The sequence below is a fragment of the Streptomyces prunicolor NBRC 13075 genome (genome assembly GCF_000367365.1).
Taxonomy (GTDB): Bacteria; Actinomycetota; Actinomycetes; order Streptomycetales; family Streptomycetaceae; genus Streptomyces; species Streptomyces prunicolor.
This window is the reverse complement of sequence record NZ_BARF01000122.1, coordinates 1-42,860: the sequence shown is the minus strand read 5'-3', so window position 1 is coordinate 42,860 and position 42,860 is coordinate 1. Positions and strand designations below refer to the sequence as shown.

Genomic DNA, 42,860 nt, shown 5'->3' with positions numbered 1-42,860 from the left:
GGAGTCGGAGTGCGCTCCAACGCAAATACGTCTCGGTCCGGAATTCGGAATGCTGGAGGCCCGGGATAAGAAGTCTTCATGGGCCGACGCTGCGGCGATCACCCGATCTGGCGCCCAGTTCGACCGACCACACCCATCGACCGGTATATCGACCGGTATGCGGAAGCCTTCTCAGAGACAGGAGCGGCAGCGGGGTGACCCTACCGCCCAACGGTCACCAGTCCACCGATCCCAAGCCGGCTCAAGGAGTTCATCAACTCGACGGGTGACCTGAGGCAAGCAGGGGCGAAGCTCGCCAAGTAGTGAACCGGTCAGGTCGCCTGAGCGGGTCGCTCGAGTAGGTCACCATCTGTCCTATATGGCCTCTAGTCTGCGGGTTGTGCAGAACCACGAGGACGGCGTCTCGATCCTTGTCCCCGCGAGCCCGGCCGAGCTGGAGGCGTGGCTCGAAGAGCATCACGGGGAGAAGGCCGCGCTCTGGGTGAAGATCGCCAAGAGGCATACCGGCATCTCGTCGCTCACCTGGGAAGAGATGGTCGACACGGTGCTCTGCTTTGGCTGGATCGACGGTCAGCGGCGAGGCTTCGACGACTCGTACTTTCTGCAGCGCACGACACCCCGCCGCCCCCGCTCCGCCTGGTCGCAGGTGAACGTCGACAAGGCCGAGGCCCTGATCACGGCAGGCCGGATGCGCCCCCGCGGCCTGGCCGAGGTCGAGGCGGCGCGGGCGGACGGCCGCTGGGAGACGGCATACGCCTCGCAGAAGAACGCCACCGCACCACCGGATCTCGTCGAAGCCCTCGACGCGAACCCCGCAGCGCGGGTGTTCTACGACACGCTCGGCAAGTCCGACCAGTTCGCCCTGTACCTCGGTCTGGTCACCGCCCGCACCGAGAAGACGCGGCTGGCCCGCTTGGAGCGGATGGTGGCGTCGATGGCAAGGTCCGAGCGGCCATCATGATCGACCGCTCGGTCAACGCGCAGATCAAGGGCGTCAGGGCCCTCGAAGGCTTATAGGGAGCCCCAAGAAGGCGCTGCGGGAAATTCACCCAAGCCCAATCACCCCGAAAGGCAATAAGGAAACACGATGACCAATTCTGGCGATTTCCCCAAGCCCACCCTTGTTCCGGTCAACGGCGTGGAACTCGAAGTCTTCGAAGCAGGACGAGAAAACAAGGGAAAGCCCATTGTGCTCTGCCACGGCTGGCCTGAGCACGCGTACTCCTGGCGTCATCTGATGCCCGTCCTCGCCGAAGCCGGCTACCACGTCATCGCACCGAACCAGCGGGGTTACGGCAACTCGTCCCGCCCGGCCGAAGTGACCGACTACGACATCGAGCGCCTGTCGGGCGACCTCGTCGCGCTCCTCGACCACTACGGATACGAAGACGCCACCTTCGTCGGCCATGACTGGGGTGCGTTCGTCGTCTGGGGACTGACCCTGCTGCACCCCAACCGTGTGAACAAGGTGATCAACCTGTCCTTGCCTTACCAGGTGCGCGGTGAAACGCCGTGGATCGAGGTCATGGAACAGTTCCTCGGCGGCGACTTCTACTTCGTCCACTTCAATCGACAGCCGGGCGTCGCGGACGCCGTGTTCGATGCGAACACAAGCCGGTTTCTCCGCAGCCTCTACCGGAAGAACGTTCCCCCGGCGCCCCCTGAGCCGGGCATGGCGTTTATCAACCTCGCCCTGGCGGAAGCACCGCTCGGTGAGCCTGTCATGAGCGACAGCGACCTGGCCGTCTACATCTCCGGGTTCGAAACGTCGGGATTCACGGGCGGCATCAACTGGTACCGGAACCTCGACCGCAACTGGCACCAGCTGGCGGACGTGGACCCGATCATCCAGCAGCCCGCCCTCATGATCTACGGCGACCGGGACCCCTTCGGCCCGAGGTCCGAAACCCTGACAGAGTTCGTGCCCAACGTGGAAGTTGTCGGCCTGGACTGCGGGCACTGGATCCAGGAGGAAATGCCTGAGCAAACAAACCAGCTGATCACCAAATGGCTGGAGCAGCAGGATGCCATCATCTGAGAAGGCCTCCGCCCAAAGGGCAAGTTCATCGCCCGGCTGACGTGTTAGGCCTCGCCTGCCAGGTCGGTCGTCTCCAGGTACACCTCGGCCAGTACCTGCAACTCCGAGCCCTCCGCGGCGACTTGCTCGCCCGGGTGCAGGCGGCCCGCCAGGTCGTCCGGGCGACCTGGGATCGTCACCGTGCGCGCCGACTGCTCCCCCGCCGACGTCAGCCATCCCCCGGCGAGTTGTACGCCTGCTGGAGCAGGAGCTTGTCCTCCGCCGCGGTGGCGCCGGTGCCGATGCCCTGCGCGGCGAACGCGAAGTCCGCCTCCTGGTACGGCAGTCCGGGCATGCACCAGGTGATGAAGCTGGACTTGGCCGGCGGGACGCTGCCGTCGCCGCCGGTGAGCACGTTGTACATCTGGTCGCGGAACGTCCGCCCCAGATCCCCCAGTTGGTATCCCATGACCCCGTCCTGCCCGGGTCATATGACACGCATACGGCAACTTGCGACCCTTCACCCGGATAAGTGAGCCTCGCGCGAGTGAGGCGACTTCGACGAGGCTCAGGCTGCGGCCTCGATGTTCCGCATGACGGAGGCCAGGGAGTCGTAGTAGTTCGTCGCGGTCGCGTACCCCGCGTCCGCGACCGCCCGCGCGAAGGCGTACGGGTCGTCGGTGTGCTCGAACGCGGGGGCGTAACGGGCGTTGTTCCGCAGGTGGTTGCCGTGGGCCGTGAAGGACTCCTCGGGGGTCGCGTACACCCGGAACCAGTCCCGGACGACGTACAGGTACTTGCCGTCGGGGCGCCGGGTCACGGAGATGACCTCCGGGAACTGCACGTCGGGGCGGTCCAACACCTCCTGGGTCCTGAGGAGTTGGCGGGTCTCCGGTGGGTCGGTCGCCTTCGATTTGATGCCGAAGAAGTTGTTGCCGGGGGCTGCCGCGCCCCAGCCGGACTCCAACGCCGCCTGGCCGAGCGTGACCAGCGCTGGGACTCCGGTCGCCGTTTCGCCGGCGGTGGCGAACTCGCCGTAGGAGAGCCGGAATTGGGACGCCTTGGACGAGCCGCCGCCCCCGGTCGGTGGGGCCGTGGCCGCGTTCGACCAGATCGCGTCGTAGGGGCCGGTCAGGCCGGGCCACTGGTCGGCGGTGGTGAGCGGGTAGCCGTCCTCCTGTTTCTTGGTGTGCCAGTCGATGGCCACGTACTCGGTGCCCTTGAAGAGGTACGCGCGTCCGTTGCCGGGGTTGAGTGCGCCGTCGATGCCCTCGCCGATCCAGTCGGCGGTGACGCCCGTCCAGCCGTCGGCGATCGGCTTGGGGTAACCGGGGTCCTGGCGGTCGGCGGCGATGTCGTAGCGGACGTACTGCGGGCCGGAGAAGAAGTAGAGCTTTCCGTCGGACCAGTTCATGACCGCGTCGACGGTGTCGAAGGAGAGACCGGTCCAGTTCTCGCGGGTGGTGAGCGGGTAGCCGTCGTCGACGGTCTGGGTGGCGAACGGGATGCGGACGTACTCCGTGCCCCGGAAGACGTACAGGTGGGCCTGGCCCAGGTCGACCGCCGCGTCGACGCCCTCCTCCCAGCCGGACGGCAACCCGCTCCAGGCCGCGCCGAGTTGCCAGTCCTGGGCCGGGTCGGCCGCGTCCGCGTCGATGTCGTACGTGGACACGGTGGCCCCGACGGTGAAGTACGCCCTGTCCACACTCATGCCGGGATGCATGCTCCGGCGGTGCGGTTCTTATGGCGTGACACGGGGTCCCGTTCGAGTGAATCAAGGGGTGATCCACGTGGCGTCAGCGAGGTGGCATGCCGTTTCCAGTGATCGTTTAGGCGTTGATCGGCCCGACGCGCCCGGTTTCCGGCGCGTCATCCAGAGATCTTTGGGAGTAGTCATGCGTATGCGCTCTGCCCTGACCACGTCCGTCCTCGCCGTCGGCATCCTGCTCGGTGGCGCCGGTGCCGCCCTCGCCCACGACAACGGCCCGTTCCCCCACGACGACGGCGCGCTCGTCCAGGGCACCGGTTCCCAGGGCTCCGGGCACGTCGACAACACGATGTTCGCCGGTGTCATCGACCACGTCGGCCCCGTCTACTCCTCGACCACCAAGACGGACCACGACTGGGACCGTGGCACGTTCGAGGGCATCTTCGGTTTCTGACACCACCCCGTGATGGTGTGAAGGGGGCGGCCGACCTTTGTCGGCCGCCCCCTTCTCGTTGCGTCAGATCAATGGCCGTACATCGCGTGCCTCCCTCAACGCCCGTCCCCACCACACCAGTTGGTCCAGCATCGCCTTCGCCGCCGCGTCCGGGGCCGTGGGGTCCTTGAGGCGGCCGTCGTCGTCGAAGGACGCGCCCGCGTTGTGGAAGGAGACGGTGTCGCGGACCGTCATGGCGTGGAGTTCGGCGAAGACCTGGCGCAGGTGTTCCACCGCGCGCAGGCCGCCCGCGAGGCCTCCGTAGGAGACGAGGGCGACGGGCTTGGCGCGCCACTCGGTGAAGTGCCAGTCGATCAGGTTCTTGAGGCCGGCCGGGTAGGAGTGGTTGTACTCGGGGGTGAGGACGACGAAGGCGTCCGCGGAGGCGAGTTTCGGGGTGATGGCGGCGAGTGCGGTCGTCGCCTCCGGGGTCGGGGCGAGGGTCGTGGGCAGGTGGCCGGTATCGGCCACGTCGACGACCTGCAGGGTGAGGTCGGGGTGGTCGCGGACGTGGGTGAGGAGCCAGTCGGCGACGACCGGGCCGAAGCGGCCGTGGCGGTTGCTGCCGATGACGACGGTCACGGTCAGGGGGTGTGCGGGAGTGGTCTCGGTGTCCATGCCGGTCAGCCTGTTACCTCAACCATTCTTGAGGTCAAGTCACCCATTCCTGAGGTCGGGCCTGACCGGTCGTCACCCGTTCACCCGCGCGGCGTGCGCTCTTCGGGTACTCGTTCGGGGCGGGGCCGCCGTACCCCTATGACCTGCTGAAACAGCAAGCTGACGGGCCGCCGCGGCCGCTTCCTGACACCCATTCACCACACTTCTGACGCACGTTCAGGAAGCGGGCTCGGCCCGGTGCCACTTTCCTCGGAAGGGCAGCCAACCACAGCTCGGAGGAGCACCGATGCGTCGTACCGCCCGTCTGCTGACCGGCACCGCGCTCGTCGTCGCCGCCGCGGGTCTCGCGACCGCGCCGGCGTACGGCGGCGAGAGCGCCGGCCTGGAGGTGTTCCCGTCGAACGCCGTGCCGGGCGGCGACGTCACGGTGAACACGGCGGCGTGCGGCGACGACGGTACGGCCGCCGGTGATGCCAGCGCGGTGGGCGCCGGCACGTTCACGCTGGCGCCGAGTGCGCACGAGGGCGATGCGATCGGGCAGTTCAAGGTGCCGCCGAGTGCGCAGCCGGGGACGTACGAGATCGTCGCGAAGTGCGCGGACGGCAAGCAGGTCAGCGGCGATCTGATGGTGACGCTGGCCTCGATGCGGCAGCAGGTGCAGCCGCGCGGAAGTGTGAAGACGGGGGTCGGTGGCGCCTTGGGCCCCGACCCCGTGCAGACCGCGGCCGGTGTGGCGGCTCTCGCCGTCGCCGCCGCGGGCGGTACCTGGCTCCTGCATCGCCGGGCGAGAGGCGACAGGTTCTGACGGACACCCTCCGCTGTCCGTCCGCCGGTACCGCAAGTCCCCTCCCCCTCCGGGTCCGACGCCCCTCGTGACCCGGAGGGGGGCGCGGGGCCAGTTACTGGAGAGGGGTTGATTCCTCATGCGCCGTCGTAGCTACGGCAACACCGCGACCGGGGCCAACACCGCGATAGGGGTCGTGACCGTGGTCGCCCTGTGCGCGGGCGCGTGGCTGTTGACCAGCGGTTCCGGTACGAACGCGCCGCCGCAGCCGTCCGCCGCCGAGGCGCGGCCCGATCCGGTCGCCGGGCGCACCGCGGCGCGTGCGCTGCCGCCGTCGCCGCCGGACCGCATCCGTATCCCGGCCATCCATGTGAACGCCCCGCTGATGGGCCTCAAGCTGACGAGCACCGGCAGCCTGGACGTGCCCCCGGCCGCGAAGAAGAACCTCGCCGGTTGGTACGAGGCCGGGACGACCCCCGGTGAGAGCGGTACGGCGATCGTCGCGGGGCATGTCGACAACGCGGATGGCCCCGCCGTCTTCTATGACCTCGGCGCCCTGAAGAAGGGCAACGCGATTGAACTGGACCGGTTGGACGGGAGCGTCGCGCTGTTCACGGTGGACGCGGTCGAGGTGTATCAGGCGAGCAGGTTTCCCGATCAGAAGGTGTACGGGGCTGCGCGGCGGCCCGAGCTGAGGGTGATCACGTGTGGGGGCGGGTATTCGCGGGCGACGGGGTATCAGGGGAATGTGGTGGTGTTCGCGCACTTGAGTGGTAGCCGGTAAGGCCAACTAACCTGCGGGTGCTGAGCGTTGGGCTGCCTTCATGCCAGCCACTGCTGGTACGCCAGGTTCGCCACCAGCCCGAACACCACCGTCAGCAGGACGACCCGTACGAAACCGCTGCCCTGCTTCAGTGCCGTGTGCGCGCCCAGCATGCCGCCCGCGAGGTTGAACACCGCCATCAGCGCCGCGAGTTGCCACAGGACGGTGCCCTGCCAGGCGAACATCGCCAGGGCGCCCGCGTTGGTGCAGCAGTTGACGATCTTCGCGGTGGCCGAGGCGGTCACCAGGTCGAGGTGGAGCACGGCGGTGAGCGCGAGGACCAGGAACGTACCCGTGCCGGGGCCGACGAGCCCGTCGTAGAAACCGATGCCCAGGCCCGCGAGGCCGATCGCCGCGAGGATCTGGCGGCGGGTGGCCGGGCCGGGGGTGGGTGCCGTGCCGAAGGCCGGGCGGAGGATGACGAAGGTGGCGACCGCGAGCAGCACGACCATGATCACCGGCTTGAGTACGTCGGTGCTCATGCCGGCCGCGAAGAAGGCGCCGGCGGAGCTGCCCGCCAGCGCCGCGAGGCCGATGCGTACGGTGAGGCCGACGTTCACGGGCGCCTTGCGGGCGTACGTCACCGCCGCGCCGGACGTTCCGACGATCGCTACGGCCTTGTTGGTGCCGAGTGCGGTGGCGGCCGGGGTGCCGGCGGGCAGGCCGAGCAGGAGTACCGGGAGCAGGAGGAGTCCGCCGCCGCCCACCACGGCGTCGATCCAACCGGCCGCGAGGGCGGTGAGACAGAGGACGGCGACCATGGTCAGCGGTATGTCGGGCATGATCATGACCTTATGGACGGGGTGCGTGTGCCGTCCATGTATTTGAGGGGGTGGTGAGCTTCGGTGAGCTTCAGCGGCCGGTTTCGAGGGTTCGGTTCGGTTGACCCCACCGACCCGGGGTCGTCCCGGCCTCACACCCCTCCCCCGGCGCGCACCCCGAACCCTCACACCCCCCGCGCGCTCCCGCTGAGGGCAGCGTTCCTCGCGGGAAACAGGTGGGATGCGGTCGGGTAACACCGGCGTCGCAGGCTCCTGGGCATGACCTCGAATCCGCGTGGGGTGCCCACCGTGCCCACCATCGTGCTCGTCGGCCACGGCATGGTCGGTCAGCGCTTCCTCGAAGCGCTCGCCGAGCGCGGCCTGACCGCCACGCACCGTGTGGTCGTGCTGTGCGAGGAACCGCGTCCGGCCTACGACCGCGTCCAGCTCACCTCGTACTTCTCGGGCCGCACACCCGAGGAACTCTCGCTCACGGACGCGGAGTTCATCAGCGACCACGGGATCGAGCTGTACGTCGGCGATCCGGCCGAGACCATCGATCGCGCGGCGAGGACCGTAACCGCCCGCTCCGGTCTGACCGTTGAGTACGACACGCTCGTCCTCGCCACCGGCTCGTATCCGTTCGTGCCGCCCGTTCCGGGCAAGGACTCCGACGGCTGTTTCGTCTACCGCACGATCGAGGATCTGCTCGCGATCGAGGCGTACGCCAGGTCGCGGGCGACGACGGGTGCCGTGGTCGGTGGTGGGCTGCTCGGTCTTGAGGCCGCCGGTGCGCTCAAGGGGCTCGGACTGGCCACGCACATCGTGGAGTTCGCGCCTCGGTTGATGCCGGTGCAGGTCGACGAGGGCGGGGGCGCGGCCCTGCTGCGCACCATCGAGGGCATGGGCCTGACCGTCCACACGGGCACCGGTACGCAGGAGATCCTCGCCGACGCGGACGGCGCCGTCACCGGCATGAAGCTGTCCGACGGTTCCCAACTCGCCACGGACATCGTGGTGTTCAGCGCCGGTGTCCGCCCCCGCGACCAACTCGCCCGCGACTGCGGTCTGTCGGTCGGTGAGCGCGGTGGCATCGCGGTCGACGAGCAGTGCCGTACGGTCGCCGACCCGCACGTGTTCGCGATCGGCGAGTGCGCGCTGGCTGCGGACGGCCGGGTGTACGGGTTGGTGGCGCCCGGTTACGAGCAGGCGGAGACCGCCGCCGCGACCATCGCGCGGGACGAATCCGCCTTCACCGGCGCCGACTTGTCGACCAAGCTGAAGCTGCTCGGCGTGGACGTGGCGTCCTTCGGCGACGCGCACGGTGCCACCGCGGACTGTCTCGACGTCGTCTACTCCGACGCGCGGGCGGGGACGTACAAGAAGCTGGTGATCGGGCGGGGCGGCGAGTTGCTCGGCGGGATCCTGGTCGGTGACGCGGACGCGTACGGCACGCTGCGCGCGTTCACCGGGTCCGTACCGCCCGTCTCCCCCGAGCAGTTGGTGCTCCCGGCCGGTTCCGGGGGCGCCGTCCAGCTCGGGCCGTCCGCGCTGCCCGACGCCGCGGTCATCTGCTCGTGCCACAACGTCAGCAAGGGCGCGATCCGCGATGCGGTCACCGACCACTCCTGCACGAGCGTGCCCGAGGTGAAGAAGTGCACCAAGGCCGGTACGGGCTGCGGGAGTTGCGTCAAGGTGCTCGGCCAGCTGGTCACCGCCGAGCTGGAGGCGAACGGCGTCGAGGTCGACAAGGGCCTGTGCGGCTGCTTCGCGCAGACCCGCGAGGAGTTGTACGAGATCGCCCTCGCGCTGCGGATCAACTCCTACCAGGAGATGCTGGATCGCTACGGCCGTGCGGGCGCCCGGGGCAGCGACGGCTGCGAGATCTGCAAGCCGACGGTCGCCTCGATCATCGCGTCCCTCGCCCCGACGATCGGCGCGAGCGGCTATGTCCTCGACGGCGAACAGGCGGCGCTCCAGGACAGCAACGACCACTTCCTCGCCAACTTGCAGAAGAACGGCTCCTATTCGGTCGTACCGCGCATCCCCGGCGGCGAGATCACCCCCGAGAAACTCATCGTGATCGGCGAGGTGGCCCGGGACTTCGGCCTCTACACGAAGATCACCGGCGGCCAGCGCATCGACCTCTTCGGCGCCCGCGTGGAACAACTCCCGCTGATCTGGGCCCGGTTGGTGGACGCCGGATTCGAGTCCGGGCACGCGTACGGAAAGGCCCTGCGCACCGTCAAGTCCTGTGTGGGGCAGACCTGGTGCCGCTACGGCGTCCAGGACTCGGTGCGGATGGCGATCGACCTGGAGCTGCGCTACCGGGGGCTCAGGTCGCCGCACAAGCTCAAGTCGGCGGTGTCCGGCTGCGCCCGCGAATGCGCCGAGGCCCAGTCGAAGGACTTCGGGATCATCGCCACCGCCGGCGGCTGGAACCTCTACGTCGGCGGCAACGGCGGCGCGACCCCACGCCACGCGGACCTGCTCGCGAAGGACCTCTCCGATGCCGAACTGGTGCGCCTCATCGACCGGTTCCTCATGTTCTACATCCGTACGGCCGACCGGCTGGAGCGCACGAGCGTGTGGCTGGAGCGGATTCCGGGCGGCCTGGACCACGTGCGGGACGTGGTCGTGGCGGACTCGCTCGGTATCTGCGGGGAGCTGGAGTCGCTGATGGCCGCGCATGTCGCCGGGTACCGCGACGAGTGGGCCACGACCATCAACGACCCTGAAAAACTCGCCCGGTTCGTGTCCTTCGTGAACGCCCCCGACACCCCGGACCCGGTGGTCGGCTTCGTCCCCGAGCGCGATCAGATCAAGCCCGACCTGCCGCTGCTGACCATCGGCATGCGGCCGCAGCAGCCCGCAGACGTCCTGGAAGGAAGCGCCCAGCGATGACCCTGGCTCCCGAGACGACCGACCTGAAGGTCCAACTCCGGCTCACCGACGGCTGGTTCACGGTCTGCGACATCAACCGGCTCACCCCCGGCCGCGGAGTGGCGGCCCTGCTGCCCGACGGCAGCCAGGTCGCCCTCTTCCGCGACCGCTCCGGCACCCTCTACGGCATCGACAACCGCGACCCGTTCAGCGGCGCCGCGGTCCTCTCCCGCGGCCTGACCGGCACCCACCAGGGCCGCCCGTTCGTCGCGTCGCCGCTGCTCAAGCAGCGGTTCGACCTGGTCTCCGGGGAGTGCCTGGACGACGCGTCGGTGCGGGTGGCGACGTACGAGGTGCGGGCAGGGTGACAACGTAGGAGAGGTGGTCGAGCTCGGTGACGTGCGAACCGCTTCTCCCCCTTACTGAATGCGATGGGTACGCAGCGCGGTCGTCAGGGCCGCGGTGCTCAACACGGCCGTGAACAACAGGTAGTAGCCCGGCGCCACCGGCGAACCGGTCGCCTCGATCAGGGCCGCGGCGATCGTCGGGGTGAAGCCGCCGAAGAGCGCGACCGTCGTGTTGTAGCTGAAGGACAGGCCCGTCGCGCGGGCCCGGGCCGGGAAGATGTCGGCCATCACCGACGGCAGCGTGCCGAAGTACACCGCCTTGAGCAGGGCGAGGACGGTGGTGCACACCGCGAAGGTGAGGAAGGACGGCGAGGCGTTGAGCCACAGGAAGAGCGGGACGACGCTCACGCCGATCAGCACCGCGGCCGGGATCATGATGCGCAGCCGGCCGTGGCGGTCGCCCAGCAGCCCCACGAGCGGAGTGACGAAGGTCAGGACGGCCCCGGCGATGAACAGCGCGGCGAACGACAGCGAGGCGTCCAGGCCCAGTTGGCCGATGCCGTACGTCGGCAGGTACTGGAGCATGAAGTTCAGCGCCGTCGAGACGATCAGCGCGCCGCCGGCGATCAGCAGCCCGCTCCAGTGGTGCCGGAAGACCGACACGATCGGGGAGGGCTTCGGGGCGTCCGACTCCAACTCCGTTGCCAAGGCCGGGGATTCGTCCATGTAGCGGCGTACGAAATAGCCCACCGGACCGATCAGCAGACCGAACGCGAACGGTATGCGCCAGCCCCACGACGTCATCTGGGCGTCGGACAGCACAGCCGTGAGAACCGCCGCGAAGCCTGCCGCCATGAGGGTGGACAGACCCTGACTGGCGAACTGGAAACTGCCGAGGAAACTCTTGCGCCGCTCGTCCTGCTCGACCAGGAAGGACGTGGCCGCCCCGAACTCGCCCCCGGCGGCGAACCCTTGGATCAATCGCGCGAGCACGATCCCCAGGGTCGACGCGATCCCGAGGGTCGAGTATCCGGGCATCACGGCGAGCAGCAGCGTGCCGAGCACCATCAGCCGGATCGACAACACCAGTGCTTTCTTACGGCCGTTGCGGTCCGCGTACGCCCCGAGCAGCAGCCCGCCGAGCGGCCGGATCAGGTACGTCACGCCGAACACGGCGTAGGCCTGCACCAGTTGGACGCCCGGGTTGCCGCCGGGGAAGAACGTGCGGCCGATGTAGGACGCCATCAGTGCGTACAGGGCGAGGTCGAAGAATTCGAGCGCGTTGCCGATGCCGGCCACCGCGATGGCACGTCGTGCGGTGGGGCGGCTGGGGCCTCGGGTGTCGTCGGGGAGGGTGGACTGGATGGGCTGGGGGGACGGAGCGGTCATCGGGGGTCCTTCCGGCGGGAGTTGGGGAGGGTGTGCCGGACGGGGCGCGGGTGCCGAGACTCGGGGTGGCTTTCGGGGTTACGTGTGGATGGGGAGCGGGCGGTCCGCCGGTGGACGGCCCAGAGTGTGGAACAGGCCCGCCGCCAGGACCAGGCCCTCGCGGGCGATCTGCGCCAACAGGTGTTCGTCGGGGGCGTGTTGGAGGCAGCCGGGGTAGGAATGCGGCAGCCAGAGGGTCGGCAGGCCGAGGACGTCGGTGAAGACGGCGTTGGGCAGCGAGCCGCCGATGTTGGGCAGTACGGCGATCGGGCCGCCCGTGATCTCCTCCAGCGTGGTCCGGGTCCAGCGCACCCACGGATCGTCGAGCGGGGTGCGGCTCGCGGCGAAACTGCCGAGCACCTGGACGTCGACCATCGGGTACCCGTGTGCGGCCAGGTGCCGGGCGACGGCGTCGGCGGCCTGATCGGCGTCGGTGCCTACGACGTACCGGAGTTGGAGGACCGCGCGGGCGCTGCCCGGGATCGCGTTGACCGGCCGTTCGGCGTCGGCGGCACCGAGGGCGAGGACCTCGAGGGTGTTCCAGGCGTAGAGCCGTTCGGCGGCGGACAGTTCGGGCTCGCCCCAGCCCTCGTCCGGCACCGGGTCACCGGGCGAGGCCGCGACGGTGACACCGGCGAGTGCCTCGCGGACCTCCGGCGGGATCGCGGGCGGCAGCAACTCCGGTACGCGGATATGGCCGTGGCCGTCGACCAGGGTGGCGATGGCTCCGGCGAGGGTGGTCGCGGGGTTGCGCAGCAGGCCGCCCCAGTTGCCGGAGTGGTAGGCGTCCGGCCGTAGATCGGCGGTGAGCTGGAGCCCGAGGCCGCCGCGCGCGCCGAGGAACAGCGTCGGTGTCGTGGCGTCCAGGCGCGGACCGTCCGAGGCGACGAGCACGTCCGCGCGCAGCAACTCCCGGTGTTCCGCCGCGAATTCGGCGAGCCCGGGTGAGCCGATCTCCTCGCCGGACTCCAGCAGGAAGGTCAGGTTGAAGCCCAACGAGCCGTGGTCGGCCAGGAGTAGACGGAGGGCGGCGAGGTTGACCAGGTGCTGGCCCTTGTTGTCGGCGGCGCCGCGTCCGTACCAGCGGTCGCCCTCGGCGGTCAGTGTCCACGGGTCGCGGCCCTCGCTCCACCGGCCGGCCTGGCCCTCGACGACGTCCGCGTGGCCGTAGACGAGCACGGTCGGGAGGTCGGGGGACTCGACACGGGTGCCGATCAGGAAGGGGCCGGCCGCCGGATCGGGGTTGTCGTAGCGCGTGACCTCGCAGCCGAGGGCGGTCAGCGCGGGGGTCAGGAACTCGTCGAGGTATGCCTCAATAGCAAGGCGGCCCTCGGGGCGGGAACTCTCCGTGGCGTACGCGACCATGGCGGCCAGCTCGGTGAAGAAGGCACCGGAGTCGACGAACTCCTCGGCTTTACGGGCCAGTTTCTCAGGTATCACGGGAAGATTTCTCCAGGGAGGGCAACGGTCGGGCGGGCGGCGCGCTCTCGTCGTCCCAGCAGAGTAGGGCGGATCCGGGCCTGCGACCATTGCCGTTTGTGACGCGATGCGTTCTACTTTCGGCAACGCAATGTTCGACAACGCAATGTCTGGCCGAATGTCTGATCACAGGGGACCCATGCAACTCCTGCCGGTGAACCTCGCCTACTTCCTGGAGGTCGCCCGCGCCGGATCGGTGACCGAGGCGGCGCACGCCCTGAACGTCGCGCCCTCGGCGATCAGCAGGCAGGTCGCGAAACTGGAGTCCGGCATCGGGGTCCCGCTGTTCGCCCGGCATCCGCGCGGGATGACACTGACCGAGGCCGGCTCGCGACTGCTGGCCCACGCCCGCCGTACCGAGACCGAATCGACCACGCTGGTCGAGGAGTTGAGGACGGGACGGGGTGCGGAGGCGCGCAGTGTCGCCGTCGCCTGTTCGGAGGGGTTCGCGCGGCGGCTGGTGCCACGGGCGATCGCCGACTTCCGGTGCGCCCATCCCGACGTGGCCTTCCGCGTGGACGTGGTCGCCCGCCAGGAGGCGACCCGCCGCGTGGTCGAGGGCCTCGCCGACGTCGCCGTCACCTACACGATGGGCCCGCAGCACGACGTCCGCGTCGAGTGTGCGGTCGTGGTCCCGGTGGCCGCCATCGTCCCCCTCGGTCACGAACTCGCCGACCGCGACCGCATCGGCCTCGCCGACCTGTGCGCGTACCCGCTGGCCCTGGCCTCACCGGGCACGAGTCAGCGTGAACTCTTCGACATCGGGGCGCAGTTGGAGGGGATCACGGTCCGTCCGGCGCTGGTCTGCGACAGCCTCGCTCCGCAGTACGAGTTCGTACGCGCCGGGGGCGGCCTCGCCCTCGTCGGCGACCTCGGCGACATAGAGCAGAGCGCCGCGACCGAGGGCTTGACGTACATCCCCGTGGACCACCCGGTGTTCCGGCAGCGCGAGGCGCAGGTGCAGACGGCGACGGGGCGACGGCCGTCCTGGTCGGCGACACAGTTCACCGAGTTGCTGGTGACGTCACTACGGCGGGACCGCTCGCCCTGAACCACTCCCCCTGAACCACTCCCACCTGCACATGAGCCTCACAGCGGGACGTCACGCCCGTAACACACTTCCCTGACAATCTGATCCGGCCGCGTGGGAGCGCTTCCCATCACAAGTCGGCCGGAGAGAAGGGCAGTTCGGCACGTGAAGCTCGACATGTTCAGCGAGATCCAGGACCCCAGGCCGTGGGCGACCGAGGACCACGAACACCGGCGGATCACGGAGGCGGTCGAACAGGCCGTGCTCGCCGACGAGTTCGGGTACGACTGCTGGTGGCAGGTGGAGCACCACGGCGCGGCGGAGTTCAGCCTCAGCTCGGCGCCGGAGCTGCTGCTGGCGGCGCTGTCGCAGCGCACGTCCCGGATCCGGCTCGGGCACGCGGCGGTGCTGGCGCCGGCCGAGATCAACCACCCGAGGCGGGTCGCCGAACGGGCCGCCTGGCTGGACCAGTTGAGCGGGGGCCGGGTGGAACTGGGCCTGACCCGTTCCACGGCGCCGGAGTGGCGCATGTTCGGCGTGGACCCTGCGGGCGCGCGGGCCCAGACCCAGCGGGCCTTCGAGGAGATACCCCGCTTGTGGACGGGCGCCGGAGACCAGCCACTCGTCCCCGCACCCCTCCAACAGCCGCACCCTCCCCTGTGGCAGGCGGCCTCCAGCCCGGCGTCGTTCGAGGAGGCGGGCCGGCGTGGAGTGGGCGTCCTGGGCACCACCCTCTGGGAGCCGCTGACCCGGGTGGCGAGGCTGGTCGAGCTGTACCGGGACGCCGTAGCCAACTGCGAACAGCCCGCCGGAGCCTTCGTCAACGACCAGATCGCCTTCTTCACGTTCGTCCACTGCGCCGAGACCGACGAGGAGGCGCTGCGGTCGGGTGCCGCAGCGGCGGCGGCCTGGTACACCGCCCGGGCGCTCACCTTCTTCGAGGCGGCGGACGCGTTCGTCGAGACGATGACGATCCAGCAGGGCATCCTGGCCGACCCGGCCGGCGGCGGCCTGACCGGCGCGTTCCTGCGCGACGAGGTCGACACGGCCCCGAACGCGGCCCAACTGGCCATCGGCCGCATCCTCCAGGGCGAAACCGTCCCGGAGGACGAGCTGTTCGAGGCGCTGATGGCGCAGGACTCCTTGATCGTCGGCAGCCCCGACACCTGCCGGAAGAAGCTGCGGGCGTACGCGGACGCGGGCATCGACCGGCTGATGTGCTTCCAGCAGGTGGGGGCGATTCCGCATGAGCGAGTGATGGACAGCATCCGGCGGGTGGGCGAGCTGATCCCGGAGTTCGCGTGACTGAACGGGTCCCTGCGCACGGGTGGGCATTCTTGACTGACCGTTCTCGATAAACCTAGACTGTCGGGCATGTCCAGGACCAAGGAGTTCGATCCCGAGGCCGCGCTGCGGGCAGCCCTGGAGCTGTTCTGGCGGCGTGGCTACGAGGCGACGTCGATGTCCGACCTCGTCGAGCACCTCGGCATCGGCCGGGCCAGCATCTACGCGACCTTCGGCAACAAGCACGACCTGTACCTGAAGGCACTGGAGAGCTACGACCGGTCCGGACTCACCCCGATGGTGCGGGAGTTGTCCCAGCCGGGGCCCGCGCTGCCGCCCGTGCGAGCGATCGTACGGCGGTACGCGGCCGAGGCGGCGGACGAGCAACTACGGCCGCTGGGCTGCATGGTGACCAACACGGCGGCCGAACTCGCCCCGCACGACACGGCCGCGACCCGGCTGGTCGAGCGCAACTGGGACCAGTTGGAGGCGGTGTTGCGCTCGGCGTTGGTGCGGGCGCAGGCACAGGGCGAGTTGCCCGCCGACCGCGATCCGCTCGCCCTGGCGCGCATGCTGCTGGTGCTGATGCAGGGGTTGCGGGTGGTCGGCAGGGCGTCCGGGGACCCGGCTCGGGTGCGGGATGCGGCGGAGCAGGCGTTGACGTTGCTCGACTGAGACGCCCTTCCGTTCAGGGCACTTTCCTGCCTTCTGAGCCATGTTCCCGCGCCCTCATACTGAACCGATCAGTCAAGAAAAGGGGAGATCATGACCAGCACCCGCTTTACCGGCAGGACCGCCATCGTCACCGGTGCCGGGTCCGGCATCGGACGGGCGATCGCCCTGGCGTTCGCGGCCGAGGGGGCGAACGTCGTCGTAGCAGGGCGGCGACGCGAACCGCTGGACGAGACCGTCGCGTTGATCGAGGACGGGGCCGAGGGCGGGAAGGCCTTCGCGGTAACAGCCGATGTTTCAAAGGCAGTTGACGCCCACGCCCTGGTACAGGCAGCCGTCGACCGATACGGCTCACTCGACGTGGCCGTCAACAACGCGGGGATCTTCCGGGGTGGACAGCCCCTCGCCGACCTCACCGAGGAGGACTGGCGCACGCAGCTCGACATCAACGTGACCGGTGTCTTCCTCGCCCTCCAGGCCGAGATCCGGCAGATGCGCACCCAGCCCTCCGGCGGCGCGATCGTGAACGTGGCGTCGACCTTCGGCATCCACACCAGCAGCCCCGGTGCCGCCGCCTACGCCGCGTCCAAGGCGGCTGTCGCCGTGTTGAGCAAGGGTGCCGCCGTGGACCACATCCGCGAGGGCGTCCGTATCAACGTGGTCAGTCCCGGCGCGACCGACACCCCCATGTCCCTGCGCCCCGGCGAGACGGAGGCCGACCGCGCCGAACGGGTACGGGTCACGCTCCCCCTGGGCCGTATCTCCGCCACGTCCGAAGTGGCCGCCGCCGTCCTCTACTTGGCCTCGGACGACGCGTCGTCGGTGGTGGGCACGGACCTGGTGGTGGACAGCGGCGCGACGGCGTGAGGCTCAGGGGCCTGGGGCCTGGGGCCTGGCTTGAATACCGGTAACTCGACCGCTCACGCCTTGAGTTGGTCGTACACGACTCCCGTCAACGCCTCCGAGGCAGCCCAAAGGCGTTGCCCCATCGGGTCGTTGAGAGTCCAAGGCGCCCGCCAGGACGGCGCCGGCGCCCCGCGCCACATGGCGACACGGGGGCCGAAGAACGAATCAGGGCGTACGTCGGGGGCGGTGGCGGCGTAGAGGGAGGGCAGCGCGCCGGCTTCCGCCGACTGGGCGAAGACCCGGTTGCCGACCTCCATGAACCGCTCGGCGCCCTTCCGCCCCTCCGCCTGCGGCCCGGCGGTCTGGAGGTTGGTGGCGGCGTACCCGGGGTGGGCGGCGGTCGCGACCACCCCCGAACCGGCCGCCGCGAGCCGCCGCGCCAGCTCGTGCGTGAAGAGCAGGTTGGCGGTCTTGGAACGGGAGTACGCGGTCCAACGGCTGTACCGGCGCTCGCTGTTGAGGTCGTCGATGTCGATGTTGGCGAGCAGGTGCATAAAGCTGGAGAGCGTGACGATCCGCGCGTCGGGCGCGTCGAGCAGCGCGGGCAGCAGCAGCCCGGTGAGCGCGAAGTGCCCCAGGTGATTGACCCCGAACTGCGTCTCGAACCCGTCCACCGTCGTGCCGTACGGCATCGCCATGACGCCGGCGTTGTTGACGAGCAGATCGAGCCGCTCGTAGGGGAAGGTGTCCGCGAACTCCCGTACGGACGCGAGGTCCCCGAGATCCAGCCGCCCGAACTGCGCCTCGGCGCCGGGCACTTCGGCCACGATCCGGTCGGCTGCCGCACTCCCCCGCGCCTCGCTCCGGCAGGCGAGCACGACCCTGGCGCCCTTGCGGGCCAGCTCGCGCGCGGTGACGTAGCCGAGCCCGCTGTTGGCTCCGGTGACGACGGCGACCCGGCCGCGCTGGTCGGGGATGGCCTTCTCGTTCCAGCCGGACATGAGCGGGCTCCCTCGGTGAGCGTGGACAAGCGTCGGCGAGCGGTGGGGATCTCAGCGTACGAGAGCCGACCCGCCACCGCTCCGCTCGCACCGAGCGACATATCCATCACGAGATGGTCACTCTTCCTTCACCGCCCTCACCGGGGCAATACGGTCCATGTCTCACCGGACACAGGGGGACGAGATGACGCACCCGTACGCCACACCACCCATGCCCCAACCCCAGCCGCCGTTCCAGCCCGTCCGCCCCGCACCCCGCTGGGCCCGCAAACGCTACGTACTCCCCGCCCTCGCCCTGGCCCTCTTCCTCGGCGCGGGTATCGGCGCCTCCGGCCAGGACACGAAGACCGACACGACGGCCGACGCGAAGCCCGCGGCGGCCAAGCCCCAGCCGACGATGACCGTCACGGCGACCACGACGGAGACGGCGGCCCCGGCACCCGCCCCAACAGTGACCGCGACGAAGACCGTCAAGGTCACGAAGACGGTCACCGCCGCGGCCGCCGCGGGCAGCGACTCCGGTTCAGGTTCAGGTTCGGGTTCTGGTTCCGGCTCTGGTTCCGACGACACCAACTCCGGCGGCGGCAGCACCTATTACACGAACTGCACCGCCGCCCGCGCCGCCGGCGTCACGCCCCTGCACAGGGGCGACCCCGGCTACGACTCCCATCTGGACCGGGATGGGGACGGGGTCGCCTGCGAGTGACACCAGACGGCAGGCGGCGGGGACAGGCGGCACCGTCCACGGTGTGAGCCGAGCCCTGTGATCACGAGCGAATGCCGATGTTCTCGTAGTGATCGCACAAGGCGTTCAGGACGCGGGCCAGACGTCTCGCGTAGGCGACCGCTCTGTCCCGCCCTGAACCCGGCTCAAGGCGCAGCCTCTCCCGCGCCTCCCCGACGCATGCCAAGGCGCAGTAATGCGCGACGTTCTTGGGGTGCTCGCCAGTCACTCTCTGGATGTCGGGGATCAGCAATTCCAGTTGCCCGCGCATCAGTTGGATGAGGGTGTCCAACTCGGCGGCGCTCGGTGGGAGAACACCAGGGGCGGCGTCCGGATCCAACAGTCGGTCGGCGGTCACGCGCATCGTCTCGATGTCCGGCGGGAGCCGATCCCTGTCTTCGGCCGTGGGTGGATGCGCGTTACTTGGCCTCATGTCGGCGCTCCTCGCAGCGGGGCCGTGCCCCGGTCCGGCGGCCCAGCCGCTCGCCGGAGCCATGTCGTCACTGCGGAGCCTAGGAGCGCGACAGGCATGAGCTCCAGCAATGTGCAGATATGTGCGCACAACAAGATGGCCAGCCATTGGCTGGTAACGAGCCCTTGACTTGGGTCAGTTCACGGGACGACTGAGTTGCACAGTCCTGCATAACTAGATGCTGGAGGAAACCGTGCCGCTGCTGTTCATCGGAATCGACCAGAACACCGGTGACTACGAATCACCCACGGTCTGGGTCGACCAGGAGAAGCAAGAACTCGTCCTCCAAGGATGGAAGCCGGACCTCGAACTCGAAGCGGAGTGCGCGGCGTTCGAGGTACCAGGTCACGCGATCGGCATCCCCGAGAACGAGGCCGTAGTCCGTATCCCAGCCAGGATGGTGCCGCTGATCAGGGAGGCCTGCGATGCAGTCGAACGTTCCGCCGCAAGCGTTCGCTGACCTCCTCTCCGGCGCCACTCGCACCGCCGTACACCTGGAGATGCGGGACGTCTACGCGGTGGACTACGAGAGCGGTCCCTTCGCGGACTGGCGGCAAGGCTTCCGGCACAACCCCGCCGACCGGGGCTCCTGGTGGCGCCCCTGGCTCGACCTGGTCGAAGAGACCGTCGCACGTGGCGTGACCGTCCGACGAGCCCGGATCGTGTCGGAGCCCGTCAGCGAGTACACCCGCTTCCTCTACGACGGCACCTTCACGAACGTCGCGGCAGGCGAGCAGGTGCGCTGGCTTCCCCGACGCCAGGCCTCCGCCATCGCCCTGCCCGGAAACGACTTCTGGCTCTTCGACGAACAGGTCGTCCGCTGGAACCACTTCAGCGGCGAAGGCGCGTCCCAGGGCGGCGAGGTCACCCACGATCCGGCTGCGGCCAAACTGTGTTCTGATGCCTTCGAGGCCGTCTGGGAACGAGCCATCCCGCACGACCAGTACGAGATCCACTGACGTCGGCAGTATCGGACAGGCCAGTTCATGCCCATCTCCCCGTCCTCGTCCGCTCAGGTTGCGCGCGAGGTCGTCGCACGCCAACTTCGCGACCTGCGGTGGACTGCCGGGCTGACGGTCGTCGAACTGGCCGGCCGATGCGACTGGCATCACGCCAAGACCTCCCGCATCGAGAACGCCAAGACCGCACCGACCGCGACCGACATCCGCCTGTGGTGCCGGGCCTGCGGTGCCGTTGACCAGGCCGAACCTCTCATCGCACGGTCGCTGCACGCGGAATCGCTGTACACGGAATGGCGCGCTCAAGTCCGCGACGGCCTCAAGGCACTTCAGGCCAGCGAGCCGCGGCTGTTCCAAGACACCGCGCTCTTCCGGATCTACTCCTCCTCCCTGGTACCCGGCCTACTCCAGACGGAGGGCTACGCCGCAGGCGTCCTCGGGATCAGCGCTCGCTTTCGAGAGGTGCAGATCGACGACAGCGCGGACGCCGCCAGAGCTCGCGTCGCCCGAAGCCGGATCATCCACAAGCCCGGGCACCGGCTGGTCGCCGTGATCGAGGAGTCCGTCCTCCACCACCAGATACGCGATGCGGACGCCATGGCGGCCCAACTCGGTTACCTCCTCACTGCCGGCGCCCTCCCGCAGGTGTCGCTCGGCATCGTGCCGATGGCCGCTTCACCGAGGGACCAGTGGCCGCGGGAGACATTCCACATCTACGACGACCGCCTCGTCAGCGTCGAGCTGGTATCCGCTCGCGTCCGCATCACCGAGCCGGCGGAAATCACCCTGTATCTGAGGGCCTTCGAGGAATTGCGCGGCATGGCGGTCTATGGTGCCGAGGCTCGCGCACTGATCGTGAAGGCCGTCGAAGCCCTGCACTGATCGGCGATGGCCAGCAAGATCCAGAACGCCCTCATCAACTACAGGCAGCTTTTTGGCTGCCCGCTCCACGGACGTGTGGGTCGACGGCGGAGGGGATGGAAGCCTGGGTAAGGAGGTGGGAAGGCCCCGCCTCCCGCGACCTCCAACCTTCCGCGTCCGCTTGGCCGTTCGGTACCGATCGTTGTCCTGGTCTTTGTCCAGTGCGGTGCCGGACGCTACCGTTCACCGCCATCCGCGCACCCCACCTGACCTGCCGCATGAACGGCCGCGGACGCCCTCGTACGGCCGCACGGACCGTTGGAAAGCGGTGCTGGCTCGGCTGCGTTGCCCAAAGCCCTACGAACTGGCTCGGCTAGAGAGCCAACAGCGCCAGCCACATCACACCGGACAACGCGGGAATCGCGTAAGCGATCACGGGGGTCGAGTTGAAGCCGGGCAGGCGGGTTGCTGCCCGCGTCGCACGGTAGTCGGGGAGCTGCTCTTCGAGGCGGCGCAGAACACGGATGGTGTAGCGGTAGTGGCGGTGGCTCACGTAGATCCAGCAAAGGGTGAGAACGATGCCGAACCCCGCCATGATGTGCCGGGCGTCCTCGGATTGCACGGTGGCGTAAGCGACGGCCTCAACGATTGAGCCACCAGGAACAGGTTCCCCCGCTGAAACAGCATGGTGTCGACGTGGATGCCGTGCTGGAACATGCGTTCTTCGCGAGCGCGCCGGTCGGCCTCTTCGTTGTCCGCATCGCTCATGTCGAAAGTTCTGCCCTCAGCAACCGGAGGCATCCAAGTCAGTTGACTCACATCGTCAGCTGTCGCGTGATCGCACCGCGCGGCGAGGTCTGGCAAGTGGTAGCGCGCGAAGTCTCGGCCGGCCTCCAAGGCACGCAAGTTCCACGAGCACCCCAAGGACAAGCCTCCCGTTTTCCCCCAGCTGTCCCCCGCGCTCTCGCGCACGTGGTGAATGTGCTGGCCAAGGTGACTTGAGCCAGCCCGCTGCACATCTGCCGATGCGCATGAGCCGGGCCGTCTGGAGACCGGCGCGAACGAGAGCCAACCGCACCTCTGAAGGGCACAACGGCCTCGCGCGAGTTCAACGACAACCAACGCCAGCAAACGCCGTTTTGCCTGTCCAGTGACTTAGCTTGCCACCCCTCTCCGCAGATCATGCAGAGAAGGGCGACACCCCCGCACAGGGTGCCACCCCTCCCCTCGCAATCCGGAACCACCGCCGCGTCGGTGAGGGTCAGGATGACCGACAGCAGTTCCGGGGTTCTTGGATGCCGTACGACTGAATCCCGTACGTCCTACCGGTGGTCACTCCCCTGCGCCGCAGAAGCCGCCCGCCCCGCCTCAAGCCGGGCCACCGGAATCCGGAACGGCGAGCAGGACACGTAGTCCAGTCCGACCTCGTGGAAGAAGTGGACCGACTCGGGGTCACCGCCGTGTTCGCCGCAGACGCCGAGCTTGAGGTCCGGGCGGGTTTCGCGGCCCGCCTTCGCCGCCAGCTTCACCAGGGAGCCGACGCCGTCGCGGTCGATCGTCTCGAAGGGGCTGACGCCGAAGATGCCCTTCTCCAGGTAGGCCGTGAAGAACGACGCCTCTACGTCGTCCCGGCTGAAGCCCCACACCGTTTGCGTGAGGTCGTTCGTGCCGAAGCTGAAGAACTCCGCCGCCTCCGCGATCTGACCCGCCGTCAGGGCGGCGCGCGGGAGTTCGATCATCGTGCCGATCGACAGCTTCAGGGACGTACCCGTTGCCGCCTCCACCTCCGCGACGACCTGGTCGGCCTCCTCGCGGACGATCTCCAGCTCCTGGACCGTACCGACCAGCGGGATCATGATCTCGGCCCGCGGGTCGCCCTTCGCCGCCTTGCGTTCGGCGGCGGCCTCGGCGATCGCCCTTACCTGCATGGTGAACAGGCCGGGGATCACGAGACCCAGGCGTACGCCCCGCAGGCCCAGCATCGGGTTCTGCTCGTGCAGACGGTGGACCGCCTGGAGGAGGCGGAGGTCGTTCTCGTGGGACTCCTGGCGGGACTCGGCCAAAGCCACCCGGACCGACAACTCCGTGATGTCCGGCAGGAATTCGTGCAGCGGCGGGTCCAACAGGCGGACAGTGACCGGGAGTCCGTCCATCGCCTTGAACAGCTCGACGAAGTCGGCCTTCTGGAGCGGGAGAAGAGCCTTGAGGGACTCCTCGCGCTCCACCGCCGTGTCGGCCAGGATCAGGCGTTCCACCAACTCGCGGCGGTCGCCCAGGAACATGTGCTCCGTACGGCACAGGCCGATGCCCTGTGCCCCGAAGCGGCGGGCGCGCAGCGCGTCCTCGGCGTTGTCCGCATTGGCGCGCACCCTCAACCGGCGTACGCGGTCCGCGTATCCGATGATCCGGTGGACCGCCTCGACCAGCTCGTCGGCATCGTCGGCGCCCGCGTGCATCCGGCCCTCGAAGTACTCCACGACCGGGGAGGGGACCACCGGGACCTCGCCCAAGTACACCTTGCCGCTGGAGCCGTCGATGGAGATCACGTCGCCCTCCTCGACCACGTGACCACCCGGCACCGTCATCCGGCGCCGCTTGGTGTCGACCTCCAACTCCTCCGCGCCGCACACACACGTCTTGCCCATGCCCCGCGCCACGACGGCCGCGTGGGACGTCTTGCCGCCGCGCGACGTGAGGATGCCCTCCGCCGCGATCATGCCGTCGAGGTCGTCGGGGTTCGTCTCGCGGCGGACCAGGATCACCTTCTCGCCCGAACGCGACCACTTCACCGCCGTGTACGAGTCGAAGACCGCCTTGCCGACCGCCGCACCCGGCGACGCCGCGATGCCCCGCCCGACCTGCTGGACCTTCGCCTCGTCGTCGAAGCGCGGGAACATCAGCTGCGCCAACTGCGCGCCGGTGACCCGCTGGAGGGCCTCCGCCTCGTCGATCAGCCCCTGGTCGACGAGTTGGGTCGCGATACGGAAGGCCGCACCCGCCGTCCGCTTCCCCACCCGCGTCTGGAGCATCCACAACTGCCCGCGCTCGATGGTGAACTCGATGTCGCAGAGATCCTTGTAGTGGTTCTCCAGGGTCTTCATGATCTGCATGAGCTGGTCGTACGACTTCTTGTCGATCTGCTCAAGTTCCGCGAGGGGCACGGTGTTTCGGATGCCTGCGACTACGTCCTCGCCCTGCGCGTTCTGCAAGTAGTCGCCGTAGACGCCCTGGTGGCCGCTGGCCGGGTCGCGGGTGAAGGCGACGCCCGTGCCGCCCCCAATAGATGTAGCTGTGGGGCCGAGGTTGCCGAAGACCATCGAGCAGACGTTGACCGCCGTGCCGAGGTCGTGCGGGATGCGTTCCTGGCGGCGGTAGAGCTTGGCGCGGTCGGTGTTCCAGGAGTCGAAGACCGCGTGGATGGCGAGGTCCATCTGCTCGCGCGGGTCCTGCGGGAAGTCACGGCCCGCCTCGGTCTTGACGATCCGCTTGAACCGGGTGACCAGCTTCTTCAGGTCGGCAGCGTCCAACTCGGTGTCCACGACGACCTTCTTGGCGTCCTTGGCCTTGTCGAGCGCCTCCTCGAAGAGCTCGCCGTCGACGCCGAGGACGGTCTTGCCGAACATCTGGATCAGGCGGCGGTACGAGTCCCACGCGAAGCGCTCGTCGCCGGCCTGCTTCGCCAGGCCCTGCACGGACTTGTCGGAGAGGCCGATGTTCAGGACGGTGTCCATCATGCCGGGCATGGAGAACTTCGCCCCGGAGCGGACCGATACGAGGAGGGGGTCGTCGGCCTGCCCCAGCTTCTTGCCCATCGTCGACTCAAGCGCGTCGAGGTGTGCACTCACCTCGTCACGCAGTGCCGCAGGTTCGTCCCCGCTGTCGAGGTAGGTCTTGCACGCCTCGGTGGTGATGGTGAAGCCGGGAGGGACGGGAAGGCCCAGGTTCGTCATCTCGGCGAGGTTGGCACCCTTGCCGCCGAGGAGGTCCTTGAGGTCCTTGTTTCCCTCGGTGAAGTCGTAGACGAACTTCACTACGTGGGGTTCTTTGTTTTCCGACACGGGTCTCGACTCCTCGGGACGCGGGTGGCTGCCCTGACGGCCAGGAACATACCCAGATCGAAGGCGTCTGGGTACGTCCACTTGCATGTCATGCGTCTGTAACCGGCAGTCCGCCAGCGGATCGAAAGTCAAAGCTCGGCAAGCGAACACCGCCGGATGTTTTCACTTCTTGAACGCGGCGAGCTTCATCGGCGCGTTTTTACGCTCACCTGAGCGGTTAGCGGCTCGGTTGTTTTCGATCGATGAACGATCAAGGGGTGGCACGCAGTGCCACCCCTTGGAGAAGTGCAGCCGCGCAAGATCCGCTCACCTGAGCGCCACCCCTATCAAAGGTGGCGAGAATCACGCTTCCACAACCGCCCGGATTTCACCATCCGGACGAGCAGCGAGACGGAAACCCGGACGTCACATCTCGCGGATCTCACATGCTCAGGGATCTCACATGCTTACGGATCTCACCTGCCCGCTGCCCTCACATGCCCAGCGCGAGCAGTCGTTCCTCGACCCGCTCCGGCGCGTACAGGTGCTCCACGACCAGCGCCCCCGCCCCCACCAGCCCGGCCCGCTCGCCGAGCCGTGAGGTGAGCACGTGCAGATGAGCGGTGGAGCGCGGCAGCGCCCGCTGGTACAGCAGCTCGCGTACGCCCGTGAGGAAGGAGGTGCCGGCCAGGTCTCCCGCGATCATCAGCACTCCGGGGTTGAGCAGGGTCACCACGGTCGCCAGGACGTCCCCGACCTGCCGTCCCGCCTCGCGGGCGAAGGCCGCCGCTCCCGGGTGCCCCGACGCCAGCAGGTCCCGCACATCCGAGCCGGACGCCGCCGGTACCCCGGTCTCGACCAGCCGTCGCGCCACGGCGCCACCACTGGCGACGGCGGCGAGACAGCCGTAGGACCCACAACGGCACAGCGCCTGCGCGCCCGCCGGGACGCGGATGTGGCCGATGTCGCCCGCGCCGCCGTCGATCCCCCGGAAGATGGAGCCGCCTACGACCACTCCCGCGCCGATACCCGTCGACACTTTGACCAGGACGAAGGCCGAGCAGTCGGGGTGGCCGGTGCGCTGTTCGCCGTAGGCCATGAGGTTGGCGTCGTTGTCGACCAGGACCGGTACCCCGGGGGCGCCGGTGTGTTCGGTGAAGGCGCGGGCCAGACGGCCTCTTATGTCGTAGGCGTCCCAACCGGGCATCATCGGCGGCTGGACGACGCGGCCGGTCTCGCTGTCGACGGGGCCGGGAACCGCCAGGCCGATACCGCAGACCTCGGACGGCCGGTGTCCGGCCTTCTCCAGGAGTTCGGCGAACCAGCGGCCGAGTTCGCCCAGTACGGCGTCCGGGCCGTCCTCGATGACCAGCGTGCCGCCGTGCTCGGCGAGGATCTCGCCGGTGAGCGAGAGGACGCACGCGCGCGCGTGGCGGGTGTCCAGGTCCGCCGCGAGGACTACGGCGTGGGCGTCGTCGAATTCCAGGGTGATCGAGGGCCTGCCGCCCAGCGGGGAGTCCACCGGGCCGCCCGCGCCCTCGCGCAGCCAGCCCGCGCGGAAGAGCCGGTCCAGGCGCTGGCCGACGGTCGCGCGTGAGAGTCCCGTCACCTGTTGGAGGGCGCCGCGGGTCGTGGCGCGCCCGGTGCGTACCAGTTCGAGCAGATCGCCGGCGCTCGCTTGACCTCGTCCAGTCATGCGCACCCCCTTGTGTTTCTCAACCCTGCATTACATATTGAGTTTTGCGTGTTAAATAGACGTAACCCTACGGTAGCCATGACCGAACCGGTCGGCACGATGTGTTTCGTGGAGTCCCGAGTGGATCGCACTGCCCAGCTCACAGCCCTCCCCGTGGAACGCACCTTCGTATACGATCCGCCACCCTTGTCAGGTTCGCTGCACCTCAGGGCGGCTGCCGTACTGGAAGGGAACTGGACGGGTGTCTCAACCGTCCCCTCCCGCGGTCTGTATCCGCACCAGTGGTCCTGGGACTCCGCGTTCATCGCGATCGGTCTGCGGCACCTCTCGCCGCTGCGGGCACAGACGGAGCTGGAGACGCTGCTCGCCGCCCAGTGGGGCGACGGCCGTATCCCGCACATCGTCTTCAACCCCTCCGTACCGCTCGACGCGTACTTCCCGAGCCCCGACTTCTGGCGCTCCTCGACCGCGGGACACACCGCGGGCGCCCCGCGCACCGTACAGACCTCGGGCATCGTGCAGCCACCGGTCCACGCGCTCGCCGCCTGGCTGGTCCACTGCGCGGACCCGGGCCTCTCCCGCGCGCGTGGCTTCCTCGCCGGTGTCTACCCGCGGCTGGCCGCCTGGCACCGCTATCTGCTGCACCGGCGGGACTTGGGCGGGGGCGGCCTCGCGTCCGTCGTACATCCCTGGGAACAGGGTATGGACAACAGCCCTTGCTGGGACGCCCCGTTGAGCCGGATCACGCCGGCCCCGGCCCGCTCCTTCCGCCGCGCCGACCTCGACCACGGGGCCGCCGAGGACCGGCCTACGGACTTGGACTACGGCCGTTATGTGCGCCTCGCGACGGACTACCGGGACGGTGAATACGCCGACGGGGCAAGCGAGTTCGCGGTGGAGGACCCGTCCTTCAACGCCCTGCTCATCGCCTCCGAGCACGCACTGGCCCGTATCGCCCGGGAGTTGGGCGCGACGGGCACGGCCCGGCACGCACGCGCGGAGCGCCTCACCGGGGTGCTGATCGAGCGGCTGTGGGACCCGGCGGAGGGCATGTTCTTCTGTCGGGACGTAAGGGGGGAAGGGCTGATTCCCGAGCGCAGCGTCTCCGGTCTGATCCCGCTGCTCCTCCCCGACCTGCCCCGGGACATCACCACGGCCCTCGTCCGTACGGCCTCCGGCCCGCACTTCGGGCTCGGCGACACCACTCAACTCCCGCCCAGTTACGACCTGTTGGGCGAGGCCTTCGACCCGCACCGGTACTGGCGCGGGCCCGCCTGGTTCAACACGAGCTGGCTGCTGGAGCGCGGCCTGCGGCTGCACGGCGAGCGGGCGCGGGCGGACGCGTTGCGCGAGGCGGTCCTGGAGACCGCCGCCAACACCGACTTCGCCGAGTACGTCGACCCGTACGACGGCGAGGCGTGCGGCGCGACCGGCTTCAGCTGGACCGCCGCGCTGACCCTCGATCTGCTCCACGAGCGCCCCGGGCACGGCGTGTCCGGCACGGTCCTCGGCACGTTCGACATGAGTGACACACGTGACTGACACGGACGTCAGTGACACAGAAGTCAAGGTCGCCAGGAGAGTCAAGGGAGGGGACCGGGGATGACGGACCGGCATCATCTGCTCGTGCACGGCGGGACGTTCGCAGCCGTGGGCGACGGCGGGGACATCAGCGGCGTACGGGGCGGCAGTTCCCCGGACGGGTTATTCGTGCGGGACGCGCGGCATCTGAGCCGTTGGCAGTTGACGGTCGACGGCGCGGTGCCGGAGGCGCTGACGCCGGTGGCCGACGGGGACATGGCGCGCTGTGTCCTCGTCCCGCGCGGCGGCCGCCAGGAGCCGCCCGCACACACGCTCTTCCGTGAACAGGCCGTGGGCGACGGCTCGTTCGTCGAATCGCTGAAGGTGACCAGCAACCGTCCGGTGCCGACGACGGTCCGGCTCGCGGTCACCGCGGACGCCGACTTCACCGACCAGTTCGAACTCCGCTCCGACTACCGCACGTACGCGAAGATCGGCGCCACCCGCTCCCGCCAAGTCCTGGAGGACGGCGTGGAGTTCGCCTACCAGCGCGGCGAGTGGCGTTCTTGTACGACGGTCACGGCCGAGCCCGCCCCCGACGGCGTCGAGGAGACCGGCACCGGCGCCCGCCGCATGGTGTGGACCCTGGACCTGGAGCCGCACGGCACCGCCGAGTTGGCGCTGCGCGTGATGGCCCGCCCGCACGGCGACAAGCGCGCCCGGCGGGTACCGCGCTCACCGGCCGCCCTGAACGACCAACTCATCGCCCTGGAGGGCGAGTACGTCCAGGGCGTCTCCTTCCCCACCGGCTGGCCGGAGTTGGCCGCCGCCTGCGCCCGGGGCCTGTCGGACCTGGCCTCGCTCCAGGTCCCGGCGACGGGTCCCGACGGCGAGGAGCTGCGCGTACCGGCGGCGGGGGCACCGTGGTTCCTGACCCTGCTGGGCCGGGACGCGCTCCTCACGTCCCTCTTCGCTCTCCCGTACCGCCCCCAACTCGCCGCCGCCACACTCCCGGCGCTCGCCGCGACGCAGGCGACGGCGGTGGGCGCGGAGTCGGTGTCGCAGCCCGGCAAGATCGTGCACGAGGTGCGGCACGGCGAGTTGGCGCACTTCGGGCAGGTGCCGTACGGGCGTTACTACGGCTCGGTGGACGCGACGCCGCTGTTCCTGGTGCTGCTCGGCGCGTATGTGGAGCAGACCGGCGACACGACTCTGGCCCGGCGCCTGGAGCCCAACGCCCGCGCGGCGATCGGCTGGATGCTCGACCACGGCGGCCTGACCTCGCGCGGCTACCTGGTGTACCGCGCCGACCAGGGCGGCCTGGCCAACCAGAACTGGAAGGACTCCCCCGGCGCGATCTGCGGCGCCGACGGCACGCGGGCGAGCGGTCCGGTGATGGCGGCGGGGGCGCAGGGTTACGCGTACGACGCGCTGCGCCGCACGGCCCAACTCGCCCGCACGGTATGGGAGGACGAGACGTACGCGGCCCTTCTGGAGCAGGCGGCGTCCGATCTGCGGGACCGTTTCCAGCGGGACTTCTGGATGCGGGAGCACTCCTTCCCGGCGCTGGCGCTGGACGGCGAGGGCCGGCAGGTGGACGCGCTGGCGTCGGACGCGGGCCATCTGCTCTGGTCCGGTCTCCTCGACAAGGAGTACGGCGAGCTGGTGGGCCGCAGGCTGCTGGCACCGGACTTCTTCTCGGGCTGGGGCGTCCGCACGCTGGCCTCGGGCCAAGCCGCGTACCACCCGTTGTCGTACCACCGGGGTTCGGTCTGGCCGCACGACAACGCGCTGATCACGCTCGGCCTGGCCCGCTACGGCCTGCACGACGAGGCCCGTACGGTCGCGCACGCGCTGGTCGACGCGGCGACGGCGACCGGCCACCGCCTCCCGGAGGTCCTCGCGGGCTACGGCCGCGACACCCACCCGGAGCCGGTTCCGTACCCGCACGCGTGTGTGCGGGAGTCCCGTTCGGCGGCGGCTCCTTTGGCGCTGCTCACGGCGGTAGGGGGCGCGTGACGCAACGGTGATAAGCCGTTTGCCGGGTGTTTGCCCAGTTCCGTGAACAGGGGCCCGAGGCAATTCGTACGGAAGAGCGGCGGTCCTGCCTCCCCAGTCGGACCGCCCCTCCACTCCGATCACGGGCCTCGCACGGAAGGACCTTCGGGTTGCCTCAGCACACGAGCACGCGCAAGACACCGAACACGGCGGGGGCCTCCGGCGGTTCCGCGGATACCGGCACCGGGGTCAATTCCGTTGCGGGAGTGGGGATTTCGGCGGCCGGCTCGGACTCGGGTGAGGTCGATCCGGCCCCGGAGACAGAAGCCGCCAACCCGGGCGCCAAGAGCGAGGCCGAGTCCGGGACTGGTACCGCTACGGCCGCTGCCACTGAAACCGACAGCGCTTCTCCCTCCGCTGAGACCGAGCGCGCCGGGGACACCACGTCCGAAGCCCCGGCGAAGGCCGCGCCCCAAGCCGGGTCCGACCCCGTGTCCGACGCCATGGCGCCCCGCACCGCCGACGAAGCCGAGCCCACCGAGGCCGCAGGCTCCCAAGCCCCTGGCTCCGAGGCCGGCGCTTCTCCCTCCGCCGCGGAGACCGAGCAGGCCGAGAACACCGCTTCCGACCAGGCCGTAGGAACTCGATCCGAAGCTCCGGCGAAGGCCAGGCCCGAAGGCGCGTCCGACACGGCGGAGCCCGGCACCGAGGTTTCTGACGCCCCCGAGGAGACCACCGCGTCCGCCCCGGACACGGAAACGAACCCGGAAGCCGACGCCGAACCTGAAGCCGACGCCGCCGCCGGCACCACCCCCCGCCCCACTCGCCCCGCCCCCCGCTCCTGGAGCAGTCGGCTCGGTCTGCGCCGTCGGATACAGGCCTGGCGGGAGAAGCATCCCGTCGCCGCTCGCGTGCTCTCCTGGACCCTTACCGTCCTCGCCGCCGTCCTCGTCTACGTCTGTCTGCAGATGCCGACGACGTTGAACAGCCTGAAGCCGACCCAGTTCATGCGGCTTCCGGCGGAGGCGATCCTGGGGGCTGTCGTGCTGGTCAGCCTGCCGCGGCGGCCGCGGATCGTGCTGGCGGCGTGCTCCGGTGCTCTCGCCGCCGTCGTGGCGATCCTGAACATGCTCGACATGGGGTTCAACGAATACCTGGGCCGGGGCTTCAACGTCATCCTGGACTGGAGCCTGTTCGGCGACGCCCAGAGCTATCTCAAGGACACGCTCGGCGGACCGGCCACCTCCGGCATCACCGTCGGCCTGATCCTCTTCGTCCTGCTGCTGATCGTCCTGGTCGCGCTGGCCACGGTCCGGCTCGGCAACCTGCTCGCCGCGCACAAGGCCGGCTCGTCCCGGGGCGCGCTGATCGCCGGCACCGTCTGGATCACCTGCACGGCGTTCGGCCTCCAGCTCTCCGGCGTGCCGCTCGCCGCCGACCACGCCGCCGCGGTCGTCAAGCTCAGGACCGTGGCGATCCGCAACACCCTGCGCGACGAGGCCGAGTTCAAGAAGGTCGCCAAGGTCGACGCCTTCGGCAACACCCCGGGCAGCCAGCTCCTCCCCGACCTGCGCGGCAAGGACATGATCTTCACCTTCATCGAGAGCTACGGCCGTAGCGCGATCGAGGACCCGATCATGGCGCCCGGTGTCGACGAGACCCTCGCCGCCGACACCAGGGCCCTGTCGAAGGCGGGCTTCGCCGCGAAGAGCGGCTGGCTGACCTCGGCGACCTACGGCGGCAGCAGCTGGCTCGGCCACTCCACCACCATGTCGGGCCTGTGGGTCAACAACCAGCAGCGCTACCGCACGGTGATGGCCAGCGACCACCTGAGCCTGACCGACGCCTTCAAGAAGACCGGCGACTACGACACCGTCGGCGTGATGCCGGGCATCCAGAAGGGCTGGCCCGAGCAGAGCTTCTATGGCCTCGACAAGGTCTACAACGCCTTCCAACTCGGGTACCAGGGACCGAAGTTCAGCTGGTCGACGATGCCCGACCAGTACGCGCTGGAGCAGTTCCAGAAGCAGGTCCACAGCAAGCCGCGCACCGACGGCAAGGCGCTGATGTCGCTGCTGATCCTGACCTCCAGCCACCAGCCCTGGGCGCCGATCCCGAAGCTCGTCCCGTGGGACCAGCTGGGCAACGGTTCGATCTTCGACGCGATCCAGAAGGCCGGCAACAAGGCGTCCGACGTCATCGCCGACTCCACCAAGTCCCGCGAGGAGTACGGCAAGTCGATCCAGTACTCGGTGAACTCCCTCACCCAGTGGCTGGAGCGCTACGGCAACGACAACACCGTGCTCGTCTTCCTCGGCGACCACCAGCCCATCGCCCGGGTCAGCGGCAGCCACGCCAGCCGTGACGTCCCGATCTCGATCGTCGCCAAGGACCCCAAAGTCCTTGCGAAGGTGGACAGTTGGAACTGGACCGACGGCCTGCGCCCCGCGCACGACGCCCCGGTGTGGAAGATGAGCGCCTTCCGCGACAAGTTCCTCACGGCGTACGGCTCGACGCCCCACCCGAAGACGAACTAGAGCAGCCGAAGAGGAGGAACTGGGCGCCTGCCCAAGGGGGTTCAGCCCCCGGACGTGTCCAGTTCCGCGTCCTCGCCGATTCCCGCGCAGTCGTACGGGTCCTTCAGCCAACCGTCCGGCAACACCACCCTGTTGTTGCCGGACGTACGGCCGCGGGGCCCGTCCGCGCCCACCGGCCAGGGCTGGTCGAGGTCCAACTCGTCGAGCCCGGACCGGAGTTCCTCCAGCGAGGATGTGATCGCGAGGCGCTTGCGCATCTCGCTGCCGACCGCGAAGCCCTTCAGATACCAGGCGACGTGCTTGCGGAAGTCGATGACACCGCGCGCCTCGTCCCCGATCCACTCACCGAGCAGGGTCGCGTGCCGCACCATGACATCGGCGACCTCGCGCAACGACGGCTCCAGACTGCATCCATCAGCGCCTCCGGCGCGGGCCTGTTCACGCCCCTCGAAGGCCGCCACGAGGTCGGCGAACAGCCACGGCCGCCCGAGGCACCCGCGCCCGACCACGACCCCGTCGCACCCGGTCTCCCGCACCATCCGCAGCGCGTCCTGCGCCGACCAGATGTCGCCGTTGCCGAGCACGGGGATCTCCGGCACATGCTCCTTCAGCCGTGCGATCGCGTCCCAGTCCGCCGTACCGCCGTAGTGCTGGGCAGCCGTGCGCCCGTGCAGCGCGATGGACGTGACGCCCTCCTCGACGGCGATGCGGCCGGCGTCGAGGAAGGTGATGTGGTCGTCGTCGATGCCCTTGCGCATCTTCATCGTGACGGGCAGGTCACCGGCCCCGCTGACGGCCTCCTTCAGGATCGCCCGCAGCAGGTTCCGCTTGTACGGCAGCGCGGAGCCGCCGCCCTTGCGGGTCACCTTCGGCACGGGGCAGCCGAAGTTGAGGTCGATGTGGTCGGCGAGCCCCTCCTCCGCGATCATGCGGACGGCCTTGCCGACGGTCGCCGGGTCGACGCCGTACAGCTGGATCGAGCGAGGCTTCTCGGTCTCGTCGAAACGGATCAGCTGCATGGTCTTGTCGTTGCGCTCGACCAGCGCCCGGGTCGTGATCATCTCGCTCACGAACAGGCCCTTGCCGCCGCTGAACTCCCTGCACAGGGTGCGGAAGGGCGCGTTGGTGATCCCGGCCATGGGGGCCAGGACGACGGGCGGCGCGACGGTGTGCGGGCCGACCTGCAAAGGAGTCACAGTCGTGGTCGCAGCCGGGGGCACGGGCGGGGAGACAGGCGCGGAAACGGGCGTGGACATTGCTCCATTGTCCCGCACCGCTCCCGGTGCCCGACCCCACCCGGCGCCCTCACCCTGCCCAGGATCATGTATCGGTAATTAGTTAGCCGCACTATCGAGTTTGGCGTACGATGGTGCGCATGCCCGAGCTCAGCCACCGCCGCCGACAGCTGGTGCTCGCGATCTGCTGCATGAGCCTGCTGATCGTGAGCCTGGACGTGACCATCCTGAACGTCGCACTGCCCGCGATGCAGACCGACCTGCACGCCTCGACCTCCGGTCTGCAGTGGACGATCGACGCGTACACCCTGGTCCTGGCCTCCCTGCTGATGCTGGCGGGCTCCACCGCCGACCGCATCGGCCGCAAGCGGGTCTTCATCGCCGGACTGGTGGTCTTCAGCCTCGGCTCACTGCTCTGCTCCCTCGCGCCCGATCTGGACGCGCTGATCTGGTTCCGCATGATCCAGGCGGTCGGCGGCTCGATGCTCAACCCGGTCGCCATGTCGATCATCACCAACACCTTCACCGAGCCGCGCGAGCGGGCCCGGGCGATCGGTGTGTGGGGCGCGGTGGTCGGCATATCGATGGCCGCAGGGCCGCTGATCGGCGGGCTGCTCGTGGACTCGGTCGGCTGGCGCTCGATCTTCTGGATCAACCTGCCGGTCGGCCTGGCCGCGCTGCTGCTCACGCTGAAGTTCATCCCCGAGTCCCGCGCGCCCAAGGCCCGCCGTGCCGACCCGGTCGGCCAGCTCATGGTGATCGCCCTGTTCGGCTCCCTGACGTACGCGATCATCGAGGCGCCGGAGTCCGGGTTCACCTCGATCATGCCCTTCGCGGTGCTCGCGCTGGCCGCCCTCGCCGGGCTCCTCTGGTACGAGCCGCGGCGCGACGAACCCCTCATCGACCTGCGGTTCTTCCGTTCGGCGCCGTTCAGTGGGGCGACGGTGATCGCGATCAGCGCGTTCTCGGCGCTGGGCGGCTTCCTGTTCCTGTCCACGCTGTATCTGCAGAACGTGGTGGGGCTTGACGCGCTGCACGCCGGTCTGTGGATGCTGCCGATGGCTGTGCCCACGTTCCTGTGCGCGCCGATCTCGGGGCGGCTGGTCGGTAGTCGGGGGCCGCGCATATCGCTGCTGATCGCGGGGACGGCGATGACTGCCAGTGCGGTGCTGTTTGCCGGGTTCGAGGCGGAGACGTCCGAGGTTTCGCGGTTCATCGGGTACGCGTTGTTCGGGATCGGGTTCGGGTTTGTGAACGCACCTATCACCAACACGGCGGTGTCCGGGATGCCTCGGGCTCAAGCGGGGGTTGCGGCGGCCGTTGCTTCGACGAGTCGGCAGTTGGGGCAGACGCTCGGGGTTGCCGTGGTGGGGGCGGTGTTGGCTTCCGGGGTGGTGGCGTCGTCGTACAAGGAGACGTTTGTGTCTGCTGCTCGGCCCGGGTGGTGGATCTTGGTGGCGTGCGGGCTTGCGGTGCTGGTGCTGGGGGCGGTTACCAGTGGGGCTTGGGCTCGGCGGACCGCTGAGCGTACGGCTGACAAGTTGTCGTCCGTTGAAGTACGCGAGGCTGCGGGTATTAGCGCTTAGTTTCGCGGCTGCAGGCGCGTGGGGGCTGGTCGCGCCCGCGCGGCGGTAGCCGCACATCAGATACAGCCCCGCGCCCCTGCGTATCTCACCTCGCCTGTCCTATCTCGTGCAGCTTCTCCAGGCGCTCTCTCGACTCCTCGTCCGCGGGAGCGTACGTCACCATCCTCGGTCCCCTCGCCGGGCCCAGCCACAGGTCTGTGTGGTCGACGGTGATGCGGCCCACGTGGGTGTTGCGGAACTCCTTGCGGCGGGGGCTGGCGCCCATGACCTCGTGGCGGTCCCAGACCTCGCAGAACTCGGGGGACTTGCGCAGGCGCTTGAGGAGGGTCTTCCAGGTGGGGTCGGCGAGGTGGTCGGCCATCGAGCCGCGGAAGCGGGCGGCCATGAGGCGCTGGCTCTTCTCCAGGTGCACGATCGACGACTGCCACTCCTCGTGCGTGTAGGCGAGGATCATGCAGTTGCGGTCCTCGGGCGGTACCGCGTCCAGGTCGCAGAGCAGCATCCCGTAGGTGCGGTTGTAGGCGAGGATGTCGTACCTGCTGTTCTGCAGACAGGCCGGGATCGGGTCCAGTTGGTCGAGCATCGCCTGCAGGGCGGGCGTGACGACCGCGCAGCTGGTGGCCGGTTGCGGGTCGATCGCACCGGCCAGCTGGAAGAGGTGGGAGCGTTCGCTGCTGTCCAGGAGCAGGGTGCGGGCGAGGGCGTCGAGGACCTGTACCGAGACCTGGATGTCCCGGGCCTGTTCGAGCCACGTGTACCAGGTGACCCCGACCGCGGCGAGCTGCGCGACCTCCTCGCGGCGCAGGCCGGGAGTGCGGCGGCGAGTGCCGCGTGGCAGGCCGACCTGCTCGGGGGTGATGTGCTCCCGGCGGTGGCGCAGGAAGGCGGCCAGCTCATGCCGCCGAACCGTGGACGCGGTCTGCGGAGCGACCGCCACATCAGCCACGGCCCCCGTCACTGCCGCCCCCGCGACCGCCGCCCCCGTCACCGTCTCCTGTGCCATCGTCGTCATCACCCCAGTCTGCCGCTGCGCGGAGCCTGTTTCCAGGTAGTCCTGCTACCAGGATAAGGACACTCTGGTACCAGTCTCACGGGAGGCGCACGCTCGTCAGCGTGACCGAAACCATCGCTTCCCGCACCGTCAGGTCCCCGGCGGCGGCACCCGTGCTCAGCGGCCTCGGACTGTTCACGGTGCTCCTGGCCGCGGCGCTGCCCCTCATCGACTTCTTCATCGTGAACGTGGCCCTGCCGACCATCGGCAAGGACCTCTCGGCGAGCGAGGCCGTCCTCGAACTCGTCGTCGCCGGCTACGGAGTCTCGTACGCCGTGCTGCTCGTCCTCGGCGGACGGCTCGGCGACCTGTTCGGGCGCCGTCGGCTGTTCCTGGGCGGGATGGCCGCGTTCGGCGTCACCTCGCTCGCGTGCGGGCTCGCGCCCACCGCCTGGACGCTGGTCGCCGCGCGGATCGCACAGGGCGCGGCATCCGCGGCGATGCTCCCGCAGGTCCTCGCCACCATCCAGTCCGCGACCCAGGGCCCGCGCCGCGCCAAGGCGATGGGTCTGTACGGCGCGACCGCCGGCCTCGCCATGGTGGCCGGCCAGATCCTCGGCGGTGTCCTGGTCGCGGCCGACATCGCCGGTACCGGCTGGCGCGCGGTGTTCCTGGTGAACGTGCCGGTCGTCGTCATCGGACTGTTCCTGGCCGCCAAGGTCGTACCGGAGACGCGTTCCCAGCACCCGGAGCCGGTGGACGTCCCCGGCACCTTCCTGCTCGGCGCGTCCCTGCTGGCGCTGCTGGTGCCGCTGACCGAGGGCCGGGCGGCGGGCTGGCCGCTGTGGACGTGGCTGTCGCTGGCCGCGTTCCCGGGGCTCGCGTCGGCGTTCTACGCCGTGGAGCGCAGGGCCGACCGGCAGGGCCGTACGCCGCTGGTGCCGCCGAGTCTGCTGGCGCTGACCTCGCTCAGGCGCGGTCTGGTGATGATCCTGCCGTTCGCGATCGGCTTCAGCGGGTTCATGTTCGTGATCGCGGTGGCGTTGCAGAGCGGCGCGGGTCTCGGCCCGGTCGCCGCGGGTCTCGCGCTGGTCCCGCTCGCGGTGACCTTCTTCCTCGCCTCGCTCGCCGGGCCGCGTCTGGTGGCCCGGTACGGCACGCGGGTCGTGACGGCGGGTTCGGTCATCCAGGCGGTGGGGCTCGGCCTGATCGTGCTGGCCGTGTGGCGCTCCTGGCCGCACCTCGGGTTCGTCGAACTGCTCCCGGGCGCCGCGGTCGCCGGTGCCGGTCAGGCGCTCCAACTCCCCATCATCTTCCGGATCATCCTGTCCGAGGTCCCGGCCGCCCGTGCCGGTGTGGGCGCCGGGGTCATGGTCACCACCCAGCAGTCCGCGCTGGCACTGGGCGTGGCCACGCTCGGCACCCTCTTCCTGTCGCTGATCCCGGGCATGGGCATGCGCGACGCCCTGGCGATCACCCTGCTCGCGCAGTTGGCGGGGGTCGTGCTGACCGGGCTGCTCAGCCTGCGGCTCCCGCGCACCATCGGGTGACATATCGGACGACGTGCCGGACGAGACCCGGGATGTCATGTTCACAGCTTGGACAACTCGGCGTGAATTGAGCCCTGTTGATGTTGGTCTTGCTGCACACTCCTTGCCGGAGACTCCTGAACGGAGGCGAGGCGCATGTTGCAGATCAACACGAGCAAAGTGAGCCGCTGGGACCAGCACGGGCGGGAACATGTCGTCCGCGTGCAGCGCAAGGGCGCGCAGCGCACGATCGTGTGCGACACCTGCGGCTGGAAGAAGAACGCTCAGTTCCTGCCCTGGCTGAAGGCGGAGGAACATCTGGCCGAGGAGCATCAGGCGACGGTGGACCCGTCCGCCGACTGACCGGGGAGCGATGAGTTCGGGAGGCGAGGAGAGTCGTATCCGATACGACTCCCCGGACCGGAAGGCCGACCGATGAGCTCTCTCCACGACACCCTGCGGCGACGCGTCGACGACGGCACCGTGCCGGGGGCGGTGGGCCTGGTGGCCCGCGGCGACGACGTCGAGGTGGTCGCCGTCGGCTCCGTCGACGCCGAAGGCACCGCCCCGATGGCCCGCGACTCGATCTTCCGGATCGCCTCGGTCAGCAAGCCGGTCACGGCGGCGGCGGTGCTGGCGCTGGTGGAGGACGGGCGGCTCGCGCTGGACGCCCCGGTGGCGGAGTGGCTGCCGGAGCTGGCGAAGCCGACGGTGGTCCGCACCCCGTCCTCGCCGGTCGACGACGTGGTCCCGGCGGACCGCCCCGTCACCGTCGAGGACCTGCTGAGTTTCCGGGCCGGCTGGGGCTTCCCGGACGACTTCTTCCTGCCGGCCGTCCAGGCGCTGCTCGCGTTCCAGCAGGACGGCCGCGCGCCCTACCTCCAGCCAGGACCCGACGAGTGGCTCGCCGCCCTGTCCCGGATCCCGATGGTGCGCCGGCCGGGCGCCGCGTGGCTCTACAACACCTGCTCGGACCTCCAGGGCGTCCTGGTCGCCCGCGCCTCGGGCTCGTCGTTCCCCGACTTCCTGGCGGAGCGGTTCTTCGGGCCGCTGGGGATGACGGACACGGCGTTCGCGGTGCCGGAGTCGAAGCGGGCCCGCTTCACCACCGCCTACACCCCGGGCGAGCTGGGCACCCTGGAGCGGGCCGACACCCCGGACGGCGGCTTCAGCCGGCCCCCGGCCTTCCCCTCGGGCGCCGGTGGCCTGGTCTCGACGGCCGACGACCTGCTGGCCTTCGGCCGCATGCTCGCGAACGCCGGCGCGGCACCGGACGGCACCCCGGTTCTCTCCCCCACCTCCGTGAGCCGCATGACCACCAACCACCTCACCGCCGCCCAGCGCGAGGCCGCCACCCTCTTCCTGGAGGGCCAGGGCTGGGGCTACGGCGGCCAGGTCGACGTCGCTCCGGTCGACCCGTGGAACGTCCCCGGCCGCTACGGCTGGGTCGGCGGCACCGGCACGACGGCCCACGTGGTCCCGCCCACGGGCACGGTGACGGTCCTGCTGACCCAGGTGGCGATGACCAGCCCGACACCGACACCGCTGATGCGGGAGTTCTGGGGGTGCGCGGCGGGGCACTGATCCTCTCGGCCGACCTGCTCCCCGGCCCTCACCATCAAGGTGAACCGGCAGGAGCCCACGGCCGGTTCACCGCAACCCGCGCACCAACAACTCCACCATCGCCTCGAACTCCCCCTCCACGCCCGGCTTCAGCCACTCCCGCGCGTACGACGGGTCGTGGAAGCGGCCCGTCGCCTGGAACACCACACGGGCGGCGACGGCCGGGTCGGCGACCGTGAAGGCACCGCTCTCGACGCCCGCGCGCACGATCTCCGTCAGCTGGTCGGTGAGTTCGTCGATGTGGTCGCTGACCGCCTCGCCCGCCTCCTCGGCGAGGACCGAGTAGGTGGCGAACAGCTCGGGATCGCCGCCGGCCTTCTTCCGCTTGGCCTCGAACAACCCCGCCAGCCAGTGCCGCAGCCGGGTCTCCGGGTCGTGGTCCTCCGTCACGAAACGGGCCAACGTCTGCGAAGTCCGGTCCAGCCAGCGCTTGGTGACCGCCTCGCGCAGGGTGGCCTTCGTGCGGAAGTGCCGGTAGACGGTGCCATGGCTGACGCCGAGCGCGCGGGCCACGTCCACCACGGTGGCCTTCGCCGGGCCGTGGCGGCGCAGCACCTCCTCGGTCGCTTCGAGGATGCGCTCGGCGGTCAGGGTCTCGCTCGGTGCCATGACGAAGACCGTACCCGCAGGCCGGATCAGTGCTCGCTGTCGAGGTGCGCCATCATCGCCGACGGGTAGCGGTCGCCCACCGCCGAGTCCGCCGGTACGGTCGCCTCGATCGCCGCCAGATCCGCCGCGTCCAGTACGACGTCCAGCGCGCCCAGCGACTCGGTCAGCCGCTCCCGGGTGCGGGCGCCGACCAGCGGGACGATGACCGTGTTGTGTCGCCGACCCTGCGACAGCACCCAGGCGATGGCGAGTTGGGCGACGGAGACGCCCTTCTGCTCGGCGAGCTTCCGCAACTGCTCGACCAGGGTCAGGTTGTGCTGGAGGTTCTCGCCCTGGAAGCGCGGCGAGTGCGCCCGGAAGTCGCTCGCGCCGAGCTGCCGGTCGGTCGTGAAGTGCCCGGAGATCAGTCCCCGGGACAGCACGCCGTACGCGGTGACGGCGATGCCCAGCTCGCGGGTGACCGGCAGGATCCGGTCCTCGATGCCGCGCGTGATCAGCGCGTACTCCAGCTGCACATCCGCGATCGGCGCGGTCGCGGCGGCCCGGCGGATCGTGTCGGCGCCGACCTCACTGAGGCCGATGTGCCGGACGTAGCCCTGCTCGACCAGCTCGGCGATCGCGCCGACCGTCTCCTCGATCGGTACGTCGGCATCGACGCGGGCGATCCGGTAGACGTCGATGTGGTCGACGCCGAGGCGCTGGAGGGAGTACGCGGCGAAGTTCTTGACCGCGGCGGGCCTGCCGTCGTAGCCGAACCAGCCGCCGCCAGGACCGCGCAGCGCCCCGAACTTCACGCTGGTGAGCGCCTGTTCGCGGCGGGCGGCGGGGGCGGTGCGCAGGGCCTCGCCGATCAGCAGCTCGTTGTGGCCCATGGCGTAGAAGTCGCCGGTGTCGAGGAGCGTGACGCCCGCTTCGAGGGCGGCGTGGATGGTGGCGATGGACTCCGTGCGGTCGGCGTCGCCGTACAGCGCGGACATGCCCATGCAGCCGAGGCCGAGGGCGGAGACCCGGGGGCCGTTGGTTCCGAGTGTGCGCGTGGGGATCGTCATGCATGCCACCTTGGCATGACAGCTGACAGATTTCAATATCTGTCATTCCATACTTGTCAGCACGGTCGGCCGGTACGGACCTCTTGACGAAAGGTCTGGACCACGCGCACTGTCATGCCTACGACACCTCACCGCACCCCCACCGGGAGGCCCGTATGCTCCGCCATGCCCTGCGCCTGCTCGCCGCCGCCCTGACGACGGCCTGTCTCGCCCAACTCCCCATCGCCGGGGCCGCGTCCGCGGCCGACACCTGCGCCGTGAAGTCCCGTCCGGCCGGCAAGGTCCTCCAGGGCTACTGGGAGAACTGGGACGGCTCCGCCAACGGCGTCCACCCGCCCTTCGGCTGGACCCCGATCACCAACTCCGCGATCGCCACCCACGGTTACAACGTGATCAACGCGGCCTTCCCGGTCATCCGTTCCGACGGAACGGCCCTGTGGGAGGACGGCATGGACGCGGGCGTGAAGGTTGCGACGCCCGCCGAGATGTGCGCGGCGAAGGCCTCCGGCCAGACGATCCTGATGTCGATCGGCGGCGCGGCCGCGGGCATCGACCTCAGCTCGTCCACGGTCGCCGACAAGTTCGTCTCGACGATCGTGCCGATCCTGAAGAAGTACAACTTCGACGGCATCGACATAGACATCGAGACGGGCCTGGTCGGCAGCGGAAACATCGGCCAACTCTCCACGTCCCAGGCCAACTTGATCCGCATCATCGACGGCATCCTCGCCCAGATGCCGGCCGGCTTCGGCCTGACGATGGCCCCGGAGACCGCGTACGTCACCGGCGGCAGCATCACGTACGGCTCGATCTGGGGCGCGTATCTCCCGATCGTGAAGAAGTACGCGGACAACGGCCGCCTGTGGTGGCTCAACATGCAGTACTACAACGGCAGCATGTACGGCTGCTCCGGCGACTCGTACTCGGCGGGCACCGTCGCGGGCTTCACCGCCCAGACCGACTGCCTCAACAAGGGCCTGGTCGTGCAGGGTACGACGATCAAGGTCCCCTACGACAAGCAGGTCCCGGGCCTGCCCGCCCAGTCGGGCGCGGGCGGCGGCTACATGTCACCGTCCCTGGTCTCCCAGGCGTGGAAGCACTACGGCACGAGCCTCAAGGGCCTGATGGCCTGGTCCATCAACTGGGACGGCTCGAAGAACTGGACGTTCGGCGACAACGTCAAGGCCCTGCAAGGGCGTTGAGCACCAAGGGGTTGGCACCAAAACGCCGGACGGGCACATTCAGCCCGTCCGGCGTTT

39 protein-coding genes are annotated in these 42,860 nt (G+C 69.4%); 23 read left to right on the top strand and 16 right to left on the bottom strand.

The genetic code is table 11. The features are described 5' to 3' along the window. The first annotated feature begins 379 nt into the window (after positions 1-379). Entirely contained in the window at positions 380-961 is a 582-nt protein-coding gene (locus SPR02S_RS47860; RefSeq protein WP_019064178.1) for a YdeI/OmpD-associated family protein, read from the top strand. Between the two features lie 126 nt (positions 962-1,087). Further along, on the top strand, positions 1,088-2,038 hold the full coding sequence (locus SPR02S_RS47855; RefSeq protein WP_026151553.1) for an alpha/beta fold hydrolase: 951 nt from the start codon (positions 1,088-1,090) through the stop codon (positions 2,036-2,038). A 44-nt stretch (positions 2,039-2,082) separates the two neighbouring features. Here the strand turns inward: SPR02S_RS47855 and SPR02S_RS65900 are convergent, their stop codons facing one another. The 3 genes from SPR02S_RS65900 to SPR02S_RS47840 all read right to left on the bottom strand — a co-directional run bounded on the left by SPR02S_RS65900 (position 2,083) and on the right by SPR02S_RS47840 (position 3,728). Further along, positions 2,083-2,217 (bottom strand): hypothetical protein, encoded by a 135-nt coding sequence (locus tag SPR02S_RS65900; RefSeq protein WP_019064176.1) that lies wholly within the window; start codon positions 2,215-2,217, stop codon positions 2,083-2,085. A gap of 29 nt (positions 2,218-2,246) precedes the next feature. Beyond that, on the bottom strand, positions 2,247-2,486 hold the full coding sequence (locus SPR02S_RS47845; protein ID WP_019064175.1) for a hypothetical protein: 240 nt from the start codon (positions 2,484-2,486) through the stop codon (positions 2,247-2,249). Between the two features lie 99 nt (positions 2,487-2,585). Next, positions 2,586-3,728 carry a hemopexin repeat-containing protein gene (locus SPR02S_RS47840; RefSeq protein ID WP_019064174.1) on the bottom strand — a complete coding sequence of 381 codons (1,143 nt, stop codon included), beginning with the start codon at positions 3,726-3,728 and terminating at the stop codon, positions 2,586-2,588. Between the two features lie 184 nt (positions 3,729-3,912). Between SPR02S_RS47840 and SPR02S_RS59685 the strand changes: the two genes are divergently transcribed. Further along, entirely contained in the window at positions 3,913-4,179 is a 267-nt protein-coding gene (locus SPR02S_RS59685; protein ID WP_245607754.1) for a hypothetical protein, read from the top strand. Between the two features lie 63 nt (positions 4,180-4,242). Here the strand turns inward: SPR02S_RS59685 and SPR02S_RS47830 are convergent, their stop codons facing one another. Then, positions 4,243-4,836, bottom strand: coding sequence for an NADPH-dependent FMN reductase (locus tag SPR02S_RS47830; RefSeq protein ID WP_019064172.1), 594 nt, complete (start codon positions 4,834-4,836; stop codon positions 4,243-4,245). 286 nt (positions 4,837-5,122) lie between these two features. On the opposite strand from SPR02S_RS47830, the gene SPR02S_RS47825 reads away from it, so the two are divergent. Beyond that, on the top strand, positions 5,123-5,641 hold the full coding sequence (locus SPR02S_RS47825) for a GVDTG sorting domain-containing protein (RefSeq protein WP_019064171.1): 519 nt from the start codon (positions 5,123-5,125) through the stop codon (positions 5,639-5,641). Positions 5,642-5,759: 118 nt separating this feature from the next. Beyond that, positions 5,760-6,404: a class F sortase gene (locus tag SPR02S_RS47820; RefSeq protein WP_019064170.1), complete on the top strand. Its 645-nt coding sequence runs from the start codon at positions 5,760-5,762 to the stop codon at positions 6,402-6,404. A 38-nt stretch (positions 6,405-6,442) separates the two neighbouring features. Here SPR02S_RS47820 and SPR02S_RS47815 read toward each other — a convergent pair whose 3' ends face one another. Then, positions 6,443-7,225: a sulfite exporter TauE/SafE family protein gene (locus SPR02S_RS47815; protein WP_026151552.1), complete on the bottom strand. Its 783-nt coding sequence runs from the start codon at positions 7,223-7,225 to the stop codon at positions 6,443-6,445. A 258-nt stretch (positions 7,226-7,483) separates the two neighbouring features. Between SPR02S_RS47815 and nirB the strand changes: the two genes are divergently transcribed. Then, a complete protein-coding gene (gene nirB, locus SPR02S_RS47810; protein WP_026151551.1) occupies positions 7,484-10,108 on the top strand; it encodes a nitrite reductase large subunit NirB in 2,625 nt (874 codons plus the stop codon). Then, a complete protein-coding gene (gene nirD, locus SPR02S_RS47805; protein ID WP_019064167.1) occupies positions 10,105-10,455 on the top strand; it encodes a nitrite reductase small subunit NirD in 351 nt (116 codons plus the stop codon). Before nirB ends, nirD begins: the two co-directional genes overlap by 4 nt. 51 nt (positions 10,456-10,506) lie before the next feature. Here the strand turns inward: nirD and SPR02S_RS47800 are convergent, their stop codons facing one another. Continuing rightward, positions 10,507-11,823 (bottom strand): MFS transporter, encoded by a 1,317-nt coding sequence (locus SPR02S_RS47800; protein WP_019064166.1) that lies wholly within the window; start codon positions 11,821-11,823, stop codon positions 10,507-10,509. Between the two features lie 78 nt (positions 11,824-11,901). After that, the gene (locus SPR02S_RS47795) at positions 11,902-13,302 is read right to left on the bottom strand and encodes a M20 family metallopeptidase (RefSeq protein WP_019064165.1); all 1,401 of its coding nucleotides are present in this window, start codon (positions 13,300-13,302) and stop codon (positions 11,902-11,904) included. A gap of 178 nt (positions 13,303-13,480) precedes the next feature. On the opposite strand from SPR02S_RS47795, the gene SPR02S_RS47790 reads away from it, so the two are divergent. From SPR02S_RS47790 to SPR02S_RS47775, 4 genes are all read left to right on the top strand, one after another. Further along, positions 13,481-14,392: a LysR family transcriptional regulator gene (locus tag SPR02S_RS47790; RefSeq protein ID WP_019064164.1), complete on the top strand. Its 912-nt coding sequence runs from the start codon at positions 13,481-13,483 to the stop codon at positions 14,390-14,392. A 144-nt stretch (positions 14,393-14,536) separates the two neighbouring features. Further along, positions 14,537-15,676, top strand: a complete 1,140-nt coding sequence (locus SPR02S_RS47785) for an LLM class flavin-dependent oxidoreductase (protein ID WP_019064163.1) — start codon at positions 14,537-14,539, stop codon at positions 15,674-15,676. 69 nt (positions 15,677-15,745) lie between these two features. Continuing rightward, on the top strand, positions 15,746-16,330 hold the full coding sequence (locus tag SPR02S_RS47780) for a TetR/AcrR family transcriptional regulator (protein WP_019064162.1): 585 nt from the start codon (positions 15,746-15,748) through the stop codon (positions 16,328-16,330). A gap of 90 nt (positions 16,331-16,420) precedes the next feature. Further along, positions 16,421-17,194: an SDR family NAD(P)-dependent oxidoreductase gene (locus tag SPR02S_RS47775; RefSeq protein WP_019064161.1), complete on the top strand. Its 774-nt coding sequence runs from the start codon at positions 16,421-16,423 to the stop codon at positions 17,192-17,194. A gap of 53 nt (positions 17,195-17,247) precedes the next feature. Here SPR02S_RS47775 and SPR02S_RS47770 read toward each other — a convergent pair whose 3' ends face one another. Next, on the bottom strand, positions 17,248-18,174 hold the full coding sequence (locus SPR02S_RS47770) for an oxidoreductase (protein WP_019064160.1): 927 nt from the start codon (positions 18,172-18,174) through the stop codon (positions 17,248-17,250). Positions 18,175-18,358: 184 nt separating this feature from the next. Here SPR02S_RS47770 and SPR02S_RS47765 point away from each other — a divergent pair, with 184 nt between their 5' ends. Next, positions 18,359-18,880, top strand: coding sequence for an excalibur calcium-binding domain-containing protein (locus tag SPR02S_RS47765; protein WP_026151549.1), 522 nt, complete (start codon positions 18,359-18,361; stop codon positions 18,878-18,880). A 61-nt stretch (positions 18,881-18,941) separates the two neighbouring features. On the opposite strand, the gene SPR02S_RS47760 is transcribed toward SPR02S_RS47765, so the two are convergent. Continuing rightward, the gene (locus SPR02S_RS47760) at positions 18,942-19,331 is read right to left on the bottom strand and encodes a DUF6415 family natural product biosynthesis protein (protein WP_019064158.1); all 390 of its coding nucleotides are present in this window, start codon (positions 19,329-19,331) and stop codon (positions 18,942-18,944) included. 217 nt (positions 19,332-19,548) lie between these two features. On the opposite strand from SPR02S_RS47760, the gene SPR02S_RS47755 reads away from it, so the two are divergent. The 3 genes from SPR02S_RS47755 to SPR02S_RS47745 are packed head-to-tail and all read left to right on the top strand — an operon-like array spanning position 19,549 to position 21,211. Next, positions 19,549-19,830, top strand: coding sequence for a hypothetical protein (locus SPR02S_RS47755; RefSeq protein WP_019064157.1), 282 nt, complete (start codon positions 19,549-19,551; stop codon positions 19,828-19,830). Next, a complete protein-coding gene (locus SPR02S_RS47750) occupies positions 19,796-20,329 on the top strand; it encodes a DUF6879 family protein (RefSeq protein WP_019064156.1) in 534 nt (177 codons plus the stop codon). Before SPR02S_RS47755 ends, SPR02S_RS47750 begins: the two co-directional genes overlap by 35 nt. Positions 20,330-20,356: 27 nt before the next feature. After that, positions 20,357-21,211: a helix-turn-helix domain-containing protein gene (locus SPR02S_RS47745; protein ID WP_019064155.1), complete on the top strand. Its 855-nt coding sequence runs from the start codon at positions 20,357-20,359 to the stop codon at positions 21,209-21,211. 352 nt (positions 21,212-21,563) lie between these two features. Here SPR02S_RS47745 and SPR02S_RS47740 read toward each other — a convergent pair whose 3' ends face one another. From SPR02S_RS47740 to SPR02S_RS47730, 3 genes are all read right to left on the bottom strand, one after another. Further along, positions 21,564-21,812: a hypothetical protein gene (locus SPR02S_RS47740; protein WP_019064154.1), complete on the bottom strand. Its 249-nt coding sequence runs from the start codon at positions 21,810-21,812 to the stop codon at positions 21,564-21,566. Between the two features lie 700 nt (positions 21,813-22,512). Further along, entirely contained in the window at positions 22,513-25,248 is a 2,736-nt protein-coding gene (ppdK, locus tag SPR02S_RS47735) for a pyruvate, phosphate dikinase (RefSeq protein WP_026151547.1), read from the bottom strand. Positions 25,249-25,720: 472 nt separating this feature from the next. Then, positions 25,721-26,923 (bottom strand): ROK family protein, encoded by a 1,203-nt coding sequence (locus SPR02S_RS47730; RefSeq protein WP_019064152.1) that lies wholly within the window; start codon positions 26,921-26,923, stop codon positions 25,721-25,723. Between the two features lie 120 nt (positions 26,924-27,043). Here SPR02S_RS47730 and SPR02S_RS47725 point away from each other — a divergent pair, with 120 nt between their 5' ends. The 3 genes from SPR02S_RS47725 (at position 27,044) to SPR02S_RS47715 (ending at position 32,979) form a co-directional block, all read left to right on the top strand. Then, the gene (locus SPR02S_RS47725; RefSeq protein ID WP_052347181.1) at positions 27,044-28,465 is read left to right on the top strand and encodes an MGH1-like glycoside hydrolase domain-containing protein; all 1,422 of its coding nucleotides are present in this window, start codon (positions 27,044-27,046) and stop codon (positions 28,463-28,465) included. A gap of 60 nt (positions 28,466-28,525) precedes the next feature. Further along, a complete protein-coding gene (locus tag SPR02S_RS47720; RefSeq protein WP_019064150.1) occupies positions 28,526-30,463 on the top strand; it encodes an amylo-alpha-1,6-glucosidase in 1,938 nt (645 codons plus the stop codon). A gap of 245 nt (positions 30,464-30,708) precedes the next feature. Then, the gene (locus SPR02S_RS47715; RefSeq protein ID WP_019064149.1) at positions 30,709-32,979 is read left to right on the top strand and encodes a sulfatase-like hydrolase/transferase; all 2,271 of its coding nucleotides are present in this window, start codon (positions 30,709-30,711) and stop codon (positions 32,977-32,979) included. Positions 32,980-33,020: 41 nt separating this feature from the next. On the opposite strand, the gene dusB is transcribed toward SPR02S_RS47715, so the two are convergent. Continuing rightward, the gene (gene dusB / locus SPR02S_RS47710; RefSeq protein ID WP_026151544.1) at positions 33,021-34,235 is read right to left on the bottom strand and encodes a tRNA dihydrouridine synthase DusB; all 1,215 of its coding nucleotides are present in this window, start codon (positions 34,233-34,235) and stop codon (positions 33,021-33,023) included. Between the two features lie 119 nt (positions 34,236-34,354). On the opposite strand from dusB, the gene SPR02S_RS47705 reads away from it, so the two are divergent. Next, complete coding sequence (locus SPR02S_RS47705; protein ID WP_026151543.1) at positions 34,355-35,800, top strand: MFS transporter; 1,446 nt, start codon at positions 34,355-34,357, stop codon at positions 35,798-35,800. An 85-nt stretch (positions 35,801-35,885) separates the two neighbouring features. Here SPR02S_RS47705 and SPR02S_RS47700 read toward each other — a convergent pair whose 3' ends face one another. After that, positions 35,886-36,812 (bottom strand): helix-turn-helix transcriptional regulator, encoded by a 927-nt coding sequence (locus SPR02S_RS47700; RefSeq protein ID WP_019064146.1) that lies wholly within the window; start codon positions 36,810-36,812, stop codon positions 35,886-35,888. 101 nt (positions 36,813-36,913) lie between these two features. On the opposite strand from SPR02S_RS47700, the gene SPR02S_RS47695 reads away from it, so the two are divergent. The 3 genes from SPR02S_RS47695 (at position 36,914) to SPR02S_RS47685 (ending at position 39,904) form a co-directional block, all read left to right on the top strand. Then, a complete protein-coding gene (locus SPR02S_RS47695) occupies positions 36,914-38,341 on the top strand; it encodes an MFS transporter (RefSeq protein ID WP_019064145.1) in 1,428 nt (475 codons plus the stop codon). Between the two features lie 135 nt (positions 38,342-38,476). Further along, a complete protein-coding gene (locus tag SPR02S_RS47690) occupies positions 38,477-38,683 on the top strand; it encodes a hypothetical protein (RefSeq protein WP_019064144.1) in 207 nt (68 codons plus the stop codon). Positions 38,684-38,755: 72 nt separating this feature from the next. Further along, entirely contained in the window at positions 38,756-39,904 is a 1,149-nt protein-coding gene (locus tag SPR02S_RS47685) for a serine hydrolase domain-containing protein (RefSeq protein WP_019064143.1), read from the top strand. A gap of 66 nt (positions 39,905-39,970) precedes the next feature. Here the strand turns inward: SPR02S_RS47685 and SPR02S_RS47680 are convergent, their stop codons facing one another. Then, the gene (locus SPR02S_RS47680) at positions 39,971-40,552 is read right to left on the bottom strand and encodes a TetR/AcrR family transcriptional regulator (RefSeq protein WP_019064142.1); all 582 of its coding nucleotides are present in this window, start codon (positions 40,550-40,552) and stop codon (positions 39,971-39,973) included. 26 nt (positions 40,553-40,578) lie between these two features. Then, a complete protein-coding gene (locus tag SPR02S_RS47675; protein WP_019064141.1) occupies positions 40,579-41,601 on the bottom strand; it encodes an aldo/keto reductase in 1,023 nt (340 codons plus the stop codon). A 155-nt stretch (positions 41,602-41,756) separates the two neighbouring features. On the opposite strand from SPR02S_RS47675, the gene SPR02S_RS47670 reads away from it, so the two are divergent. Further along, complete coding sequence (locus tag SPR02S_RS47670; protein WP_019064140.1) at positions 41,757-42,803, top strand: chitinase; 1,047 nt, start codon at positions 41,757-41,759, stop codon at positions 42,801-42,803. Positions 42,804-42,860 lie beyond the last annotated feature (57 nt).

Excerpts from the sequence above, each read along its gene's own strand:
- SPR02S_RS47775 (WP_019064161.1), top strand. The coding sequence starts at position 16,421 with ATGACCAGCACCCGCTTTACCGGCAGGACCGCCATCGTCACCGGTGCC.
- SPR02S_RS47675 (WP_019064141.1), bottom strand. The coding sequence starts at position 41,601 with ATGACGATCCCCACGCGCACACTCGGAACCAACGGCCCCCGGGTCTCC.
- SPR02S_RS47765 (WP_026151549.1), top strand. The coding sequence starts at position 18,359 with ATGACGCACCCGTACGCCACACCACCCATGCCCCAACCCCAGCCGCCG.
- SPR02S_RS47730 (WP_019064152.1), bottom strand. The coding sequence starts at position 26,923 with ATGACTGGACGAGGTCAAGCGAGCGCCGGCGATCTGCTCGAACTGGTA.
- SPR02S_RS47815 (WP_026151552.1), bottom strand. The coding sequence starts at position 7,225 with ATGCCCGACATACCGCTGACCATGGTCGCCGTCCTCTGTCTCACCGCC.
- SPR02S_RS47800 (WP_019064166.1), bottom strand. The coding sequence starts at position 11,823 with ATGACCGCTCCGTCCCCCCAGCCCATCCAGTCCACCCTCCCCGACGAC.
- SPR02S_RS47690 (WP_019064144.1), top strand. The coding sequence starts at position 38,477 with ATGTTGCAGATCAACACGAGCAAAGTGAGCCGCTGGGACCAGCACGGG.
- dusB (WP_026151544.1), bottom strand. The coding sequence starts at position 34,235 with ATGTCCACGCCCGTTTCCGCGCCTGTCTCCCCGCCCGTGCCCCCGGCT.
- SPR02S_RS47745 (WP_019064155.1), top strand. The coding sequence starts at position 20,357 with ATGCCCATCTCCCCGTCCTCGTCCGCTCAGGTTGCGCGCGAGGTCGTC.
- SPR02S_RS47855 (WP_026151553.1), top strand. The coding sequence starts at position 1,088 with ATGACCAATTCTGGCGATTTCCCCAAGCCCACCCTTGTTCCGGTCAAC.
- SPR02S_RS59685 (WP_245607754.1), top strand. The coding sequence starts at position 3,913 with ATGCGTATGCGCTCTGCCCTGACCACGTCCGTCCTCGCCGTCGGCATC.
- nirB (WP_026151551.1), top strand. The coding sequence starts at position 7,484 with ATGACCTCGAATCCGCGTGGGGTGCCCACCGTGCCCACCATCGTGCTC.
- SPR02S_RS47720 (WP_019064150.1), top strand. The coding sequence starts at position 28,526 with ATGACGGACCGGCATCATCTGCTCGTGCACGGCGGGACGTTCGCAGCC.
- SPR02S_RS47825 (WP_019064171.1), top strand. The coding sequence starts at position 5,123 with ATGCGTCGTACCGCCCGTCTGCTGACCGGCACCGCGCTCGTCGTCGCC.
- SPR02S_RS47700 (WP_019064146.1), bottom strand. The coding sequence starts at position 36,812 with ATGACGACGATGGCACAGGAGACGGTGACGGGGGCGGCGGTCGCGGGG.
- SPR02S_RS47670 (WP_019064140.1), top strand. The coding sequence starts at position 41,757 with ATGCTCCGCCATGCCCTGCGCCTGCTCGCCGCCGCCCTGACGACGGCC.
- SPR02S_RS47680 (WP_019064142.1), bottom strand. The coding sequence starts at position 40,552 with ATGGCACCGAGCGAGACCCTGACCGCCGAGCGCATCCTCGAAGCGACC.
- SPR02S_RS47780 (WP_019064162.1), top strand. The coding sequence starts at position 15,746 with ATGTCCAGGACCAAGGAGTTCGATCCCGAGGCCGCGCTGCGGGCAGCC.
- SPR02S_RS47685 (WP_019064143.1), top strand. The coding sequence starts at position 38,756 with ATGAGCTCTCTCCACGACACCCTGCGGCGACGCGTCGACGACGGCACC.
- nirD (WP_019064167.1), top strand. The coding sequence starts at position 10,105 with ATGACCCTGGCTCCCGAGACGACCGACCTGAAGGTCCAACTCCGGCTC.
- SPR02S_RS47705 (WP_026151543.1), top strand. The coding sequence starts at position 34,355 with ATGCCCGAGCTCAGCCACCGCCGCCGACAGCTGGTGCTCGCGATCTGC.
- SPR02S_RS47830 (WP_019064172.1), bottom strand. The coding sequence starts at position 4,836 with ATGGACACCGAGACCACTCCCGCACACCCCCTGACCGTGACCGTCGTC.
- SPR02S_RS47770 (WP_019064160.1), bottom strand. The coding sequence starts at position 18,174 with ATGTCCGGCTGGAACGAGAAGGCCATCCCCGACCAGCGCGGCCGGGTC.
- SPR02S_RS47840 (WP_019064174.1), bottom strand. The coding sequence starts at position 3,728 with ATGAGTGTGGACAGGGCGTACTTCACCGTCGGGGCCACCGTGTCCACG.
- SPR02S_RS47820 (WP_019064170.1), top strand. The coding sequence starts at position 5,760 with ATGCGCCGTCGTAGCTACGGCAACACCGCGACCGGGGCCAACACCGCG.
- SPR02S_RS47845 (WP_019064175.1), bottom strand. The coding sequence starts at position 2,486 with ATGGGATACCAACTGGGGGATCTGGGGCGGACGTTCCGCGACCAGATG.
- SPR02S_RS47760 (WP_019064158.1), bottom strand. The coding sequence starts at position 19,331 with ATGAGGCCAAGTAACGCGCATCCACCCACGGCCGAAGACAGGGATCGG.
- SPR02S_RS47750 (WP_019064156.1), top strand. The coding sequence starts at position 19,796 with ATGCAGTCGAACGTTCCGCCGCAAGCGTTCGCTGACCTCCTCTCCGGC.
- SPR02S_RS47755 (WP_019064157.1), top strand. The coding sequence starts at position 19,549 with ATGCTGGAGGAAACCGTGCCGCTGCTGTTCATCGGAATCGACCAGAAC.
- SPR02S_RS47790 (WP_019064164.1), top strand. The coding sequence starts at position 13,481 with ATGCAACTCCTGCCGGTGAACCTCGCCTACTTCCTGGAGGTCGCCCGC.